This window comes from Pseudoalteromonas sp. BZK2 (assembly GCF_014349195.1).
GTDB lineage: Bacteria > Pseudomonadota > Gammaproteobacteria > Enterobacterales > Alteromonadaceae > Pseudoalteromonas > Pseudoalteromonas simplex.
The window spans coordinates 57,672-115,342 of record NZ_JACSOG010000002.1 but is presented as its reverse complement, the minus strand read 5'-3'; the positions used below and the strand labels follow the sequence as shown (position 1 = coordinate 115,342).

Genomic DNA, 57,671 nt, shown 5'->3' with positions numbered 1-57,671 from the left:
ACTTTTTTTTCTTTATCATTAAGTTCTGTTTGTAAAGTTAACCACCACAAATTGCGCCAGCTGGCTTCTAATTGTTGTAACTTGGGGTGATGTAATATTTGATCTAATTGCTTAGAAATAAGCGAATCAATTTTGACAATAGTCAGTTGCAAATATGAACTAATTGACTCTTTATCCCACTGTAAGGGGGAATCTGAAGAGCCTTCAAGCCATAATAACAACGCTTTAAATGTTTCTTTCTCATTAAGAAATCGTTCCAATAAAGCGCTATTTTCGAAGATATCAGACGCTGTATTATTTGAAATTACAGCGTCTTCTCCTATGAATGAAAACTCTTCACAGTTCATTTTGCATCATCCTTAATGCAGAAAGGGTTAGCCAATCTCAGGGATTTTGGCAACCAATCTAAGCGATGACGTAAGCTCTTCCATTTGTAACCATGGTCTTAACCATGCAACGGCATTGTAGGCTCCTGGTTGACCAGAAATTTCTTTCACAGAAACTTTTGCATCGGCTAGAGGGTAACGGGCTCTAATATCTTGACCACCGCCCTCTGTTGCATTGACATATGATAGTATCCAACGATTTAACCATGATTCAACATCTTCAGCTTCCATGTAGCTACCAATTTTATCGCGCGCCATAACTTTTAAATAATGAGCAAAACGTGATGTAGCCATTATATATGGCAAACGCGCAGAAATTGCAGCATTTGCAGTTGCATCAGGCGTTGAATAAACTTCTGGTTTCTGGCAAGTTTGACCACCAAAGAACACCGCGTAATCAGTATTTTTATAATGGCACAGTGGTAAGAAACCAAGCTTACTTAACTCTGCTTCACGTCGATCAGTAATACCAATCTCTGTTGGGCATTTAAGATCAGGATCACCATCATCACTAGTGAATATATGCGTCGGCAAACCTTCTACTTTACCGCCGCCTTCAGCGCCGCGAATAGCGGTACAAAAACCATATTGAGAGAATGCTTTTGTCATATTCGTTGCCATTGCGTAGGCAGCATTACTCCAACAATAATCAGCGTTATCGGTACTTACAGAGCGACCGGCAAGTTCATCAACTTCAAACTCTTCATAGTTGAATTCTTCAACCGGTTTAGATGCAGCACCGTAAGGTAAACGAGATAAAAATCTTGGCATTGTGAGTGAAACAAAGCGTGAATCATCGCTATCTCTAAATGAGCGCCATTTAGTGTATTCAAGAGATTCAAAAACTTTTTCAAGATCTCTTGGTTTAGTAAGCTCTTCCCAACTATCAAAGCCAAAGAGTGAAGGTGATGATGCTGAAATGAACGGACAGAAACCCGCTGCAGCAACGTTTGACATTAAGCCAAGAGTTTCCACGTCTTCAGGGTGATTAGTAAATTCAAAATCACCTACAATAGTGCCGTAAGGTTCACCACCCGGTGTACCAAATTCTGACTCGTAGATTTTTTTGAATGTTTGGCTTTGATCAAACTCAACCGCTTTACTTAAATCTTTATGAAGTTCTTTCTTCTTCATATTAAGTACGCGAATTTTTAGAGTTGAGCCAGTATCTGAATTCATCACTAAATGATTTAGGCCACGCCATGAACCTTCTAATTTTTGAAAGTCTTCATGGTGCATAATAACACTGAGTTGTTTCGATATTTTTTGATCGATCATCTGAATCGCTTCATTGAAAGTCACTGTCATGTTTTTATTCCATTGAACAGTGCCTTTTAAAGCTTCTTCAGTTAATGTGCGTAGCAGCTCTTCAGCTCGACTTGCATCTGTTTGCTTAGTTGCGCCTATAGCTTGAGTTAATAACGATGCTGATTCAGTCGCTGTTGCTGTGTCTAATTCTTGGGCTAGTGTTTCGGTACTCATTTTTCAGACTCCTCTAACTTTAGCTCTTTAGCAATTGAGTCAAGACTCGCTGTGTTGCTTAACACTTCTTCTAAAACATTCTCTAGCTCTTCTGAGCGGTCAATCTTAGTCATTAAGTCACGAAGTTTATTACGTGTCTCCATTAGGTTACGCAATGGTTCAACTTGATTTACGACAGCTGCTGGCTCAAAGTCATCAATACTTTTAAAGTTGAGATCAACGCTAAATTTAGTGCCATCATCAGTTAAAGTATTATCAACATCTAACTTCAAAGAAGGGCTCATTTTCTTTAAAACATCGTTAAAGTTTTCTCTATCAATTTGGATAAAACGTCGGTCTTTTAAAGGTTTTAATACTTCTTGGTTATGACCTGAAAAATCCCCCATTACCCCAACCACAAAAGGCAGCTCTTTTTTTACAATTGCACCTTCAGTTTCAACGTCATAGGTAATGTGTACTCTTGGTTTACGTACACGTTTTAATTTGTCATGGATACTCATTCAAAACTCCTTTTACTCGGTTTCTGTTTCGCTAACTTTGATGCCAGACAGCTTAAAGTATCCGGTCCTAGCATCACTATCGGTTATTAATTCATTTAATAATTCTGGTAGCGATAATTCGCTCCATCGAATAACTTGTTCAATGGTGTAAGACATAGGTGAATGTGGCTCTGTCTTTCTAAAAAACTGCGCAATTTCTTGCAATTTGTTTATCGCATTTTCTCGGCTATTGATTTGGGTATCATTTCGAGAGGGATTCTCATCGACAGGTGTTTCGCCTTCAACTTGCTCATTTTCTTGCGGTTCTTGTATCGACTTCGCTTCAAGGGATTTAAGTTTGTCTTCACCTAAATGCAAAACTGCATTCAAACACTCTTCAAGTGCTTGTTTAATATAAGAGGTAGGCTGTGATTGCTCTGTAGCAGTATCAAGCGCACTGCTTAATGCACTAAATTCAGTAAGCGCCTCTTCGATATCATTTTTTAATGCTAGGAAAAGTTCAGCGGGAGTCTCTTGTGCACTTTTTACTATTAATTCAAAGTCAATTGCGCCCTGGGCTATTTTTTTTTCTCTCTTTTCTTCACTGAGTCGTGAGACGTCATAGGCCTGCTGGTATTCCCAGTAAGTAAAAGCTTCGTAGTTTTGGCTATCTGTTAATGCGATACTTTTAATAGGGATGATCAGTGCCCCTTCACTTGCGACACCATTTAAGCCAACTAATGCAGAGACCTTATCAGATATCTCATCACCATCATCAAGCATTGGATAAAGTGCATCAAAGTGGTTACTAACTAGCTCTTTTGCAACTTTGAAACCAAAAGCCAGTCCTTTAAAGCCGTGGATTCGACACAATGCCTCAGTAAACCACGCCAAATACTCAATATCTTTACTTTCTGTTTTTAATGCAGTGCTACACAATTCTAATAATGGTTGCCAATCACGTGCCAAAGACGTGATCCCTTCATCATCAACAAGCGCAAGTCTTTCAGCAGCACGTAGCTGATTGCGCATATCTTTTAAGGAATAGTACGTTGAGGTAGGAGATACATCTGATCTAGGCTCAATGCCTGCGAATGCATCTTCACTAATCGGAGCTAAATATTCATCAAAAACAAACATTCCATCGCCTTAAAAATTCCTTTTACACCCAAAATAGAGACGTAAAATAATACATCTCTTATTTATAATTTCAAGCCACAAAAGCATTAATTAAAATTAAATTACAAAAAATAAAATAATTAAACAAAAATTATCCACCTTATTAAAATAATATATTAGCTATTTAATAATAAGGGCACAGTCAAGTCATCATTAATCAATGTTTTATCATTAGAATTATCCAGCTTTTCATTTTTCACTAAAATAAAAGTAACATTATCTCTTGCACCACGCACAAGAGTGGAGTGAATTAATGCCATTCCTGAATCAATGATATTTTTAGGCGCTAAAGCAATACTAATTTCTGAATCACTTAACTCACCTGTTAAACCATCCGAGCAAAGTAAGAAAATATCATCAGTTAATAAGTCACCTTCAACAAAGTCGACAGACAGCTCATTTTGCACTCCCACCGCACGCGTAATTACGTTAGCTAAAGGATGGTTTATTGCCTCTTGCTCTGTTAGTAATCCTTCATCGATTAAATCATTAATCTGACTATGGTCCCGTGATAACTGCAACAAAGAGTTAGACCTGTATCTATATATTCTGCTATCACCTACCCACAGAGCAGAATATTTATTGTCTTTAAAAAACAGTACAGTAACGGTTGTACCGGCCGTTTTATTACTTAAAAAGTCACTGCTATATTCAAGCAGTTTCGTATTTGCACTTTGTATTGCTTTAATCAACATCTCGGTTGAAATTGATGAAACAGGTAACTCTTCAACTTCAGCCTTAATAACATCAACTACTAGCTGACTTGCAAAATCGCCGGCTTCATGCCCACCCATGCCATCCGCTACAATCCAAAGGTTGTATTTATTAAGTTCAACATAAGCATCTTCGTTTAGCTCGCGAATAACTCCACGGTGAGACACGGCATAACTGATAAAATTTTTATTCACACTCACTTACCTGGGTATAATTCCATTCCCAATGCTGCCAACGTCCATCTAGCATTGCAGCCACTTGATTTACTGGTGGTAAACCTGCTGTAACAAAAACAACAGGCTTGATATCTATAGAACCGTGGGTCCACCAAACACTATAATCCCCATATTTATTGAGTAAGAGTGAATGCAATACATCATCGACAGTTCCACCACCTAACTCATCTCCTTGAAACTCAAAAACTACAGCAGATTTATTTTCATCTGGAGAAAGGCTTTTACTGAATATTTTAGCGGGTGAACGGCTCTCCTTAAGCGTACTCATCACCTTCTTCTGCCATAAACTTAAGTCTACACTGTCATCAAGTACAGATAACACAGCGTCTTCATAATCAAGAGACAGTTGATTCGAATTTAACGTCGCAATGGGAGTGCTATCGCTATCAACGAGGACCGTAAAAGGATAATGGCGCCCTACAGCATCAACACTTGGCAAAAGCGTTCCTTTTTTAGCACTACTCGTTATTAAATTTTCTGACAATGCAAAATGCCAAACTGGACTTGTTAAATAACGCTCTTGCCATTGAGCACCCAGTTGCTCTTTGCTGACTGCGATAGCAGCTTGTAACCAATGCTCCCAGTGCTCTGAAAACTGCTGACAAACTCCTTCTTGGACAAAGTCACCCAAAAATGGAACCTTGCCCAAATAGCCAATCCCTATAGCCTTGTCGGACATGAAAAACTCTCTATACTTGCGTTCCAAAATGGATGTCTAATTGAATTTGGCAACAATTCAACCATTGCATTATTACCTTGCAGCGAAAAGTGTAGCTCTAAGTCATTTTGTGTTTCGGCTCGCTGGGCCTTTAAATCATCTAACATTCGATAAAAAGACCATTCGCCACTGTAACTAGTATTGATTGTTCTGCCCCCATACGGTGGTGTAAACACAATTCTGGTTTTACTTTGGGCAACGTCTCCTGGCCAAACAATGCTCTTAACTTTCGGCGGACCATGCCTATAAATCATTGACTGACCATCTATTTCTATCATGAAACTGGAAATCGTTTGGTCTAATTTAATTGGCTTTAAACCAAACTCTATTCGCGGTGTATTGCTATTCCCATCAAAGAACACTTCGCGAATTCTGGCCGCTTGCTCAAACATTCTAAGTGCAGACTCGCTTACTCCTATATTTTTTTCAAAACGCCATGGGCTCTTACTCGTATCGACACTTGGTGCAATATAGGTCGTGAAGAAGTTATCAATAGTGCCTTCAGGCCCAAAGAAATCCGAAAAATCTTTAAGATTAATTTCTTTATCCGAGTGAGGTACTAGTGGGTAACGCCCTACAATTGCTGCGTTGTACTCTCGTAAAACACTACTTCTCCAAATTTCGTTAAGGTGTTGATTGGCACTTTTTCTAGTGATGTTTGACGTATCTTGGCTTATGTTCAACAACCAATGACTGGCAGGATAAGGTAGCCCTTTACTTTGAAACTCAAGCTGGCTTAGAAACTCTGGTTTATTTTTGCCACTTAATTGGTTCTTCACAGAAGACTTAAGTAAGCCACCACGATCAAGTTGATTTAAGTAAATATTTAGCTCTCTTAAACTTGCTTGTATTGTTTCAAGTTGCTGTGGTTCGATTTCTAAAATATCACTAAATGCTTCTTCTACTTGATGACCAGGAAGCTTGACCTCAAACTTTGGAGTTTCATTTGGTAAGTAGCGCTTAAGTCTATTAGCCTTAGTATGCATAGCGACTTCAGCTGCATTTGCAGCCACTTTACCGGCAGCCTTTTGATTTTCAGAAATAGGCAACTTAGTCAATTGAACATTTTTTTGAACCGTTGTAATAATATTTTTTATTGGCGCTTCAGGTCCCGCTAAAACATTAGTAACGCGAACACCTTCTGTTGGTGAATTGAACTCTTTTAAAGTCAGCTCATCGACAAACGAACGCCAGTAATAAATATAATCTTGAAAATACTTTTGCTCTAATTTCTTTTCGATCTCCGCTTTAGAAATATCGTATGTGTTTGCAGCTTCTTCACCGTAAACCCAACTACTTGCCATCAGATTACCCAGCATCTTGCTTTTCTCGACATTGAAGATGCCATGGTAACCATTATAAGTATAAAGGCCCGGAATACTTTTCATCGTAGCTTCAGGATTTTGAAAACTAAATTCTCTCGCGCTTTCGTAGCTTATAATGTCCGTTAGTTTTATTGGTGGAATGCTACTTTCCATAAAGTCAGCTTGTAATCTTTGGTAAGCTCTTTCTGCGATTGGCAATTTTGTTAATTCAGCTCGAGCAAGGCGAACAGCTTGATGATCTATTTCTTGCCCAGAAATACCATAATCGAGGAGTGCTCGTGTATGAGCCATTAAATCAGCACGATTGGTTACGTTAACATCACCCGGAAGAGCTCTTTCGTAGTAGGCGCTAAACCATGCAAGTAAATCATCTTGATTATAATGCTCAGGTTCAAATAACATCAGATAGCTACGCAGAGTCTCATATAAATAACTCAAATAGTCTGCTTGTTGTTCCATCTCAGATGTTAGCGCATTGAGTAGAAATGGTTCTAAGTATGTTTTTAAAGAACGTAAGTAGGCGCTTTTCGAAGCTTCTGTTAGCTCTTCAACTTTACTAAAACCATACGCTTCAAAGTCTTCTGCATTAATTTTATTAACAGGGAAGTTCTTTAGCGCATTAAAACGCTGATTCAAAATAATTAGATTACTTTTATCGACCGTATTTTGATCTAATACTTGATATTCAGCTAAAGCTTGATTCGTTTCATCTATTAGATCACTATTCCATGAAAAGCTAATAAACCAAGAAACACTTAATGTAATCAGTGTTATACATGTTACGGCTAGGCATGAAACGCGTAACCACTTACTTTGCTTTTCATGATGTTTGTTAGTACTTGCTAGATTCTGTTCAGGAAAAATAACACTTTCTAATAAACGCTTGATAAAAAAGCTTCTAGTTTGGTTAATATAATCTTTTTTTGCTGAGCTTTGATCACTCAACAAATTAGAAGGTGTTCCCTCTTGCGTTGCACTCGTAAGATAGACACCTCGAAATATTGGCAAGCTTTCATACGCATTTGGTGTAAATATTTCTTTCAAAAAAGAGTAACCAACACTCTGAAGAGCACGAAGTTGCTTCGGAAATTCAAACACTTTAGAGCGGTTCACTAAATCATGCTCGTTAATCAAACGTCGATTTAATAACGAAGTAAGGTTTGAAATTAATCCATGAAATTCTTTGTTAAACACTTCAATTTGATTGTCAGAATCAGTATCTAGTTCAAAAGTTACCCCCCAAACTTGCTCCGTTTCTTCATCACTGAGCTCACTAAAAAACTCTCTAAAGCCTTCAACCAAGTCGACTTTTGAAAAAATAACATACACAGGAAAGGTCATGCCAAGCTGCCCTTGAAGCTCCTGTAATCGTTGCTTTATCGCACGGGCATGTAAGTTACGCTCAGTTTTAGTTTGATTCATCAGTTCGGATATCCCCATACTGATGATCACACCATTTACAGGCCGCTTGGGTCTGTATTTTCTAAGTAGACCTAAAAAACCTTGCCATGCCTTTGAGTCATGTAAAGCATGGCTATTTTGTGTTGTGTAACGACCTGCGGTATCGATAATCACTGCTTTATTAGTAAACCACCAATCACAATTACGCGTACCACCAACACCGTGAATTAGGTCTGTGCCTAGCTTTTCCTTTAAAGGAAAATCAAGACCTGAGTTATTAATGAAGTTTGTTTTACCTGAACCAGGAGGGCCAATCATGATATACCATGGTAGCTGATAGATATTACGACCATTAAAAAGCTTAGCATCCTTCAATAACTCGATCGCCTCAACCATACGAGTTTTTAAGGTTTTAATTTCTTCTTGGACTTCATCTGCAGCATTAGCATCAACCTCAATCAGTTCTTCTGTCATGCTGGTATTTCGTTTGCTTTGATTTCTGAACTCAATCAATTTAACAACGGTATATACCAATAAAATTGCTAAAATTGTGATAGCACGAGCTGCAACACTTTCAAACGGTTTATAATCGGCGATCGCAATCAATGGGCCACCAAACCAAATAAGTAGGAAGAGAGCTAAAAAGCCAACAACAATCATTACCTTACGAGAAGTAGCAGCGTACATAGCGCGCTTGCACTTTTGAATAAAACTCATCACAACTCCATTAAAAAAGTAAGTCGATTTCAATTCGGCGGTTTAATGCCTTATCTGAATTCGTATTGCTCACTAAAGGCTCTGCTGAACCTTTTCCTTCTGGCCATAACCTTCCCATTAAGCCTGTATTCTTAGCCATTGAGTTTGCTACTTGTGTAGCCCTAGCTAATGATAAATGCCAATTCGAAGGATACTGACTGGTACTTATTGGGCTATCGTCGGTGTGACCTGTGATTAAGATTTTGCCTTTTGTTCCTTCAAGGCTTAGCGCTAACTTCTCTAAAATTGGTTGAAAAGACGGCAAAAGTATCGCTTCGCCTGAGTTAAACAAACTCTCATTATTTATTGTTATTCTGATTCTATCTGTTTGTTGCTCAACACTGACTATACCGCGTTGTATTTCAGTGTGTAATAACTGGGTTAACAAGTCCAATTGCTTACTTTTATTGCCTTCAACTTGTGAAGATGACAAAGGATGAACTAACTTCAAATTTTCAGCTGTTGCGTCAACTTGCTCATTAAGGCGCATGTTGAAAAACAAATAAACCACAAGCGCAATTAAAGCAAGCACCGAAATTACAACCCAAAGTGGAATTTGATTTCTTAGCTCCATACCTGCTGCAACACGGCTTTTCCAGCTAGGTGCTAAAAATTGGCTATGTGGTCCATCTATTTGATTAAGAATGTGGTAAATTCTATTACGGTAATCTTCTAGCTTACTTTCCCCGCTGGCTTCAACTCGAAACTTACCTTTAAAACCTAAATTTAAGCAGTGGTACTGTAGCTCTAAGAAGTTTCTGTTCATTTCTGGGTGTACTAAAGCATCATCAAGCAAAGTAAAAAAGTACTCACCACCAAATGTTTCTTTATGAAAAGTAGATAGCAAGCTCTCTTCAGCCCATTCCAGCGAACTCCATTTAGCATTTAATACAGCTTCATCAATAACAGCACATAGGCAATAACGTGCATTATTAATGACCGTAAGTTCAATAGACTTTGCACGTAGATTGGTTTCAAATCGCTTAATTGATTCAATAGCCCGATGCTTTAAAGCTGCTAGACTGTCAATTTGTGATGACTGATTAATAAAAATAATCAATGAAAAGCTGTCATTAGCTGCATCGAGTAATTCATTTTTAAAAATTGATACAGAACTAACATTCGCCTTTTCAGGTGAAGAGTGACTAAAAGAGACAACGGTTTTGTCACTCGAACCTTGTGATGCATCAGCATTTGATTTATCTCGGCTTAAACGGCCGGGACGTGGTTTGATTATTGTTTCATCCATTGAAACGCTTCCTTTTTAGCTTCTAATTGCCCAAAGAATTAAGTTTAAATCAGGGTAGTTGCCCGACAAATGAATAGCGATACCACCGCTTGATTTGAGTTTGCTCCAATGTTCACTGTTTTTATTGAGCTCAAAATAATGATACCCAGCATGGTAAGGCACTTGACGTGGAGCCGTAGGTAAGCCATTAATTGAGATCCCTGGCAATTGGTTATTTACTAAATCTCGGATCGACTCAACGCTACCAATCTTAATTTGCGAAGGTAATAGTTTTCTTAACTCTTCATGCGGAATACTCGCTTTAACTGCGAGTACAAATTGAGCAGAGTCAAGTATCGACTTATCTCTTAATGCACCAAATGAGATACCAAATTTGCTTTGTTCTAATTTAATTTCAGTGGCTGTTTGTTCAATCACCTGACTTAATGATTGATAAAGGAAGTTCACAACTTCTGCAAAAACAAACTGTAAATTTGTATGGTCATATTTAGGAAGTTGCGGTACCCGCTTGTTAACAGCACTAAAAGTTGCAAGTTCTCCTGCAAGCTCAATTAGTCGCGTGTAAAGCTCTCGCGGATGAACACGTGAATGCGTTAATAAGCTTTGAAAAACTGCATCATATTTATTAAGAGTTTGTAGCATCAGAAAATCGGCCACTGATGTACTACCTGCATACCCTTGGCACAGCCTCACTGCAATACTTTCAGCACGTTGCTTAATTAAGCCTGATACTTCTCTAACAAGCGCTGTTAAAGGCTTATTACTGCTAACATAGAGGCTTGGCGGAACATACTTAGAGTCAAGTTTAATTGCCCCTTCACTAGTCACTTCTGTAATTCTTGCAAGCGGCAGCAAGACATAACCTGATGTATCATCAGACATTAACATCAGTCTACTATGAAGCTTAGCAACTTGAATCATTTCTTGAGCTTGAGAGCCTAAACTGTCATCACTTACTGATAAATCTGCAACTCGGTAACGTGTCACCAATTCGTCGTCTTTAGAAGATAGATTAATGCCACTTCCTTTCAGAGCCGGTATTGCAAGGCATACTATTTCATCATAGGCACTTTTAGCTACAATCAAAGGTTCAGGAAGGTATTCATCGCCGGGCATCTGAATTGGGCATAAATCTGCTGAAATAGCAGACAACTTATCAATGGCAAATTGGCCTGTTACAAGTAGTTCACTATTAATCTCAAGCTCTATAACTCCCCATGAATCAGGAACAGTGCCCTCTATAACTCTTCTAATTACACTAGAAACATGCTTATCTGCCTGTTGAAAGTGCTGAGGTCTTAAGAACATTCCTTCTGTCCATGCGACCCGCGTGTAATCACTCATGTTTATTCCTTTAATCTTTCATATATACAGCTAACGACTCAACATTTACGTCAATGTCATCATAGCCTGTTGGATCAACCTCTATTACCGCGCGCCAACGGGCTTTTTCAATATCTCTATAAGCGACTACAACACCAACAAAGCGAGTGTTTCTATTTAAATTCATTTTATATTCAATTGTTGAACCAGGCTGTAGCTCTAGCTCATCTTTTTTTAGAAGATCAGGCCCAAGTACTGCTTCAGGATTTTCATACAAACTAAAAAAATCTTGCGTATCGAAAATGGTGCGAGAGCTCAGTTCAAACACTTTGTAAACAACAGGTGAAGGACGATCAGAGATATCTGGATTCACATCTGAGGCCACTGAAATATTTAAATCAGTAGATGGGGGCACAAACTTATTTACTGTTGTACAGGCTGTTAAAAATACCCATAAAGCACCTACAAAGGTAAGCTTGAACTTCAACATTGCATTATTCCTTCATTGTAATACAGCTAATTTCCACCATTGTACGCCTTCAGAAAATCATCAGAAAACGCTAAAACGCCTTTAGCTTTAACATCATCTGTAATATCAGCATACAATTCGTTATATATACGCCAGCTAGAAGCACCACCATAAGCAGGCAATGAACTAAGCAACCCACCATTATTGCTTTGTGCTTTTATGCCATCGGGTGATAATTGTTCTAAAAGACCATTAAGTGCCCCTGTTGCACCTGCTAATAACCCTTGCTCGTGAAGTTTTGTATCAACAAAGCTTTCTTTAACTGCTTCATTCGCTGGCAAAAAACTTGCACTATTGCGAACAAAAAGATTCTGCATTACATCATCAATGGTTGCTGAAAACTTAAGTGGATTATTCTGTTCAACTTTAAACGTTGTGTGATTCAATTTCAGTTGATTCTTAATATTTGTTCGCTGGCGAATCAAATCCATCGAGCCTTCAAGGAAAAGCTTAAAGCACTCCCCCATACGTTGCCATGTGTCTTCATTTTGCAGCTCAGCTGATAGCTTTTCATTGACACTTAAGCCATTTAAAAATGAAGAGATTAACTTCGATGAGTTAGGAATTTGATTATCTTTTACAGGTGCGCTAACAGAGGCGTTATTTGCAGCAATTGCACTATTGCCATTATTAAACGGCTTACTATCGTTAACTGCTGGAGTGCTAATTACAGGCTCTTCTGCCGGTAATACAGGCACGCTATTTTCTTTTTCTTCTGCCGTAGCTGAAAGTTGTGCGAGTTCATCCCAATCCTCTGGAATGGGTTGACTCAGGCTTTGTTGTGAAAATATGTCGATATTATCACTCGGTGCTTCCGTAAAAGTAGGCGCTACTATTGCCTCTTCCAGCACATTTGAACTGTCATGAGCTACTTGTCGCTCAGCAGAGCCACTAAAATCTTCAGTTGAGCTCTTTAATTCAGGCTGTAATGGGTTAAATGAGTTGATTTGCGACTCAAAACCTTGTGGTTGATTAGCTTGCTGGATTGTAGATTCAATTTGATAGTCACCAATAGTGAAAACATCACCATCACTAAGGCGGTGCTTATTTTCTTTACCTAAAGGAGATACAGAAAAGTTTACAAATAGTCCATTGGTTGAGTAGTCATATACATAAAAGCCATCAGTTTCTTTTACGATTTTGCCATGACGGCCAGATATTACTTTTTCAGGATCAGGTAAATACCAATCACACTGTTCTGAACGACCAAAAGTTAATTCATTTTTTACTACTTTTTTCGCATCTATCTCAGGAGACAGCCTGTGATAACTGGTAACATTTAGAATCACTTCCATTTGATTGTTAGTCCCATAAATACAAACATTCTAATAGGATAAAATACTTCACGGAATAAAGTCAACGCGCAAAAATACCCAAATTTGAAATTTAAAATAATTTTAAAAAACAAAATAAAAGAACATAAAGTAGTACCCACTTAAAAACCAAACCTTAAGTACTATTTCATTAATATAAACTGAATGATTGCTTATTGGTGTATTTTTTGTAAAATATGCACCAGTCAAAAGGAGATTGATTTTATAAAAAGGAATTATAATGACTTCTGAAAACGATAAAACACGTATTGCCTCAATAAAAAATAAAAATGCAATACAAAAAGAAAGCAAGCTTCATCTAATTGGTAAAACACTCGCAAAACGCTATTTAATTGAAGAATTAATTGGCGAAGGTGGGATGGGTTATATTTACCGAGCACGAGACACCTATCTAAATACTCATTCTAATCAAGATGATATTGTAGCGATAAAAGTATTACATCCAGAGCTAGCTGACTCTGAAGATGCGTTATTGTTGTTGAAAGATGAGACTATTAAAACTCGCGCTCTCTCTCATCCTAACATTGTGAGAGTTTTTTCTGCTGCATCAAGTGACATGTACCATTTTGTAGTAATGGAATGGATTGAAGGTGAAACTCTTGAGCAATTAATTAAAAGAAATAAACCCAGTGGTTTATCTCAAAAAAGAGCTAAGCCTATCATAAATCAGCTAATCGATGCCCTTACTTATGCCCACTCTAAGGGAATAGTTCATAGTGATTTAAAGCCTTCAAACATAATTCTTGACTCACAAGGAAACTTAAAAATCTTGGATTTTGGAATTGCAAAGACAAATCTACATGAAGATAAATATGCAGCTCCAGCTAACGATGAACAACCTAATAGCAATGGATATACTCCTACTTATGCGAGTCCTGAGCAATTAAATGGAGGCAAACCTTCCGCCAAAGACGATGTATTTGCATTTGGCTGCCTCGTATTTGAGTTATTAACAAGCAAGCATCCGTACAATAGAGTCGCTGCAAATCAAGTAGCAAAAGATACAAGTGTCAAGAAACCAAGCAATTGCTCTATCAGTGTTTGGCTCAAACTCAAAAAATGCATTTCACTTGATGCTGCAAATCGTCCTAAATCATTGTCCGAAATTAGGTCCGAACTAAACAATAATAGAACCACTCTATTTATCCATGCAGCTTGCTACGCTTTACTTCTTGGCGGTGCTGGTTACCTTTACTTCTCTCAAAGTGATACACAGCAATTGATTGAAGCAAACTATCAGAACTCGCTCGCAAAAGTTGAACAACTTGAAACATGGATGGGTTGGTCTAGTGATGGCTTACCACAACGCCTAAATGAAATACCTCCACAATATAAAGTTTTAAAAGAAGGGCTTTTAGCTGTCCATCAAAATAAAATCGTAGAAAAATTTTCTCAGCAGGTTGAAGATTTACCACGAACTTCCATAAATACAAGAGCGTATGATGAAGCTATTCATATCTATGACGAAGCGAAAAAGGTCTACCCTGATTCTGAAACACTAAGTAATAAACTCGAAAGTTTACTTACTGAAAGGCAGTCGATCCTTTCTAATCTTAGCTATCGTCTGGATGTACTTTTATCGCAATCGAGGTATACCGAGAGCGGTGACAATAATATAGATAGCCTTGTATCTCAAATAAACATTATTGATTCTAGTTTTGTATACACACCCAACCAAGAACACATAGATAATTTCAAACTAGCTGTTTTAAGCTCGATTGAAAACGAGGATTTCGTTACACAGAAAAGGCTACTTGATGTAGGTGAATTAGTTTTTTCAAATACTTCAGAACTTGAGCCACTTGTTACTGCGTTGAGGAAAAAAGAGTCAGCCATGATCGCTTTAGCTGAATATAAGAAAAAAATCAGTGAGGGGATCACAGTCAGTTACCCTGACGATGACGCAAAGATTTTTTATCAAGAAAAGTTAGCAAAGTTTAGCTCTCAACTAGCTAATGTTTCAGACTATAAGCAGCTTATCGAATTTGATGAGTCATTTAGCAAAGAAGCAGAAATTTTCCCTGAATCATTTGAGCCTATTTTAATGATCAAAGATCAGATAGCGACAACGTATATTTCTATGGCAAGCAGCTTAATGAAAGTAAAAATGTACCGAACGGCAGAGAAGCTAGTTGAACGCAGTGAAGAAATACGGAAGAGTCTAGAAAATACCCTCTAACTCAGTAACTTAAATAATCAAGCGTCAGAGAAGAGCAATTTTGCAAAGTTTTACTTTTGAAAACACCGCTCTTCTTCTTTCACGTTTACTAAATAGTGTAATTAAATGGAGTAATTATGAAAAAATTAAGTCTGGCTTGTGCGTTAGTAATACTAGCGGGCTGCTCATCAACTACAGAAGTTTCACCGGAGCCAGAGCCAATTGTAGAGCCTGTAGCTGAAGTGGTAGAAGAAGTACCTGTAATTTCATTAACGGTAGTCACAACACCTGATGATGCGCGCGTTCGTATTATGAATATTAAACCTGTTTATGAAGATGGTATTGAACTTGATGAAGGTAAGTACGACATTGAAGTAACCAAGCCAGGTTACTTAACTTACCGCAAATGGGTTGTTGTTGATAAGAAAACAATTCTAACAATTGAACTTGATAGCATTGAATCAATTCAAGCTGCTCAATAAGTGGTTTTAACAAAAAAGGAAAGCTGTTGCTTTCCTTTTTTGATCTACTTTTAAATTAACTGAAAATAATACAGCGACCATATCGCACTACAATTAACAATAACTGTTAACCAGAGTACGGCAATAAAACTCCGTTTTTTAGATTTGTGTCTTAACCATTGCTGCGCAATGAATGAACCTGGCCAACCGCCGATTAACCCTAATATATGCAGTGTACGCTCAGGTACTCTTATAACATGCTCGCCATGTTGCATTGCTAAACGTTTATCCCAGCCATACACCAAAAAGCTTATTAAGCTCGCTACACTGTAAGTGCCTGCAATAAAGTAGGTAATATTAAGTTGCCATGATGTCAGCCATAGCAGCGCTAAAAACAACAATGAAAATGTAATTAATGTTTTCTTAATCAACGAAGTATCACCTATACTGTGCAAAACAAATTAATTTTATCGGGGCGCTATTATGGCATACCTAAAATCACTTTTACTATCAATCTGCCTGTGTTCGCTTTCTGTTATGGCAGCAGAGCAACAACTTGATGACAAGCTAAAAGTGTTTGAACCTTACTTAGGCACGTGGCAGTCAGACTTTAATGTCGCAGCAGGTAAACCTGCGGTGCAAGATGTGAGTACCTGGCAACGCGCGCTCAATGGCACGGCTATTAAAACCATTCACTCTATCAATGAAGGTGAATATGGTGGTGAGTCGATGATTTTTTGGGACAATAAAAAGCAGTCTTTGGTGTTTTATTACTTCACTACAGCTGGGTTTTACACCCAAGGCACTATGAATGTACTTAGCCCTATTCAGTTTGTTGCTTATGAAAATGTAACGGGTAATAAAGATGGGATCACTAAAGTCAAATCGACAAGCGAGTTTAAAGATAACAGCTTTGTAGTGTCGACCTCTTACCTTAAAAAAGGTCAATGGACAAAACCCGATACCCGAACTTACACCCGCAGCGAAAAAACGGTTAAGTTTAAGTAAGCTATACCCAAACCACCTCAAGATGCAGAAACTCGCACCTTGAGGTGGTTTGGGTATATAGCCGTGCTTTATTTATTACTTAATAAATTTTTTAAACGGCTGATCAACAGGCGTATCAGCTAAATGGTTCGTATAATTACTCATTACTTTTTGTGCTAAACCTAGAACAATTTCTAATAATTGCTGATTTCCATAACCCGCACTGTAAAACTCTTCTAACTCACTTTCGTCAATTACACCTCGGTTGCGCGTCATTGCTAAGGTTGTATTTCTTAAAGTTTCTAACTTGGGATCAGCAAGTGGAGTTTTATTAACTAACGCATCAACAATCTCTTGATCAACCTTCATACTCGCAGCGATTGCACTATGTGCAGGTACACAATAATGACAATTATGTTCAACATTAATTGTTTGCCAAACAACTGTCAGCTCTTGAGCATTAAACGATGTTTTTTGAAATAACTCATGAAGCACTTGGTAACCTTCAAGTAGTGTAGGTGCCTCTGCCATCACGGCATGTAAATTTGGCAACATACCAAAGGCTGATACTGAGTTATCGATAAGTGCTTTTGAGCCCTCTGGCGCGGTTTCTTTTGTGTAGAGTTCAAAGTTTTTCATGTTATCTCCTATCGTGTCTGACTAAGATTTATGATTAGCCTAGTTGTTTTTGAGCAGTTGTTCAAGTTAAAATTGAACAACTGCTCAATTTTGGTATTCGTCATGGTCAATAAAGTTAAATTCAATCGCGATGAAGTAATCACGAAGGCACAAATGCTATTTTGGAAAAAGGGTTTTTCTACAACATCTACCCGTGATCTCCAAACGGTCGTTGATATGCGCCCAGGCAGTATTTATTCAGCGTTTGGTTCAAAAGAAGGTTTATATTCAGAGTCTTTAAAAGTCTATGCTACGCAACTTAAGCTGTTGCTAGCGAGCCATATTGAGAATAGCGAAACAGTGCTTGATGGCTTACATGCATTTGTTGTTACGGTACTTGAAAGTGCTGAAGATGGATGTGAAGTATGTATGTTAATCAAAGCAAGTATAGAATTCGATCACACTCAGCCTAAACTTAAAACGTTAACCGATGACCTTTTGCAGCAGTTTGAACACGACTTATCGACTCTATTTGATATTGCACAACAGCGTGGTGAACTACCCAACACTCATAGTCCGCTAGAATATGCTCGTTTATTTCAGATACAATTTACTGGCTTAAGAAGTTATTTACACAGGCCAATGTCGAAACCGATGACTGAGCAGCTTATTGGTATGATGTTCACACTTATAAAAAATTATTAAAGGGTAAGGCGTTTATCACCTTACCCTCACATATCAATGTCTAAAGTCTGACATTAAAGCCGGAATACCTGGCAGCATCCCCACTATTGCCATCACGCTTGTTAAGATAACAAACATCACTAATGGAATAATCCAGCGGCTCATTGGAGACAGCTCAGAGCTTCGCTCTTTACAACCAATTAAGCCCAAATTGTCGAGCAACATAGTTAATGACCAACCAAATGCAGGGTTCACTAAGGTCGAGGAAAACACCACAATAGCAGCTGATTGCGTAGTTTTACCTTCACGGGTCATTTCCATGCCAGCTTCAAGAAGTGGGATAAACACACCAACTATTAGCGCGACGCATAACACAGGTTGCCAAATAGCTAAATCCATTGGGTAGCCCCAAATACTGGCAATGATACAAAATAATGCTGTTAACACCGCTCCCGCAGGAATTGGGCGTTTAGCGATAGCTGCTGGCACGATGTAGGTTCCCCATGACGAGGTAAAGTTAGAGCCGCCTAACAATGAACCAAATGTCTGGCGGATTGAAGCACTAAACATGGTATCGTCAATGTTCATTTGTACTTTTTCAGTGCGTTCTGGGTAACTAATTTTTTGGAATACTTGATGTCCTAAAAAGTCAGGTGACCACATGGCAACCGCAAGCACCGCGAATGGCAAGACCACTACAAAGCTCTCTAGGGTTGGTAATCCCAGCATCCAACCGGTATTTTCACCCCACCAATACATTGGGTTCATATTTGGTAAACCCGGTGCTGTTTTAAACTCAAACGGCGCCCCTAGTAAAAATGCAATTAAACCGCCAAGAAAGCAACTTAATGGCACGGCTAACCAACGTTTTTTGTAGTGCTCAAGTAAGGCGTACAACACGATAGTCGATAAAATTACAATGAAAGCAATATGGGTCATATCAATGCCTTCAGCCCATGCAAACAGCTTTTTAACCTGTGAAATCGTACCAATAAAGCCAAGGTAAAGCAGTAAACCGCCACACACGCCTCGGCTGGTTAAACCCGCCAGTAAACTCCCGCCTTTACTAAGCGCCAGTAATAAGCCAAACGCCCCTATCAGTAAACCGAAGGCCATTGGGTGACCACCCGCTGCCACCACTATCGGGATCAAAGGAATAAGCGGCCCATGCGTACCCGCTAAGTTTGCTGTTGGTAAAAAGAAGCCCGAAAATAATAAAATGAAGAGCGATACAATTAACAGCTCATAACGCACGTTTTCTAAAATAAAGCCTTCACCTAAGCCCAATGGCGCTGCAAATGTTGCAGCAATTGCACCCACCATGACCACCTTGCCTATGGTCCCTGCCATGGCAGGGATAGAGTCTTCTAATTCAAACCGATAGTCACGAAATGGTAAATTTGGACGCCAACGCTTAGGCTGCATAATTTGTAATTCGTGTTCAAGGTATTCGTCACGACTCGAAAATTCACTGCTGGGTTTATGAAGATCTTGATAGCTTTGTTGCTTCTTATTCATAAGTTCTCCTACTACCTATCTTGAAAAATTGTGTGAGTTTTTATTATGCAGTTAGGGTAAAGCAGCCTGACGTAAAACACGATTAGGCAAAAGGTAGGGTATGAATTTATAAAATAGGTGTTTTTAATAAACTGAGAGCATCCGAAAATAAATTTAATACATTGATATAAATAGCTTTATTTATAAAAAATGCTTTGAAAGAGTAAGCTAAAGGTTATTTTTCAAACACATTAACTATTAGTCTAATAAATTGTATGAATAGCAGACAATCAAGTTGTTAAGTCACAGAAGACAAGCGTCACGCTTGCTTGGCGCACGAAACACGCTTCACGCCTACGGCCAAGGTTTACTTTTGTGTGGTGATTAATCATTCATGACTAAAGTCATTCCTACGATAAATGAGGTGCGAGGTGCGAGATGCGAGGTGCGAGGTGCGAGGTGCGAGGTGCGAGGTGCGAGGTGCGAGGTGCGAGGTGCGAGCATGAGCTTAAGTTTCTTTGCACTATACGACTAGTAATTAATTAACGGCTCTGATAAAAATACACTGAATATGGAAGAAAACGAGCTATAAGCCCGTTAAGTTTAATGGAATTACTATCCTAGTGAGGTTCAAATGGAAATTGAAGTAACCAGACCAAAACAACATCATGATAAAATTAGAGATTACACTTTATGGGCCGATTATAAAAAGATCGGAAAAATCAAACCCAACTCTTTGACCAACTACACAATACCTGACGACGCTAGATTTATCTGGTTCTCCATTGATTGGTGCTCTAGCCCTAAACTTTCTGTCAAAGATATTCAATCAAATAAAGTAACTGTTTCGAACACTATGAGCAGTAACTTACTATCGGGTCTATTTTTACCCATTTATTACGTTACTTTTGGTAAAAATAAATATCTAACAATTACGAGCGATGTATAACCACCCTTAATCGATTTCAGATTCGATTACTTCATCGCATAACGATATTTTTACCCTTCGTCGCGGCATAAAGCCGCTGCGACCTGTAGGCGTCACGCTTGCTTGGCGCACGAAACACGTTTCACGCCTACGGCCAAGGTTTACTTTTGTGTGGTGATTAATCATTCATGACTAAAGTCATTCTTACGATAAATAGATACAAGATGCGAGCTTGTAGCAGCGATTTCACATCGCGTTTTTCTCGCATCTCTTATCTCGCAACTAGAACTTATAGCTCCCTCTCTATTTCGTTTTTAACTTATTCAACTCATCATCTTGTTGTGCAACAAGTGCATTAAGAGTTTGGCTACCATCACCGGCTTGGGTAGATAGCTCAGCGAGTTGTGATGCGGCATCTGAAATTAACGTCAGGTTGCGGTTTATTTCTTCTGTGACCGAGCTTTGCTCTTCTGCAGCCGTTGCGATGTGGGTAATTTGTTGCGTGATTTCGTCTACTTTAACTACAACTTCGTGTAATGCATCAAATGCAACTGAGGTTTCATCTACCGCGGTCTGTGCACGCACAACACCTTGTTCAATAACCTTAGACGCATTACCTACTTCTAGCTGTAAGCTGTCAATTAAACCACTGATGTCATCGGTTGATGAACGCGTTTTTGAAGCAAGAGCCCTTACTTCATCAGCCACCACCGCAAAGCCACGACCTTGTTCACCAGCCCTTGCTGCTTCAATTGCCGCATTCAGTGCAAGTAAGTTTGTTTGCTCTGCAATCGTTCGGATCACGTCTAAAATTTGTGTAATGTCGTTACTGCGTGCCGCAACTTTTTCGACCGCTTGATTAGCCTCTTTAATTTCGTCCGACATGGTTTTAACTTGGGTAACCGCAGACGACAAGCTCGATTCACTGCTAACAACTAAACCATTTATTTCATCGGCTTGTTGCGCTGACTGCTCTGAGGCTCTTGCAACTTCAAGGGCTGTTGCGCTCATTTCGTTCATAGCGGTCACTACGCTCTCAATTTCTTGGAATTGAGCTTGAACGTTGTGCTTAGTATCAACGGCAACACTAGTCGCTAGGTGAGCCTGCTCTTTGGTTTGCGTTGATACATTCTTAAGCTCACCAATTAAATCGCGCAATTTAGCAAGAAAAGCATTAAAGCCAGTTGCTAATGCGATTAGCTCAGCGTGAGTATCAACATGTAAGGTCTGAGTTAAGTCACCTTCAGCACTAGCAAGGTTATCAACGCGCTTTTGAATCTGCTGTAATGGTGCCACAATTGTACGGATCACTAAGGTCATGATCACAAAGGCTGCACCAGCAATAATAATACCCGTCACCAAAATCAAACCACCTAGTGTATTGGCATTTTCACTCATGCTATTTGCTAGCGCTTGAGGCCCTTCAAGGGCAAGCTCGGCGGGTACTTCAATCAGTAAGTTCCACTGTGTTTTTGCAAGCTTTATGGTAATTGGGTAGTTAACTAAATACTCATCACCGACTTTAAATACACCACTTTGCTTTTTCGCTTTTACGTAATTGTCTAAAGTGCTTTTAGCCACCGCCTCTTTCAACGGTCTGCCAAGCTTATCTTTGTAATGGCTGCTACCAACCACTAAATCGAGTGAGCTTAATAAAGTGACTCGGGCTTTGCCGTTATACAATTCTTTTGAGAGTTGCTCGGTCATGCTTTGAAATACAGGCAATGTTAAATCAACCCCGGCAACACCAATAAATTCGTTATCACGAAGAATGGGCACAGTTAAAGAGGTCATCATTTCAGAATAACCAGGGGTGATTTCGTATAAGTAGGGTTCCATAATACATGGCACTTTGGTGTCTTTTACACACAAGTACCACTCAGCTTCACGCTGACCAAATTCATTGAGCGTATCCACATATTTTTCAGCCGCATCGTCAACTGCCTGCTGTTCTATGCTGCCATCTCTATTACGAGTAAAGTAGATTTCTAAAGTACCTACACCAGCAACTGAGTGATCATATCCACTAATAAAATTAGCATCTCGGCCATCAAACGCATTTGCTTCAAATTGCGAATAAATAGATGAAAGAATAGTATTTTTTTGTAGCAAAGAGCGATTTAACTCAACCACCGCATCTCGAGTTAAGGTGCCTGCTGCATCGTGATCCCCTAAGATTGCTGCAAATGAGTAAGGTACTCGATAGGCTTCGTTTATGAAACCTGCAACTTGTTCACCATACGCTACGGCATTTGAGGCTAGCTTTTCTTCAACTTCGGCGACAATCAGCTTTTCTGATTGCGCAGCTAAATCTTGGTTACTGCTCGATAATTGCCACCATAAAACACTTGATAAAACAAAAACGGTTATGAAAATGCTTCCAACTGTAAGCCATAACAACTTTTTCGCTAACGCTAACTGCCGCATTGATTCTTCCTGCTACTATTATAAATCACCTTTAGTTTAGACCATTTGACTGGTTTCATTAGGATAAATATAAAAAAAGTATGATTTCTAATAATTAAAAAGTAAGTTAATAATCAGCTAAATTAATAATAAACACCAATAGGCGAAAACAATGCAGCAACACACATTTGATTTTGACCAAATTATTATAGGCTCGGGATTTGGTGGCTCTGTGAGTGCGCTTCGCCTAAGCGAAAAAGGTAACCGGGTTTTAGTACTTGAAAAAGGTCTTCGCCGCGAAGATAAAGAGTTTCCAAAGACCAACCTAGATATCAAAAACTATATGTGGCAGCCAGAAATTGGCCTTAAAGGCTGCATTCAATTTTCGTTTACCAGCAAAGTCGCAGTGTTACATGGCGTTGGTGTTGGCGGTGGCTCACAAATTTATGCCAATGTGCACCTTATTCCTGATGATGAAGTCTTTCAATCTCCTGCTTGGACACGGATAAAATCAGACTGGAAAGACAGCCTCCTGCCCTACTATGGCCTTGCACAGCGCATGTTAGGTAGCGCCAAAAATACCTATACCAATGTTGCCGATCACACACTAAAAGACATTGCTGATCAGATGGGGCAAGGCGACTCATTCAAAACCGTGAACACCGGGGTGCTTTTTGCAAAACCCGGCGAAGCCTATAAAAAAGAGCTACCCGACCCATACTTTAATGGCGATGGTCCGAGGCGAAATACCTGCCATTACTGTGGTAGCTGCATGATTGGTTGTCGCCATAATGCCAAAAATACTTTAATGAAAAATTACCTGTACTTTGCCGAACGCAACGGTGTAGAAATAAGACCTAGCTCTGAAGTAATCAAAATCATCCCGCTTAATGCAGATGGCAGCGCCGGATACAAAATTAAAATTAAAGATACCAGCCATCGCAATAGCCATATTTATACGCTGACAACACGGGGCGTCGTGCTAAGCGCAGGGGTCATGGGCACCGTGCCTTTGCTTTTAAAAATGCGCGATAAAGACAAAACACTGCCCAATATTTCAGCTTGGCTAGGCCAGCAAATTCGCACTAACTCAGAAACCCTCACCACCGCGAACAATACCACTAAAAAAGTTGATGATGGCGTTGCGATCAGCTCATTTATTTCGGTCGACAAAGACACCAACATTGAAATTTGCCGGTTTAGAGAAGGCGCTGATGGCACATGGCTATATTTACCTTACGTTCCTATGGTGACAGGCAAAGGCCTCAAGCGTATTGCTAAGTTTTTAGTGAATACACTGCGCCATCCAATAAAAACAGCTAAAGTATTGCGGCCAAAAGGCAAAGCCCGCAGCTCAATTGTATTTTTGGTGATGCAAAAATCCGAGGCGTTTATTCACCTTGAATGGCGACGCAAGTGGTATCGGTTATTTAAGAACAGCATTACTGCGGTGCAAAAAGACAATGACACGCCGCTTAGCGTTAGTTTTCCAAAAGCAGAAGAAGCAACCAAACTCTACGCCGAAAAACTCGGTGGCGTGCCCGGTTCAGCCTTAACTGAAGTGCTCTTTGGTGCCCCAATGACGGCGCATATAATGAGTGGAGTCGCCATGGGCACTGATGCCTCTAACGGCGTTGTTGATAGCTCAGGTGAAGTGTTCGGCTATCAAAACCTACGTGTTATTGACGGCTCAATCATACCCGGAAATTTAGGGGTAAACCCATCATTAACCATTACCGCATTGTCGGAATACGCAATGAGCCAAATACCGGTATTCGATGCAGCCCGAGCAAGCAAGATAAAGCCAATACAATTTAGTGAACCACGCGAAGGTCTAGTATCAGCACTTACTGGTTCAGGCGATTTAGCAAAATCGATTGCTGAAAAACAAAAAAGCCGTGTATAAAGCACGGCCTATTTTGGTAAATAGCGATTAGATCACTGATAACTCTACAGCAATGTTACCGCGTGTTGCGTTTGAGTATGGGCATACTTCGTGCGCTTTATTAACCAGTGCAAGAGCGGTGTCTTTATCAAGATCACCTACCGATACCGCAAGCTTAACTGCAATACCAAAGCCACCTTCGATAGGACCAATTGATACTTCAGAGTTAATGTGGGTATCTGCTGGTAATTTAATTTTTGCTTGGCCTGCCACTAACTTTAATGCGCCGATAAAACAAGCCGCGTAACCAGCTGCAAATAACTGCTCAGGGTTTGTACCTTGACCATCATCACCACCTAACCCTTTAGGAGTTGATAGTGCCACATCTAAACGACCATCGTCTGATTTTGCTGTGCCTTCACGGCCACCTGTTGCTGTTGCTTTTGCTGTGTATGCGACGCTTTGTAGTTCTTTCATGATTACTCTCCTAATTGAGTGAAAATATATTTTGCATGCAAAGTATATTAGATCAGCTTTTTCGGGATTGCAAATACTTTGCATGCAAATTAAAATACTCGTGTTGAATTTTGAGGATCGTGCATGAAATACCCACAACTAAAATTAGATAACCAGCTATGCCACCGCTTGTATATGGCATCGAATGGGATTGCCCGTGCGTATCGAGATTCTCTCAATCAATTAGATTTAACCTACCCACAGTACGTAGTTATGATGGCGCTGTGGGAAAAAGATCAGATCAGTATTGCTGAGTTACTTGAAAAAACCGCCATAGATGGCGGTGCGATGACGCAAATTTTGAAAAAAATGAGCGATAAAGCATTGTTGTCAATCACTAAGGATAGCCATGATAAACGCAAACGACTCGTGCAGCTCGAAGCCAAAGGCAAGGCGATGCAAGATCAAGCCGCTGAGATACCGTCGCAAATTCGTTGTCGCTTCCCGAGCATTAACGAACAACAAGCACTGCAACTAATTGAATTACTCGATTTAGTAAATAGTGACCTTAATTAACAAAAATTATTTGAAAGTGAATTTGGATTACACCTCTTTTTAATATAATTCTATACGCTATAGTGTTTAAAACTCATCAATACGGACACCATTATGAAAGCATTTGGATACACTACAGCAACCCCAACGTTATCTGACTCATCACTACAAGCGATTGAATTAGCTGATCCCGTTGCGACAGGTCACGACATTCTTGTCGCCGTAGAAGCAATCTCAGTAAACCCTGTAGATACTAAAATTCGCGCTAATGTTTCACCAGACAATGGCTACAAAGTTATTGGCTGGGACGCCGTGGGGACGGTTAAAGCCGTTGGTGACAAAGTATCGTTATTTAATGTCGGTGACCGTGTGTTTTATGCTGGCGACTTAACGCGCCAAGGCAGTAATGCTGAGTTGCAACTTGTTGATGAACGCATTGTCGGTCTTGCACCAACAAGCCTGAGTAATAGTGAAGCAGCCGCCCTGCCCTTAACAAGTATTACGGCATGGGAGCTATTGTTTGACCGCTTACAGATCGAAAAGACAAAGAACAATAAGCCAGCCTCTGTATTAGTAATAGGTGCCGCAGGTGGTGTAGGCTCAATTTTAGTGCAGCTTGCCAAACAGCTTACCAATTTAACCGTTGTTGGTACCGCCGCACGAGAAGAAAGCGCCAACTGGCTTAAAGGTTTAGGTGTTGATCATGTGCTTGATCATAGCAAAAACCTTAACGAGCAACGTCTTGCGGCCGACCTGAATGAATTTGATTACGTAGTGAGCTTAACGCACACCGACCAACACCTTGATAGCATTATGGAAGTGATCAAGCCACAAGGTAAATTGGCACTGATCGACGACCCTGCAAGCTTTGATATTTTGAAGTTAAAGCGTAAAAGTATTTCGTTGCATTGGGAGTTTATGTATACCCGCTCAATGTTCCAAACAGAGGATATGATTGCCCAGCATCAGCTTCTATCAGAACTTGCCACCTTGGTTGATAACGGCACAATTAAAACAACATTGGGTGAGCATTTAGGTAAGATAAACGTAGCAAACCTTATTAAAGCCCATGGGATTTTAGAATCTCACAAAGCTCGCGGAAAGCTTGTGTTGGAAGGGTTTGAGTAACGAAGGGAAAGTTACGAGGTACGAGTTTCGAGATACGAGATGCGAGCATGTAGCAGCGATTTCATATTGCGTTTTATTCTCGTATCGCACCGACCTCACCCATGTCGCGGAATAAAGCCGCTACTACCTGTAGGCGTCACGCTTGCTTGGCGCGCGAAACAAAAAATTAAGATTCAAGTTACGAGATGTGAGGGGCGAGCACGTAGCAGCGATTTCACATCGCGTTTTATTCTCGTATCGCCCCTACCTAACCAATATCGCGGCATAAAGCCGCTGCTACCTGTAGGCGTCACGCTTGCTTGGCGCGCGAAACAAGTTTCACGCCTACGGCCAAGGTTTTACTTTTGTGTGGTGGTTAATTATTCATGACTAAAGTCATTCCTACGAGAAATAGATACGAGTAGGTAGCAGCGATTTCACATCGCGTATTTCCTCGTTCAACAATAAAAGCACGCATCATTAAAGTGCATTACTGCATTTGCCTTTCACTATTTTAGTGCCTGATTTTAGGGACACCCAAACCACCATGAGTTAAATTATTGATTTTTAACGCATATAAATTTAATAAAGGTTTGGCACAGATCTTCCAATAGTGAGTATGAACTGGCACTAACAAGGAGACTAACGTGACTAACTTCTTTCACACTCTTTATCTACTTTGGCGATTAGACATCAGCACATGGCATATACATGAAGCAAACGATCCGCATAATGTTGCTGATTTGGAGCGTCGCTATGTTAAATAATGATCCTGCATTTATTGAAGCGCTAAAAAAAATTTCGGTGCACCAACTGACAATCACCGAAGCGTCTGAGCAGTACCACATTCCTAAGCGTGTGTTATATAAAGCTGCACGACAGCAACAAGTTAAACAGAACAAACAAAAAGCGTATTTAATTGCTACTCAGAAACGCCTTCAACAAAGTTTGCGTCATGTCGAATTAGAGTTAGCTGGCTTCAGCTAAATAACTTCTGTATGGTTAAAATACATGCACAATAATGATGGATTAAGTATGCACGCAGTAGAAGTTAATTTTGATGGCTTAGTGGGGCCTACCCATAATTACGCGGGATTATCGTATGGCAATGTCGCTTCACTAAGTCACGCCTCTTCACATTCAAACCCTAAAGAGGCTGTACTACAAGGCCTTGAAAAAATGAGGGCGATGCACGAGTTAGGACTAGAGCAAGGTATCTTTGCACCTCATGCTCGCCCCGACATTAGCGTACTAAAACGACTGGGCTTTACAGGCAGCGATAGCCAGATTATTGAAAAAGCATTTAAAGCCGACCCAGTTTTACTGCGAGCTTGTTACAGTGCATCGGCCATGTGGACAGCCAATGCTGGCACTATCTCGCCTTCAGCCGATACCCTTGATGGCAAAGTACACTTTACGGCTGCTAACTTAAATAATAAGTTTCACCGCTCGCTAGAACCCGTTACAACTACAGCATTATTAAAAGCCATGTTTAACGATGAGCGTTACTTTAGCCATCATACGCATTTACCTGCTCAAGGCTTTTTTGGTGATGAAGGCGCCGCAAATCATAATCGATTATGCGACAGCCATGCAGATACAGGGCTTGAGATCTTTGTTTATGGGGCAAGTAGTTTTAATAGCGCCTTACCAAAACCTGTTAAATTTCCTGCAAGACAATCTCTTGAGGCTTCGCAAGCAGTTGCCCGTTTGCATCAGCTAAAGCCAGAAAATCAGTTATTTATTCAACAAAATCCTGATGTGATAGATCAAGGTGTCTTTCATAACGATGTGATCGCTGTGGCCAATGGCAATGTACTTTTATGCCACGAACAAGCCTTTTTGCACCAAGCAGATACGCTGAAACAAATTAAACAAGCCTACCTTGGCAACAAGCCGCTACATATTATTGAAGTGCCAACCAATAAAGTGAGCATTACAGATGCTGTAAGCAGCTATTTATTTAATAGCCAATTAATTACCTTAAGTGATGACAGCATGATACTGGTTGCCCCTAAAGAGTGTCAGCACAATCAAGCTGTTCACGATTACATTCAAGAAATGATTTTGGCTGATAACCCTGTTCAGCAAGTGCGCTTTTTTGACTTGCGCCAAAGCATGCAAAATGGCGGTGGCCCTGCTTGTTTACGCTTGCGTGTTGCACTCAATACTGACGAACTAGCCGCGGTTAATCCGGCAGTACGATTCAGCGAAGAAAAATATACCCAACTAGTAAATTGGGCGAATAAGCATTATCGTGACTCGTTAAGTAGTGATGACTTTGCCGATCCGATGCTTTTAACCGAAAGCTATCAGGCACTTGATGAGCTAACCAGCTTACTTAATTTAGGTTCTGTGTATCCATTTCAACAAGAATAAATAATGAAAATTAAAGCAGTGCATTCTATAAAAGGGGTGTCGAAATCCCTCAATAATTTGCTGATTGATAGCGTGGCCAGTGGCGCGTCAATTGGCTTTATTGCTCCTTTATCATTACAGTCAGCACACGACTACTGGCAAGGGGTTGATAGAGATTTAGCAACGCCTTACCGTAGGCTTTACCTTGCCCTAAATGGTGATACGGTGATTGGTTCAGTACAGCTTTCTTTATGCGCCAAAGCTAATGGCGCTCACCGCGGTGAAGTAGAAAAGCTCATGGTGCACAGCGAATATCAAGGCCAAGGAATTGCAAAACAATTGATGAATAGCTTAGAGACCGACGCGCGTATTTTAGGTATTCAATTACTATTACTTGATACCCGCCAAGGTGACACTGCCTCATATTTGTATCGTAAACTCGATTATATTGAAGCTGGCACTATTCCTGGATTTGCGAAAAGTTCCTCCGGTGAATTTGATGCAACAGTGTATTTTTATAAACAAGTCGCATAAACCAGCTTCAATAGCCTATCGATCTAACCATAAAGTCGACTAATAAAACTTTTTAAAAGTACTAAACTAGTACTGCGGATTTTTATTAGGAGCGATAAATGGCGCTATCAATACAGCAACGGGTACTCTTTCTAGCCCTACTTCCCCCCCTACTCATTGCAATTATGCTGACACTCTACAACTATGTGCAATCAAAACACAGTGGTGCACAAACCGTTGAAAGTTTTGCAACACAAATGGAAAACGACCGTAAGTCTGAAGTTAGCAATTACCAAAAAATTGCCATGAGCTCGATTGCTAACCTCATCGCACAAGATGATGGCTCTAATACTGAGCAACTACAAAACCAAGCAAAAAGCATTTTACGTAATTTGCGTTTTGATGATGCTGGCGATACTGGCTATGTGTTTGTTTATGATGTAAAAGGTGTCAACATTGCCCATGGGGTTAACACCTCTCTTGAGGGTAAAAACCTTTATGATTTCAAAGATCCTAATGGGGTTTATCTCATTCGAGAACTGATTGATGCTGCAAAGAACGGCGGTGGTTATGTGCAGTATTCTTGGAAAAATACCAATGGCAGTGTGAATCCTAAGCTCGGCTATGCCGCTTTGGTACCAAAATGGAATTGGGTGCTAGGAACAGGTTTTTGGATCAGTGGTCTTGAGCAACAAGTCGCAGCGACAGAACAACGCGTTAATGAAGGTATCGATAATGCCTTTATAAACACCATCATCGCTTCTGTATTTGCTGTCGCAATTACCGCAGCTATTGCAGTGGTGGTATCGCGCAGTATTACTAGCCCTTTGCACACAACCGTACTAGCAATGAACGATATATCACAAGGTGATGGTGATTTAACCCAACGTTTAATGGTGAAACGAGACGATGAACTGGGCAAGCTTGGCAGTTCATTTAACCGCTTTGCCGATGACGTTGGTAAAATGGTTATTGATATTCGCCAATCATCGCAATCGATGAATCAAGCGTCACATAAGCTCAACGAGCTACTTGCCAATATGCACGCAGGTATTAATCGCCAACATGAAGAAAGTGAACAAGTTGCAACCGCAATAAACGAAATGTCGGCGGCGTCAATGGAAGTTGCACGCAGTGCGCAAGAGGCCTCAACGGCTGCTGAGCATGCCGATCATTTAGTCAAACAGGCTAACAACCAGTTGCTCATTGCCATAAAGGTGATTAACGGCCTCGCTAAACAAGTTGATGAAGGGGCGAATGCGGTCGATCAGCTTAATCAACAATCGAGTCAAATTGGTAGTGTGCTTGATGTGATCAGAAACATTGCCGAGCAAACAAACCTACTAGCACTAAATGCGGCAATTGAATCTGCCCGAGCTGGTGAAGCGGGTCGTGGCTTTGCGGTGGTGGCTGATGAAGTGCGAACGCTTGCAAAACGCACGCAAGATAGCACTCATGAAATAGAGGCGATGATTGAGCAAGTACAACAAGGAACAACAACTGTAAATAACATTATGCAGTCAATCAAATCAGGCAGTGCAACCAGTGTTAATGAAGCGGGCGAAGTCGAAAAAGCACTCAATGAAGTATTGCTTTCGGTTAACACTATCACGTCACAAAATGCACAAATAGCCACAGCTGCTGAAGAGCAAACATCAGTGTCTGAAGCGATTAACCAAAACATGACGACCATTGTCGATATTGCGAATAAAACCGCCAATGATACCGATGTAGCCACATCGTACATGCACGAGCTGACAGGCACAGCAACTCAGTTAGAACAAAATGTAAGTCGTTATAAAACCTAATATCTAGCGCCATGGTTAAGCAGGTAAATGTGCCTGCTTAACAAAAGTCATTGGTCTTTTGTAAGTTCTTTAACCAATCAAACAAATCGTTATCGTAGCGCTTTAAGCGTTGTTGGTGTTTGTCATTAAGGCTGTAAAACGGCGCAAAGCAAATATATTTTTCGCCCATAACAAGCACTAATCGCAAACCAAAAAACGAGTAATGGTGAATAAATTGCACTTGTCTTGCATGCATATGGCGGCATTGCCCGAATAAGTTGCGGTAATGCACACCGTGGCGGCATACCGTTAAATTGCGTTTTGAATTAAATACAAGTACAGCTAATAGTAATGAAACAGAGCACAACAAAAAACTAAAAAGTAAATTACTTACCTCCGATTTACTATTCATAAACCCCACTAGTAAAAGCATATTTACTGCACTTAATAATGCCCAGCTCATAAGCTCAAAGCGCTTTTCCAAGTCAATAACCTTCATTTTCGTTCCTAGGTTCTTATTTTTTGTCATGGTGTCAGCAAAATGTGGAAGAAAAATGGATTTACCTTAAAAGCATTCTAAATTTGCAGTTATTTTTTATTCTGACTTTCAGCTTGTTACATAAAAGGTACAAAGGTGTTAATCGAAACTTACTATTAGCAATTCAAGTTACATTAAGTTTTAGTTATTACACTGCTAATAAACTTTTAGAACACAAAGGGAAGAAATGATGAACTTTAAAACTACATTACTTAGCAGCGCCGTTTTATTTGCACTTGTTGGTTGTGGCTCAGATAACGACAAGAACGACTCGGTTGATCCTCAGCCGCAAACTGCACAGTTCACATTAGGTGTGTCTGATGCACCAGTGACAGGTTTAAAAGCTGTAAATGTTGTGTTTGATTCAATCACATTGAAAACCCAAGGTGGTGAAGAATTCACGTTTGAGACCCGTGAAGATGATGATGAAACCATGCCCGAAATGGTTAACTTATTAGACTATACAGGTGATGATGTATTTTCTTTATTAGAAGATGAAGAAGTGCCTGCTGGCGAATATCAATGGATCCGTGCAGATGTGATCAATGGTGACACAAACGATTTAACCATGACTTCGCATGTTGTTTACGAAGATGACAGCATTGCACCACTGGTTGTTAAACGTAAAGGCAACGATGGTATCGGTGAAATTCAACTTGATGGCTTTACCCTAAACCAAGCTGGTAACGACTTTGTTATTGAATTTGACCTTAAAAAGTCATTAGTTGATCCACAAAATAATGATGAGATCTTCTTAAAACCACGCGGTGTTCGCTTAGAAAACCTTGCTGAATCTGAAGATATCGAAGGCACAGTTAGCGACGTACTCATCGCAAACTGTGAAACAGATAATATCGATATCGCACTCGAAGATGGCTCATTCGGTCATGCTGTTTACCTATATAGCAGCGATGTTGAAATGCCAATGGACAATTATGAAGTTAACGAAGATGAAACACCATTAGATGCACCTCTTGCAACGGCAGATGTTGTGTTCGATAGCGAAGATAACCAATTCGAATTTGAACTTGCGTTCATTCAACCAGGTGACTATCAACTTGCTTATACCTGTGCAGCGCATATTGATGACGCTGAAACGCAAGACGAAGCATTTACGCTTTATCAAGTAAAACCAATTACAGTAACATCGGGTGAAGACTTAGACGTGTCTTTCACTGTTTCTGAATAATATTGGCATACCCCATTAAAAAGCCCGCACTGCGGGCTTTTTAATTATTGGCCACCCATTTAGCGACTCCTAGTGCTTCCATCACAAACTCAACAGATAATGCAGCTAAAATTAACCCCATAATTCGCGTTAGTATCGATGCACCGCCAACCCCAATAACTTTCAAAATTCGCTCACTTAATAACAGCAATAATAAAGTGATCAATAACACTACCAGCATTGTTATTGCCGAAATTACTTGTTCCTGAACGCTATAAATATGGTTATCGGTAATTAGAATAACCGCTAAAATTGCACCCGGCGATGCTGTTGCGGGAATTGCTAAAGGGAATACAGAAATATCGTGCTGTGACTCAACATCACCTTGCTGGGCCTCCTCAGCAAAAATCATTTGTAGACCGAACAGAAATAAAATAATGCCACCAGCAACTTGGAACGACAACAAACTAATACCCATTGCAGTTAACAGCAACTGCCCTATGACAATCGCTCCAATTAATACAATGGCAGCATAACCCACCGTTTTAAAAGCAGTCTTTCGCCGCCTATCGGCAGGCAATTTAGCTGTTAAAGCAGCAAACAACGCCATTGTGCCGATAGGGTCTATTGTTGCCCAAATGACTAAAAAATCATGCAAAACTTTATCTAACATATATACCTTAAAATGAGAATGCACTCCTTTTACATTAGCAATTTTTTGCACTAATAAGTATTACACAGATCCTTGAGTTATTGAGCTGCAGATTTTTAGAGCCTTTTTGTAACGATTTAATGACAGGAAAACTCTTTATTAGCCAAATACTAAAACCAGCATAGCCTCCCCTTGTAGCTATGCTGGTTTTCTCGTTGTTACTATCTGAATATGTTAATATTATAAGCCTTACCCAAACAGCCTAGGCTTTGTTATGACATCGCGTATTCTCAAATCGATTTTTTACTCATCTTTTCTATTAGGCTCTGCTGTATTTTTGCAAGGTTGCCAAGAACAACCTCAATCAGATCAAATTGCCGTCACCGGCGGGCTTATCCAAGGGCAAAAAGAAGGACGTTTTATTGCCTATAAAGGCATTCCGTATGCTGCAGCTCCGGTGGGAGAGTTACGCTGGCGAGCGCCGCAACCTGTGCCCAAGTGGCAAGATGTAAAAGTACTTAACGATTACGCGCCTGACTGTATGCAAAAGCCGTTTGCAGCCGATGCAGCACCGCTGACAACAACCCCTTCGGAAGATTGCCTTTATTTAAATGTATTTAAACCCACTAAACCCAGCGATACTCCTTACCCTGTTGTGGTGTGGATACACGGGGGTGGTTTTGTAAATGGTGGCGCATCACCTGCTGTTTATTCAGGTGAGAGCTTTGCTAAACAAGGGGTTATTTTTGTTAGCTTTAATTATCGCTTAGGCCGATTTGGCTTTTTTGCGCACCCTGCTCTGAGTCGTTTTGAGAACGATGCGCTTGGCAACTACGCTTTAATGGATCAAATTGCGGCACTTGAATGGGTGAAACAAAATATCGCTCAATTTGGTGGTGATGCTGCAAAAGTGACACTCATGGGTGAATCTGCAGGAGGCGCATCGGTACATGCGATGATGCAAACCCCTGCAGCTAATGGCTTATTCCAGCGAGCGATTATTATGTCAGCGGGCGGACGAGAGCTATTTAAGCAGTTGCCACTTAATAGTGATGACGACACCGTATTAAGCGCCGAAAAAATTGGCGAAAACTTTGCTAAACAACACACCATTTTAGGCAGTGATGAAAATGCCCTTGCTGCACTACGTGAGTTATCTGCCGAAGACGTGGTTGATAACCTAAATTTGAGCACATTAAATCGACAAAATAATGATGAGTCTACGTACGTTGGCGGGCCAATTATTGATGGCACTATTATCAATTCGGCGACTGAAGCGCGCTTGAGTAAAGGCACATTTAGCCATGTCGCGACTATGGTTGGCACAACAGATATGGATTTAGGCTTTGCTAATTTTGCCTCTAAAGAGGCGCTATTCGCAAGTTTTGCCCCGCACAGTACACAAGCAAAAATGACTTACGATGCAAATGACCAAATGCCTTTACCCTTACTTAATTACCAAGTTGGTCAAGACGCTTTAATGCAAGAGCCAGCAAGGTTCGTTGCAAAGCGTGTGACAGATATGGGTAATGATGCCTTTTTGTATCGATTTGGTTATGTGGCGCAAACTTTAGATAAACCTGGTGCAGAGCACGCCAGCGAAATTCCGTACTTCTTTAATACTGTGGCTGCTAAATATGGGCACGTTACCACTGAGCAAGATAAGCAAGCCGCTAAAATAATGCACCGTTATGTGACGAACTTTATTAAATTAGGCACGCCAAATGGCCCAGGTTTACCGACTTGGCAAGCATATCAAAATGATGAATCTTTTATACTGCAAATGAGTAAGTCAGGGACTGCAGAGTTTTTACCGGACCCCTTACAAGCGCGGTTAAACATCACAGCAACAAAAGCTGAAAAGTAATAATTAAATAAGGCGCTTAATAAGCGCCTTATTTTTATCATTGCTGCTGAACATACTCAAGCGCTGTCATCTTGTGGTATGTCACATTAGGATGAAATACATGAGTAGGATCTGGGTCTACTACTTCAATTGGCGTGCCTTGACTGCGTGCAATATCGAGTGCCATTTGCGTAATGTTGACGCTAAACGAGGTGCCGATAAAGACGATTTTATCGGCATCGAGCATACGCTGTTGCGCCTCAGAGATTCGATAAAGCTCAGTGTAGTATTCGTCAAATAACAACACGTACGGCTTAAACGATTCGTTTAGCTTGGGGCTTTCATTATTAATATTGAACACCTCAAGCAAGGAGTGGTGGAGGTTGTCTTCGTTGACTTTATCCCACGGTGCGTTAAAAGCCATCACATCGTCACCTTGATGGTGAAACAGTGTCATTTGATCTAAGCGACCATGAATAGCAATAAAATCAGTGTTTCCCGCTTTGCCATCAAGGCCATCGATATTTTGCGTAATGAGATTTTTATCACTCAACCAATGATGCACCTCATTAGGGCCGTGATGGCGATAGGTTGCAAAACGATGATAATACCAAGCTAAAAATTCGCGAGGGTTGTTTTGGTACATAGCACGGGTTGCCATTTCCATCGGCGTATAATTTTTGCTACCAATGGTCCAATAACCATCTTCACCACGAAAGGTTGGTATACCGCTAGCGGCACTCACTCCCGCTCCAGTAATATAGAGTGTATTCATAGAGATAACTTTACCTTGTAACCAAGGGCATCGGCTGTCACTTGTTGATTATTGTCCATACCACCCAGACGATACAAACTTCCTTGGTGCTCTAATAAACCTCGATGATCCATACTCGCGGTATCGGCTTTTGGCATCACCTGCCAGGTGTTTTTGTCAACATCAAAGCGCCAAACATGATCACTCGCTGGTGCTGGTTTGCCATCGTATCCCATGCCATTGTAGTTATATGGGTTACCAGAGCCGCCCATCATATAAATATCGCCATTAAAACTGGTTGCTGCCATACGGTAATGGGCAACACCTGTAGGGTGCGGCACGGTACGCCAATCTATTTTTAATGGGTTATCAGCATCAATCGTGCCTTTTAAACACTGTGCAACCGCAGCAAAAGAGCGGCGCTTATCAGCATTCGCCTGTGTTTTAACGCCATCACACACCAATAGAGTGTTTCCACTAATTGCCGCTGCTTGGCCAAACACCGGTTGACCTAAAAACGGCGAAGCCTGTTGCCAAGTATCTGTTTGCGTATCATACACTTGTACTAAGTTAACATTACCATCGTTATGCCAACCACTGACCAAATAGATATAACGCTGCTGGTACTTAAGTGCCACACTGTCATCCACCGGAACAGGCATACTGGCAAGTTGCGTATATGAATTAGAGAGCACATCATAGCGATATACATCGGGTGTAGAGATTTCTTGATGATCGGCGCTAACGGTATACCCACCAAATACATAGGCATGCTTACCCACACCCACTGCGGTACTCGCCAAACGACCAGTAAGGGGCAATGTACTTGGCACAGCTTTAGCCGCTTGCCACGCGTTGTCGCCCACTTTAAGGACCCACACTTTATTATGAACATCGGTATGTGCCTTGCCTGAGCTCAAGCCCATAAAGCTTAGGAAGTAGGCTTGTTCATCAATAACAACTTTGGCGACAGCATTGTTTGCGACGGGTTCAGGTAAAGCAGGAATGGTTGCAAGTGCAATAGAAAATAACAGGCTCATAAATTAAACAGGTAACTTAACACGTCTCTTAAGAATACCATTTTATGAGCCTGAATAAAGGCTCGCTATTAGTAAGCAATACTAATACGTTGATTTAAATGCGCTGCCGACTGTGCTTCATCAAGCATCGCTTTAGCATAATCAGTAACTGATATTTTGCTTTCGCCATTTGCATCAGTAAAGAAGCTGTCGCCACCAACACGGTACGGGCCTTCTGACTCCCCAGGGTAAATGACCGCTGCCGGTGATACAAAAGTCCAAGCTGTATCTGCTGCTGATGCTCTAAATACATCAAGTGCCTCACCTTGAGCAATGGCTTCTGCTTTGTATTCAGCAGGAAAATCTGGGCTTGATACCAGAGTTACACCGGGTGCCACTTCTAAGCTACCTGCACCGCCCACCCATAAAATGCGTGTGCCAGTACCTGCAAGCGAGTTTAGTAATTGCTTTGCCGTGTTTGCAACAATTTCATGGTTACCTAAAGCACGACCACCAATTGCCGCAATAACAACATCACTACCTGCAGCTGCAGTTGCGATATCGTCTTTAGTTAAATCAAATTCAGTCACAGTGACGTTATCTTGGGTTACTTTACTTGCGTCTCTAACTAATGCATTAACTTGATGACCACGTGCGATTGCTTCTGAAGTAATGTGGCTGCCAATCCAACCTGTTGCGCCAATAACTGCTAATTTCATGAGGAATTCTCCGTTGTTTGTTTCAATGATTGCAGTTTACTTGTTCACCAATTACTGATAAATACACTATATAGATACACATTGTTTCATTTTAAGATACCAATGGATAAACTCACTTCAATTACTAGCTTTGTCGAAGTTGCCCGTACAGGCAGTTTTACTCAGGCTGCAGAGAATTTAGGTTTAAGCCGATTACAAGTTTCTAGGCATATTCAAGACATTGAAAAGTGGCTAAATTTAAGGTTGTTTCATCGCACAACACGCAAAGTAAGTTTGACCCTTCAAGGCGAAGAAGCCCTTAGCTATTGCCAGCAAATATTAAATCAAGTGTCTGATTTACAAAGCCGAGCACACAGTCATAACAACGAATTGGTAGGTACCATTCGCGTTGCCTCCCCGATTGGGCTTGGCCAACATAAGCTATTTGATGCCATCGAAGAGTTTACCAAACGCCACCCGCAGACGCGCTTTGAACTGTTACTTTCAGATAGTTTATCGCAGCTGGTTGATGACCGCGTTGATATCGCTTTGCGTTACATCCACCAGCCCGATGAAGGTCTTATTGCCCGTAAGCTAATGTATATCGCAACCGCCGTATGTGCCTCTAACGATTATTTAGCTGTGCACCCACAGATTTTTGAGCCGAGTGACTTATCTGTTCACAATTGCCTTGTTCATAACAAACACACTATTTGGCAATTTCAACACGGCGACAACACACAAAAAGTGACCGTGAAGGGCAACATTGTTGCCAACGATATGGGGGTGCTTCTAAAAGCAGCAAAACAAGGAATCGGGGTGGCTCACCTACCATGCGATCTCGCCAATGACTATTTGGCATCGGGTGAGCTTGTAAAAGTACTGCCAGAGCATACTACTATGGGCTCTCACTTATGGGCGGTGTATTTATCGCGTAACTTCCAACAAAATGTGGTGAGAGCGTTCATCGACTTTTTAGCAGAGCACTGGCAACACGATATTTTATAATCTAAACCTGCTGCAAATACGTATTAGCTACAAAAAGGAGCCGTAATGCAGCACTTAGATCATGAAGTATCACGCATCATAGAGATGGCGTGGGAAGACAGAACCCCGTTTGAAGCAATAAACCAACAGTTTGGTTTAAATGAAAAAAACGTTATTGCACTGATGCGTGAGCAATTAACGAGCTCGAGTTTTAAACTCTGGCGAAAGCGCGTATCAGGGAGACAAAGTAAACATATTAAACTTCGCCATCCCGATATTTTAAGAGGTTATTGCAAAACTCAATATAAGCACAGGTAACACTATTTAAGTTGGTCAGCGAACTGACCAACCGCATCGACCACTTTTTGTGCGCCATTTTGAATATCTGACATAACTTTGCCAGATTCAGTTGCTAGGCTGTAGCCTTGTTCAGCTTTGCTCTTACCTTGTTCTATAACTTCAACTGTATTTTGAGTCAGTGCCCTGTTTTGCTGTACAACATCAACAATTTCAACAGTCGCTTTTGAAGTACGTGAAGCGAGCTGTCTTACCTCATCAGCAACAACAGCAAAACCCCTTCCTTGTTCGCCAGCACGGGCGGCTTCAATCGCTGCATTAAGCGCTAATAGGTTTGTCTGATCAGCAATACTACTGATACTTTGAACTATATTTGCGATTTGCTGAGACTGTTTATCAAGTGCTGTGATCTCATTTGCTGCTTGTTCCATTTTATTTGCAAGTTCATCCATAACACTAACCATATTACTGAGTACTTCAGCCCCTTGATGAGCGATTTGATCAGTTTCAGTCGAGGTACTATAAGCAATGTCAGCTGCTTGAGACACAGCTATTTCACGATTTACTTGATCAGTAATCACCGTTGCAAACTTAACAACCTTATAAAGCTCCCCTTGTTCACTAAACACAGGATTATATGTGGCTTCTAACCACACGGGATCACCATACTTATTAACACGTTTGAATCGAGAGGAAACAAACTCACCTTTTTGTAGTTTCTGCCAAAATGCCGCGTACTCTGATGAGCTTGCTTCTTCAGGTGAACAAAACATACTATGGTGTTTACCAATAATTTCGTGCTCTTTATAGCCCACACCCAGTAAAAATTGCTGATTTGCTTTTAATACATGACCCGTTAAATCAAACTCGATTACGGCCATAGAGCGATGAATTGCTTTTACTAAGTCCTGGTTTTCGCGTGACGATTCAATCGTGCGTGTTAATGCATTTGCATGCAATGTAAAATGAAGAAATTGGTTTTGCTTATTTACCACAGGATGAACGAACACTCTTAGCCAAGCCTCTTCACCTTTAGCATTGACCAACTGAACGGCTCCTGCCCATGGCTTTTTGTTTTGTAGTGCGTGTTTAAAGTTCAGATAGTGTTCTGTTTTTCGCGCCAATTGCGGCACTAAATCAAGTAATGCAATCCCATCAAGTTGGTTTGCGCTAAAACCCAGTTCAATTTGAACTTGGGGATTAGTATCAATAACACAGCCTTTGCCATCAAGCGTTAATGTAAGCATTAGCTCATCAAGATTTTGCTTTATTTGAGAAACCCTAAATAATTCGTCTTCAAGATTGGTTATTTTATTTTTTAGTGGCTTGGTAGAAAACATGGGGTACATCACTTCATTGCTAAATTAAAATTCAAACAGTGAACTCATTTACTTAAAAAGTTACTGAATATTAAACTATTACAATATATCCCTATGTTTCTATGATATGGAGTTTCAAGAAGTGAGACAAGGTATTCCTTCCAATTCGCAAAAAAATAGGAGGAGCTTTAAGGAAATTAAACCGCATTGATAACACAGCAAAATTTCGTTATTAGGTTGCTTATAATACTCTACAGCTGCATCAATGCAGATGCCTAAGGCTTAATGCAAATTAGAATCACTTATTTAACTGGTTAGCAAACTGGCCAACCGCATCAACAACTTGCTGTGCTCCATGTTGAATATCTTCCATTACTTGTCCTGATTCATTCGACAAAGCAAGACCTTGCTCTGCTTTGACTTTCCCTTGTTCTATAACCTTTACTGTATTTTGAGTTAATGATTGATTTCGCTGAACAACTTCCACAATCTCTTCAGTTGCTTTAGATGTCCGAGATGCTAATTGCCTAACCTCATCTGCAACCACCGCAAAACCACGGCCTTGCTCACCTGCACGAGCTGCTTCAATTGCAGCGTTAAGCGCTAATAAGTTAGTTTGATCAGCAATACTACTAATGCTTTGTACAATACTTGCTATATGTTGCGACTGCTTATCTAAGGCTGCGATTTCTTGCGCCGCTTGCTCCATCTGTAAAGCAAGTTCATCCATAACAGCCACTGTGTTTTTAAGTACTTCAGCTCCTTTTACAGCGAGTTTGTCGGTTCCTGTTGAGGTACCGTAAGCAATCTCTGCCGCTTGAGAAATTGCATGCTCACGATTCACTTGTTCAGTGATCACAGTTGCAAATTTCATTACTTTATAGAGATCCCCAAAATCATTAAAAATCGGATTGTAAGAGGCCTCAAGCCAAACGGTATTACCAAACTTATCAACACGTTTAAAGCGAGACGCTATGTACTCACCATTTTTTAAACGCTGCCAAAATTGCTCATACTCAGTAGAGTTTGCTTCTTCTGGTTCGCAAAACATTCTGTGATGTTTACCTTTTATCTCTTTTTCGGAGTAACCCATCGCATTATAAAAATGACTATTTGCACTTAAAACATGACCCTCTAAATCAAATTCAATAACCGCCATAGCACGGTGTAACGCTTTAATAATGTCTTTATGCTCTCTTGCGGTAGCAATTGTATCGGTTAGTAAAGTGGCATAAATTGCGAAAAATAGAATTTGATCTTGAGGACCTTTTACTGGGTGCGAAATAATTCTAAGCCACTCTGTTTTACCACTTTTGTGATAAAACTGCAGCGCCCCAACCCAGTGCTTAGAATGCTCTAAAGCAGAAGAGAATTGGCTAAATTGTTCAGTAGATTTGGACTCATTTGTAATGATGTCAAATAAGTGCGTGCCAGGGAACGCATCTTTATCGTAGCCAAGTGCTTTGGTAAAGTTTTGATTTATATAGGATACCTCGCCGCTTTCAAGTACATTAAGCGAAATCATTTCTTCATTCAAGCCATCACGCACTTGCTGTAGATGAAATAACTCAGTCTTTAACGATACAAGCTCAGAGTTTACTGACTTACTGAAAAACATAGGATCCTCAAGAGATTAACGTGCATTAAAGTAAGTGTAGAACATTTGAATCAAGGTGTACTAATAAGCTGTAAATTTTATTATTAATTCACTCAGTCAGCTTAATATATTTTTCAGCAAGCTCATCTAACGTTTCACGATGATTAGGATCGGGCTTAATACAGTCGATAGGACATACACTAACGCAGGTAGGATTATCATAATGCCCAACACATTCAGTGCATTTATTAGGATCGATTTGATAGATTTTTGCACCCATATAAATAGCTTCATTCGGGCACTCAGGATCACACATGTCGCAGTTAATACATTTGTTATTGATGAGTAATGCCATGACACACCTTTAAGCCCGATGGTGGAGTATTGCCTTTAAAAGCCAACCTAGATTTCAAAAAGCAGCGAAAATTGCAGCCGCGTAATATAGATTGCTGCGAATGAAGTTTCTTTGATCTAGATCAAATTTAAAAGTAGTTAAGATTCTCCGAGAGCATTATTACAGCTGTAATGTAGTGGGATTATCTACCGAACTAAGTTATGTGATGAGATAAGTGAGAGGTTTGGTGACTATGTATGTTTTAAGTATGAATAGCATTAATAAAATAATAACTCGTTACTGGACAAAAACACGTTAGAGTATTTATTCGGTAACTCCTGAGTATGGTGCGCGACGAAATCGCGTAACAGTTGAGCTTGCTCAACGGCATAATTCTTTTGTTAGTTTTTATCATACCGCTCTTTCCAGCTAGAGTTATAATTCTGGTTTTTCATTTCGATCCACATTTCCGCATCACTGCCCATAAACATATATGCAATGTGATCTGGACTAAAAGTCAGCGTAGTTTGGTATGTAATCCCAGATTTCTCAATTTGTGAATAAGGTGTGTTGTTTAAGCCTATCTTTTTTACGCTGCGCAAATTTTCAATTAGTAACTCTTTATCGTGCCATGATAATAAGAAACCCTCCCAAGCATTTAACGATGACTTTGCTAAAACGATAGAGTCAGAATTATTTTTACCATCATTAAACATAACAACCAGTTCAGCGCTTTTATCATCTTCATTTGCTTTAATGCCAACCGAAAATGATTTTGTCCCACCTTCGCTTCGCACCAATAAAAAAGCACCTGACTCTACATCTTCACTAAAATGCAGTTTGTTGACATTGATATACCCAGTAAAGCTACATTTGTTTCCGCAGGTTTTCTTGAATGTATTTAATTCAGCCATCCCCACAGGTACAGAATGTTCGCTTTTCACAAGTACATTGGAAAGGCTTTCGACGGAGAATAAAAGCAACAAAATAAGTAAATATAATCGCATAAATTCCCTTGCTAACTAACATTTTAGTATTTATGCGACACGCAGTTTGTGTTGCATAATCGGTTGTTGGACTGAGCTGTTACCTGCTCGGAGTGTCAGAGTTGGTATTGTCTATGCTATGGCTTTACTTATAAAAACTAGGCTTTTTTGAGGCTCTCACTTTCCTAGCTAGTTTAATCAGGTTAGTTAGTGTTATGTAAGCTCGGCCTGCATTGCTCAGCGTTTATTATACTTTCATTACACCTAAGTTTGGCTAAATAAGCAACTATATATTTGCACGCGCAAAGCAGCCATGAGAGCATTTATCCTAACTCGTCTTGGGGCAAAAATGAGTTAAACGCAGATTCTTCTTGGGATAATAGAAGAGAGGCACTTAATGATACTTTAATTGCCTTTTAAAACCCACTTTCCTAATAAAAACTGATTAAATCGTGCCCCTTAACATTTGATACTAAACTCGACGAAATTTGTAAGAAGTAGCCATGATACCAATGCTCTTAAGCTGAGGCCCTGAGGATAATTTATATAGTGCTTTAGTTTTTCTGATATTTATTATAGTTCAGCTCGCTATAAATATCGTGTCCAGATTGGCGTATTGTATTTCAGTTGCCACCCACTTTCAGAGCTACCGCCGGTTTGAGTACTACAATCTTTTTGAAGCTGACCTTGCGACAAACCCTGTGTATTGACCTCTAAACCACCTGCTCCTACTGACACACTCGCCGGTGCATTCGAGCCAACAACTAAACCACCATTGATAAAAACCTTGGAACCCGAGGTCGTTACAGCTCCACCAAGTGTCACATGACCATCTATAACCCACCCTTGTACATTTAAACCTCCTTGCGAAATGATTGATGAATTAGCAAGAGCTAAACCAGCCTCTTCATCTCCAACCAATTTACCGTCAGGGGTGCATAAATTTGTTGGCACAATTCCACCACTGCATAGTTCACTAGGATTAAAGTTTGGCGCTATGAGTTTTCCATGCCCTGAAGAGGTTAGCTCTAGATCTCCTGTTGTAACAAATGTATTTAGTAAACTTTTACCTACATTATTTACGGCATCATTACTGCCAACACCATTAATTTTTAACGATCTATCAAACCATGCAATTCCTGGTGGAAAAGAAGAAATTCCATTTAACTCCCAAATTTCGTTGTTTCGAAAACAATGCCCACTTCCCCATCCACATGAAAGAAAAGGTTGAGCTCCAAAAAAACGAAGCTCATCTGTTTGGAGATCATAAACACCATCAAGGCTTGTTCCATCAGCTAAACTTACATTTTGAATCGTTAAATGACGTTTACCATCAACCTCCTCAAAAATATAGTTAGCTGAAGCCTTATAGTCATCAGCAACCACTTTAGCTACTCTTGTGTCGCAATACGGCACTCCAGGCAAGCTAGAGTTAATTCCAGTCATTTTTTGGACTAGATTATTTAGCGTTGCATTACCTTGATAATCACCAATACTTAACTCTCCAGCAATTTGGCTAGGGTTAAGAATTTTAGGTAAGTTCCAACAATTGGAATCACTGTTACATCCACCTTTATTCGCTCGTAGATTACCACCACCAATCAGCGAACCGATATTACCAGTGCCTACGCTAAAATCACCATTTGAGAAAACACTTGTATAATTAGCGCCATATCCATCACTTACTATCTTTTGCCCCCATAGTTCTCCAACTGTAAGGGTGAAAATATCGATGTTTCCCCCGAGGACTCCAGTAGTGACGAACTGTATTACAGAAGGTAAAGAATCATCACCATCTAAAACCTCACTTGCAAACCCGCTCACAAATCCAGTTGAGTTCTCAATATTGGCATCGCTTAAGTCAACAAGTAATCGCCCACCAGAGGTCGTTTCAACCACAAATTTTAGATTCTTTGACGGTAATAAAACTCCTAGATCCTTCGATGAGCCTGCGGACTCAGCATCGTTAAGTAGCTTACCACCTATACCAGTCGTTCCAATCAAATTACCACTATCATCCAGCACTTCTGCACTAAAAGCACCAGCTCGAAGGTATTCATAGACCCCTTTACCGCTATTACCAATATCAATATCACGCGCCCAAACGCCCACATGTTCAGGCGTTGACATGCTCTCAAGCGTAAAGCGACCACCGACATACAGGTTTGCATTACGTTTTATTCCCCCGCCATTCATATAAACATCACCGCTCACACAACCAGAAATACCACTTTTTGAAGAGTTTGTGAGAGTCAAGTTGCCTTCAACAGCGATATCTGAGAGAGCATCACCTGACAAGAAGTCTGTTCCACCTCCTGTTAAGTCAGTTGCTCCCCTGAGAACAGCTGTACGAACCATTGAACATGATTTTATTGGTGACTTGGTGCCTGTATGTTGAAGCTCAAAAACAGCTTCAATTGATGAGTTAGAGTAAGCTTTTGTCCCCTTTGCCGCTTCAGCATTCACTTCAGCATAAAGATATGTTTTATCATCCACTTCCTCTTTAAATAGGGAGAGATGAATATTTGGGTCACTGACGCTTGGCTTGAGTGTCAGTTGTGTTTGTCCAACTTCTGCTTTAAGTGGTAATGAATCAATTAATTCTTCCAATTGAGAGCTGTTAAGAGCATTTAAATACTTTTTTGTTAAATCTACTCCAACCCAAGCTTTTCGTTGGGCTAGTGTTTGCGCATGCATGGTTAAACTCTGATTTTGAGAACCTTGGATATAATGAAGTGAACCTAAAACAGCAATGGAAATTGACACTCCCACTAAGAGTAAAATAGTGATTGTCGCTGCACCACACTGACGCGACCTAACAGTAATTCTGTTCATACTATCCCTTGTATTATGAAACAAAGTTCAGCAAACATGTTGAGCTTTCAATTTGTCGTGCAACAGAGTTATGAAATACTAAAACCAGTTTTAAACGACCGGAAATATCTGTACTAAATGGATAGCAAGTTACTCTCTTAGCGATAATTGTAATAGGGGTGGCCTGCTCTGCTCCATACTGGGAAGGTAGAATAAGTCTTGAAGTAAGCTTTATATTTTGCATATCTAAGTCACATGATACTTGCCACAAACCACCTTCACCATCTGCCGATAACCCACGACATTGAGTACCATTAAAATCTTTACTTAGCCATAAAACAGTATCACCACTAGCAACAGAACCTTCAGATGTAGCCAAAGGAACAAAAGCACTGCTCTTGAAAATGCGTAAATGAGAACCATATGATGAATTCTCGATTCCAAAGCCTGCAGCTTGTAACATCATATTGGTGGATAATAAAGCTGAAACGCGCTCACCATCACTTCGAGAAGATTCAGAAGCTGGAACAACAACTTGGATAGTGTTTCTATATACCATCATCATTCCTATTAGTAGGAATGAGGAGATTAGCAAGCCAACTAGTAAACTAATTAAAGTGAAACCGCCTTGTTTCTTCATTTTATACTCGAACTTTCCGATATTCGAATAACGCCATCAGCTCCAAAAAATGCTTGTGATTCTTCGTCTCCATTCGTTGATAGCGTTAAAACATTTGTTTTTACAGATACATTGGCGCCATTAACACCAATAGTTACATCATTCTCATCACACCTTGCAACTAACTGAATATTCCCAACCCAACTGAGATTTCCAGGATTACTACAAAGAGTTACATCATTATGTTGTTGAAGGCGTTCGCGCATTTCCAATAGCGCTAAACTATATGTATTCATATAGCGTTGGCTCACTAAACCTCGACCTAAAACTTGTGCAATACCGAGAAATAAAATTGCCAAGATTAACATAGCGACCATCGCTTCGATCAAAGAGGACCCTCTTTGAAGCACTAATCCTTTAGTAAAAAGCCCCATTGTAAGAAACAGCTCCTTTATTGAGAGTAAACGTTAGATTATCACCAACCTGCAGATCATTTTTCAGTATTAAGCCTCGATTATTAATAAAAAATACCGTAAGGCGATTGTTACTTCGAAGTAAAGAAACACCTTCAGGCCAGTCCCCCTGCCAAACGATATTTCCAGAACATAAGGAACCTTCAGGTTCTCTTACCTGAAGCACCCCATCTGCTAATTTAACGCATGCAGATGATGCTAAATCCCCCTGTGAATTTTGTGGGTTACGTAATGCCAATGCCTTGGCTTGACTATACCCATTCGCAAGTAAACTTCTTGCGTTATTAACTTGAGCTTCATATATCCAAGATTGAGTAAAAGGAACGACTACTAATACCAAAAAACCAATAATTGTTATTACTATCATCAGCTCAATGAGAGATAAACCCGATTGTTTTTTTACCAAGACTTCAACCCACCACAATTACCAGACAGTGTTCGTGAACCGGTGTTGGATAAAGTTAATACGCAATCAGAATTAGTTGCTTTGAGGAGGTATGAGTTTGCCGTCACACTCATATTAATAGTGTAATTTTTAGATGACTGATACCAATTTACATTATCAACTGTAGCACCTGAGTAACTCAATCGGCGTTGAAATCGGTTTTCTAAACTTACAGATAGTGCAACTAAGTCAGCTCCTGCTACATGTGCATGACTACGAAGAATATAATTTTGATATGCAGGAAATGCGATTGATGCAAGAATCGCTGTAATTGAAATTACAATCATAAGCTCAATAAGAGTGAAACCATCGCTCTTAAATGAGCATTTTTTATAAACGCAAGACATAAAAAGCCAAATCATATTAGAAATTGAGGTATAGTAATATTATTTAGAAATGGAGTAGCGCTACGAATGTAAAGAGGTAGCAGCGATTCTTGAACACTGTGTCTTAAAGCAACTTCTATAAAAAAAATTGTGTAGTCATTGAATACCCATCCTTGGTTTAAAAAACATATTGCTTCCATTCCTTTATTAACTAAGAAAGTTAAAAGAAATAACAGCAAGGGATATAATTAGAGTTAAAACTCAAAACCAGCACTAAAGTACACCATTACTTACCTAAATTCAATACATAGAAAATATTATACTATTATATAAAATTTGGCACTCAAGACCTCTAACACAAACTTTTAGAGCATTTACGTTTACGCATTTTGGGGATACTAGTCATGCTTCTTTTTGCATTAAAGATAAGTAAATAAAAAGGAGTAACACGCTACTCCCTTGTTCGGCAGCCCTTAACTAAAGGTTCGTTTTAAATTGACTAACGGCCTCAACCACTTCTTTTGCACCTTTTTGAATATCATCGATTACACTACCTGCACTATTAGAAAACTCTAATGCATCTTTTGCTTCTATTAGGCTAGATTCAATTTGAGTTACAGCATCTTGTGTTAATACTTTATTTTCCGTCACAACACCTATTATCTGCTCAGTAGCGGCACTCGTTCTTGAAGCAAGTTGTCTTACTTCATCAGCCACAACAGAGAACCCGCGTCCTTGCTCTCCTGCTCTTGCTGCTTCTATTGCAGCATTGAGAGCAAGTAGATTAGTTTGGTCAGCAATACCTTTTATACTATCAACTAGTTGAGCTACTTTAGCTGACTGTACATCTAATTTATTGATACCTTCACTGGCTGTTTCGAGTTTCTTAGACAAGGCATTCATCGTTGATATTGTTTGCTTTACAACTTCTAAACCGTTTTCTGCATCTGCGTCTGTTTGCTTTGAAATATCGTAAGCAATCTCTGCTGTTTGTGAGATTGCTTGTTCTCTTCTCATTTGATCTGTAATGACAGTCGCAAACTTAGCAACTTTATATAAATCACCATTGTCATCATGAATTGGGTTATATGAGGCTTCAAGCCATACCTCATTACCGTGACTATCAATCCTTTTAAAGCGGTCTGAAATGAAGCGCCCTTGCTTAAGTTCAGACCAAAACTGCTGATAGGCATTCGATTCAACTTCATGTCGATCACAAAACATACTGTGGTGCTTTCCTAGAATTTGATTTTGAGAGTACCCCATGGCATTCAAAAAGTTATCATTAGCGTTGAGTATTACGCCATCTAGGCTAAATTCAATCACCGCAGAAGAACGACTGAGAGCAATAAGCATATCTTCCTTCTCTCTAGATTGAGATATAGTTCTTGTAAGTTCAGCTGAATACACGGCAAGTTCGCCATTTATTGGCTGTAAAATGCTTCTAAGCCACAGTTCACGACCTGTATTAGTTTGTAATTGTAAGGCGCCGTGCCAATGGTTTAACTTAATTATTGCCGAGAGTAATTTTTGTGTGTGGGGTTTTTTAATTGATTTTTTTAGGAGCAAATCATTTAGGGTTTTACCTATTAGATCATTTGCTTTGAAATCTAGCGCTGCTGCAAATCGTTCATTTACTTCAATAATGGTGCTATTTTTGTTCAGTAAAAAATACAACATCTCTTCTTTGAGCTCATGCTTTATATTTTCGTATTCTGCAACCTGCTCTTTTAAATAAATATTTTCAGATAAAAGTTTGCGATTAGTAAACCACATTAGGTATGTTCCTTTGGATTATGAACTCAAGATTTGAGTGACTTTATTATCATACAAATATAATAGCTTATTAAATAGTATATTAAGATGAATGGGTACAAAGAGAGGTTAGAAACTATGTAAGTTAGCTCCAAGCATAGTTTGCAAAGAGCTTATTTTCTGCTCAAGGATTATAAAAGATCACTTTTTCTATTTCAGAGCCTTTAATTATCGTTAGCAATACGCTTTTGCATTATCACAATGGAAAAGTATATTTGCGTACAATTCCCTCACTAGTATTATCAGAGTGGATTCTGAATGCGTTTGTTTGATTTACGATATCGTCTAAAGGAACGTGGAAGAGGTAATATTAAGAAAGCGAACCCGAAGGTTCGCTTGTTTAAGTTTTTAATTTGGCTGTTTAATTTAGCTGGCCTTCTTCACACTCTTCCCACTCATTGAAAAGACTGTCTTCATCGGCTGTGCGCCATATTTCGTATACATAAGTAATTTCTGGGATTTCTCTAATATTGAAAGAGAAATGGAAGCCTTCAGACTTATCGTCATTACGAATACAAGGCACTGCAGGTACTACGGTTTGAAATGCTAAACTTTCGCCTTGTTGAATAACACGTCCTTCATACAGGTTTTCAAAACGAGGGGTAAGACTCGCAAGACCACCATTAATATGGCTCACCTTAACATTTTCAACTGTATAGGCACTGTCCATAGCACTTAGCTCCCACTGCACATAGCCTTCTTCTAAGAATGGACGCGAGCTTGCACTAAAGCCATTTGCAAATGGTGGAATTGTTTCATACGGTAGTGGGTGCCATAAGCTTTCGCCATCTTCATTAATGCTTCGTAAGCGAACACCTTTCGCTTCTGATAATGGGTCAACTTTAACAACAAAATCATATTGTGGTGCATCGTCTATTAAATCAGTCGCTGAATAACGGAATGTATAAGTACCTGGTTTGGTAAACACTTGACCGCGTGTGGCAGGACAATCAGCTTCATCAGGGTAACTTGTGAATTCTCCACCTTCAGGCGTGCTAATTAACTCTTCATGGGTGAATACTTCGTCACCATCAGCATCAACCGTAACAGGGCGATGTAATAATGACATACACGGTAAGATTTGATAGTAATCTTCACCTGGCTGCAATCTCCCCCAGCTACGTGCCCACACAACTGAACGAATTTCAGGCGCAGTATTGGTAAGTTTCGCAAGGCCATCATCTTCTGCATAAGTTTTTGCAAAAAGTCCGCGGTCATCTTCAACAATCAAGCGCGCAGTATATGAGCCTGGTACGTCAGTAACCACGCGAGCACGGCGATACTCTTGGGTTTCAGGTTCAATAACTGGCTCAATAACCGCGTTACTGCCATCTGGACGATCAACAAGTTCCCAATGGAATGTCATTGGATCATCATTTGGGTCTTCACTTGATGCATCGAATACGAGTGCATCACCTACAATCACTGATTTAGATTGAGCATCTACACCGCGTGTTGAAGGCTGCCCATTAACATTACCAATTTTAGCTTCCATTGTTGCATTGGTTGTTAGTTGATTAACACCATCAGATACAACCATTCGTACTTTATACATGCCTACAACATCAAGCTTTTGGATCTTTTTGCCCATTGGCTTCCAAGAACCAATATCAACTAACTCAACAGTACTTGTTTCTGGCTTTTCTATAAGTTCCGCACTGATTATTTGCAAAGCTTCACCTTCTGGATCATAGCCTGAAAAATTAAACTCAGCGCGTAAACCAACTTCTTGTTCACCAATACTATAAGAAGGGAAATAGCCTGTTGCGAGTAACTCGCCAACGGGCGCTTTGTTTTCATTAGACTCAGGATCTTTCTCTACAGTTACAAGAACTTCACGCTCTTCGCTTTTTCTTGCACCATCAAACACAAACAGTACCAATGAATACTCTCCCGCTGCAGCTGGCGTAAAAGTAAGTGTATCTGTTGTTCTTCCTGTTAATTCAGGTAATGGAATAGCATCTGGTTCAACAGGACTGTAAGCCCATTTCCAACGGTATTGTAAAGACGCTCCTTCAGGGTCATTACTTTGTGATGCATCAAGCGTGACTGTTTGCCCAAGCTTAACCGTCACATCGTCAGCAATCGCAACAGGTGGAGCATTACCTGATGAAACAGTTACGGTAACCGTTTTTGGTTCACTGGCAATATTTCCGTAATAAACAACCAACTCTAGTTTGTAATCTCCAGCTACATCAACAAATAGAGTAGCTAAACTAAGTGTTTCATTGCTTAAATAACCCGCACTCTCAGCCGGTTTTTCAACAATCTTCCATTGATAATCTAAACTGCCTGTCTCGCCTGTAGGAGGTAAACTGGCACTTGCATCTAGGCCGACACTCGTTGTGCCCAAACTTACACTGTATACAGGCTCAGTGATTGCTGTCGGATATGGTGATGTTGCATTAAACGTAATGCGTGTTGCTTCACTGTTATTAACACCATCATTAACAATAAGACTAATGACATATTCACCAGGAAGATCAGCCACAAAATCGGTGCTAAGACTATCGTTACTGATTAAAGCTGCTTCACTTTGTTCTGGGCGAGAAATAAGTTGCCATTGATAACTAAGTTCTTTGTTATCAGCGCTACTACTTTGATCAGCACTTAGTTGAATTTGTACTGCACCATCTTTAAGTGAAAACGTTGTTTGTTCTGTACTGCTAGTGATAACAGCCGTCGGTTTTTGTTCAACAACAACAGGGGTGCTATCGTCGTTACCACCACCTCCACCACAAGCGGTTAGCGCTAAAGCTAGCCCTATAGCAGTGAATGTATGTAGCATCAATTTCATCGGGGTCTCCTTGCAGGTTTTTCTGGCAATTAAAATTGTAAAGTTAAGCTAAGCTTGGCTGTGCGCCCTGGGGCTGGCACAAGTCCTAAGCTCAATGCGTCTAAGTAGTAACGATCGGTAATATTATCGATAGTAAAATCAAGGGTCGCCGTATCGTTAAATTGGTATGAACTGTAGAAATCTAAAAGGTTATAGCTGTGCCATAGCACAGGCTCATTAAAACCTGTTGGTGCGTTGTATCGAGGAATTGAGTTTCTCTCGCCCATAAAGGTAGCGCGTAAACCAGTCTCGAATTTTTGATCAAAAAGACGTAAGCCTAAATGCATGCTGGCATGCCAGTTAGGGGGGATCATATTATTGATGTAGCTCTCAGGGATCCCCCAGTCATTACAGTAATAGCGTACATAGCTACCAACATTACACACTTCAATATGGGAATATTTAGTGCCACTTAATTCAACTAACCAAAAAGGTGTTGTGTAACTAAAGTTCAACTCAACACCATTAAGATCTAAACTGTCGATATTGCGCATGCGGAAAAAATCGAGCATACCGCCTTGTGATTGCTCCCATGCATTTGGTTGTGTTCGAGTCAAATAGTCATCTACATGATTCTCGAAATAGGCAAGCTTGATAGCCAGTTGCTCTGTGTTATTCGCTATTTTTTCGTTTAAATAATTAATACCCAATTCTTGGTTTTTGGCATGCTCGGGTTTCAGAGGGATATCAAGCACAGGGCTCACAGACCAGCCCGAAGTACTTTCAAACAAGCTTGGCATGCGTAAAGCTTCTGCGTGTCTAATGTATAATTGAAGACCGTCTAACGCTTGCCATGTTAAAGCAATAAGCGGCGCACTACCTGAGTGACTATTCTGATAATTGACAGGGACACAGCCTCCTTGCCCATCAGGTGTGCATGCGGGATCATTGGGCTTAAGCTCTAAAGGATTATTATCTTTTGAAGAGAAATGACTAAAGCGTAATCCTGCTTCTAATTGCCACTGCTTTGTAATCTGCCAATCGACGGCGCTAAAAGCACTAAACTCTTTACGCCAACCGCTTCTTGAACCAGCATAAAAACCTTCTGTTTGGGGCGTGTCGGTATCCATATCTTCCCACTGCCCAGCAATGCCATAGCTCAATGCAAGTTCGCCATGATCGTAAAACATCATTTTATTACTAAATTCAGCACCCCAACGCTGATAGTCATCTTTTCGAGCTATGTTATCGGCAATATCCACCGAGCCGACATCTGGCGTATTTAAATCTGTAATCGCATCTGTGTGCCACAAATTAGCCGAAAAGTCGGCCCAATCATAAGTAAGCGGTTGCCATTTGTATTTTAATGTATAGGTATGGTTTGTTACTTCGCTGTCAAGCCATTGTCTTGCTTGACCAAAAGAGCGAATTTGCGAAGGCATCATTTCGCCATATTCGCTGTTATAAAGGATATAACTCATCTCTAAGCTATGATCTTTTGGCATCACCAAGTTCGTTTTAAGTAATACCGACTCACTATTGAAATTTGTATTTGGTATACGCTCATTAGCACGAAATCTTGACGCACCTTCCACTGACACTGGGGTCTCGGTATACCAAGCCATTTTAACCGGCTCACCATAAATCAATTCGGGTTTAGGGCCATGGCTACCTGCATAATAATTGCCTTGTTCACGCTTAGCGTAAGCACCAACTAAGTCACCCCAACTAAAGCGTTTTGCTGCAGCGACACTCCCCGCGTAACTCGCAAACTCTAACAAACTAGGCCTGTCCATTCCTTCTTCTGGGGCAAAATGCTCAGGCATCAAGTACTGTTCAGTACAATAAGTTGGAAAGCGACAGTCTGAGCGATAAGCATTACGAGGGAGATAATAGCCTGCATAGGTTCCAGGCTGAGGTGCGTTTGAGCTATTACCAATAGCACTCGCTCTTAAACGTACACCTGACAGCTCACCTTCTTTGACAATATCGTCTGCATTAAGAGTGCTAACACTTACTAATCCGCCCGTCGCACCGGTCCCTTGCGCGTCCATAACAGGGCCTTTACTAATCGTCATTGAGCCAATTAAATCAGGGTCAATATAACTGCGGCTAGAGACACCTGAATACCCTCGATAAACAGTTGTTTCTTGGCGACTTCCATCAATAATAACTGGCACACGGCCTTGACCTTGCATACCGCGGATATTGATGTCTAAACCACCTGAGTTACGGTTCTCACTGACTAATACCCCAGGTGTACCTTGGAATATATCGCCAACACTGGTACCGCGAAATCGTTCAATATCTTGCTGAGTGATGACGTTTACCGATTTTGCCTCGGTATAGGTTTTATTTTTTAGTTTATTGTGTTGTCCCTGAACTTGAATAGTATCAAGAGCAATCACATCTGATTGTGGCTTTGCTTTAATGATCCAAGCGTTTTGAGCAATCAAAAACGCTTCTAATGAGGTTGATTGTAAAAGTTTATTTAAAGCAGTTTCTGTGCTGTAGCGTCCTTTAAGCTCTAATACAGAGATATTTTTTACGATTTGCTCATCAAAGCTCAGTGTGATCCCTGCTTGTCGTGAAAGCAGCGTTAATGAATCACCTAGATTACCTGCAGGTAAGTCAAATTGAACTAATGTGAAATTAGCTGAACTAGCTGATGATTGCGCCGCATAAATTGGGGCCACAGACAACAGGCTCGAAACAAATATGGCACAGCTAGTAAGCAATACACGAGACGGCATGTGAGTTTCCTTTTTTCGTTACATACCTATAAAGCCGAACGAAAAATGAAAAGCCGTAAAAATAAATGAGAATTATTTTACTTTGGCAAAATTTCAGCCCAGAAACGGGTCAGATAGTTAAGCTTTGCACCCACTGATTGTGCAACAGTTGATAAAATTAAATCTGTATCTGAAAGCTGAAATACACCAGAAATTAGCGTGTCGTTTAAACTTGGATGGCAACGAATATGGCCGCTTCGATAACGAGCCAATTCGTGTAAAAAATCGGCAAGCGGCATGGCTCTGGCAGTGAGTAGATTTTGACGCCAACTACTGTAATCAAAAACCCCAGAATTTAACGTAAATTGTTTATTGGAAAAGAGTTGATACGTTGAGCCTGCTTGTAGGGATAAACTGTTTTCACCTGCCGCTGCACTATAATGCAGTAGGCCTTTGTTTACTTGTACAATCGCATGGCTTGCCTCATGACGAACAAATACTTCTGCGTTTTGAGTAGCAAATACACCATGCGGAGTGTGCAGTTGTACTGGTGCATCAATAGCTGCGGTTTTTAAAAATAACTCACCTTGCGTGAGCGTAATAGAATTACTCTTGTGCTCATCAATTTCTACCGTGCTATGGCGGTTTAACCACAGTTGGCTATTTTTGAAAATAGTAAATTCTTCGCGACTATCCCTGGTTGATAAATCGGCACTTAAATAATGACGAACGCCTTGCTGCTCAACTAAAAAAGCCACACCGGCTACACTTAGTGTCGTACCAAGCGCGCTTTTGAGCAAACGTCTACGCTGCAGATTATCAATTTCATGGTCTGTTTTTTGTAATGTTTCTCGTGCATACCCGGCGGACTTAACAGCAACATCACTAAATGCTTTATCAAGGTGTAGTAACCGAGCACATGCCAGCTCATGTAATGGATCTGCACTGCGCCACTTCACAAAATGTGCCTGCTCTGCCTCACTGATGCTGCCAGATTCAATTTTAATTTGCCATCGAATTGCTTGTTGAACTATGTGTTCTGGAATATGAGCTTGATTGTGATTGAGTCTAAAATTCATCAGATTTAGCTGTCAAAATAAACAAGTTGGTAGCACTGTAGTGTTGCTTTAGCGATATATTTTTCGACTGAAGATAAACTTACTTTTAGTTCGCTTGCGACATCTTTATAACTCATGCCATCCAATCTAACCATTAAAAAAGCTTTTTTTTCTTTTGCTTTCAAACCCGTGAGTAACTTGTCAATTTGCTCAAGTAAGTTAAGCAACTCTAATTGCTCTTCGGGCGAAAAGTAGTCAGACTCAGGCATTGATTCGAGCATGCTTTGATAATTACGTTCAAGCACTTGCCTGCGTAATTGATCTGTCATCAAGTTACCAGCAACTTTCGTAAGCCAGGCACGAGGGCTACACATATCATCATAAAGCATTGGCTTATTTAACAATTTTATAAACGTATCTTGCGCCAGATCCTGAGCATTATCAGCACTACTTGTTCGCTTAGCAATCCAACGAACTAACCATTCGTGGTGTTCTTGATACAGCGAGTTGAACCCAGTTCTGTTAGTGGTCTTGCTAGTCAAAATTTACAAAGTCCCGTTGCGTGGCAGGCGGACATTATAAACAATAATCATTCTCATTCAAGCTAATTTATTAGGTAAACCTTCTTAATTATTAATTAAAGTGAAATTCTTTTTAATTATCAGCCATTGCATGAGGAATACGATCAATTAAAGGTTTAAACAAATAACTCAGCATCGAACGCTCTCCATTTTTAACAAATGCTTGAACTGGCATCCCTGGCTGTAACACCAAATCTTTTAGCAGCGCTTGTTCATTGACGCGAATAGTTACTTGATAATAAGGTTGCCCAGTTCGTTGGTCGTTGACAATATCTTGTGTCAGGCTATCTATATTGCCTTTTACCTTTGGCGTGGTGCTGGTATTA

At 40.2% G+C, this 57,671-nt stretch carries 52 protein-coding genes (2 of these 52 cut by a window edge); 16 read left to right on the top strand and 36 right to left on the bottom strand.

What is annotated here, in order from left to right; translation table 11 throughout:
• From tssC (BIZ38_RS01705) to tagH, 11 genes are all read right to left on the bottom strand, one after another.
• Window positions 1-347, bottom strand: the 5' end (the start) of a protein-coding gene (tssC, locus tag BIZ38_RS01705; protein WP_187489394.1) for a type VI secretion system contractile sheath large subunit. Its footprint begins 1,180 nt before the window's first position; 347 of the gene's 1,527 nt are visible here — the first part of the coding sequence; its start codon is at window positions 345-347; the stop codon falls past the left edge of the window.
• 27 nt (window positions 348-374) lie between these two features.
• Complete coding sequence (tssC, locus tag BIZ38_RS01700; RefSeq protein ID WP_138618882.1) at window positions 375-1,868, bottom strand: type VI secretion system contractile sheath large subunit; 1,494 nt, start codon at window positions 1,866-1,868, stop codon at window positions 375-377.
• Entirely contained in the window at window positions 1,865-2,368 is a 504-nt protein-coding gene (gene tssB / locus BIZ38_RS01695) for a type VI secretion system contractile sheath small subunit (RefSeq protein ID WP_119853120.1), read from the bottom strand. The genes tssC (BIZ38_RS01700) and tssB overlap by 4 nt, the downstream gene beginning before the upstream one ends.
• Window positions 2,369-2,380: 12 nt before the next feature.
• Window positions 2,381-3,487: a type VI secretion system protein TssA gene (gene tssA / locus BIZ38_RS01690; protein ID WP_187489393.1), complete on the bottom strand. Its 1,107-nt coding sequence runs from the start codon at window positions 3,485-3,487 to the stop codon at window positions 2,381-2,383.
• A gap of 155 nt (window positions 3,488-3,642) precedes the next feature.
• The gene (locus BIZ38_RS01685; protein WP_138618878.1) at window positions 3,643-4,434 is read right to left on the bottom strand and encodes a PP2C family protein-serine/threonine phosphatase; all 792 of its coding nucleotides are present in this window, start codon (window positions 4,432-4,434) and stop codon (window positions 3,643-3,645) included.
• Window positions 4,427-5,155 carry a type VI secretion system-associated protein TagF gene (gene tagF / locus BIZ38_RS01680; RefSeq protein ID WP_138618876.1) on the bottom strand — a complete coding sequence of 243 codons (729 nt, stop codon included), beginning with the start codon at window positions 5,153-5,155 and terminating at the stop codon, window positions 4,427-4,429. The genes BIZ38_RS01685 and tagF overlap by 8 nt, the downstream gene beginning before the upstream one ends.
• Window positions 5,137-8,637, bottom strand: a complete 3,501-nt coding sequence (tssM, locus tag BIZ38_RS01675; RefSeq protein ID WP_187489392.1) for a type VI secretion system membrane subunit TssM — start codon at window positions 8,635-8,637, stop codon at window positions 5,137-5,139. The genes tagF and tssM overlap by 19 nt, the downstream gene beginning before the upstream one ends.
• Window positions 8,638-8,647: 10 nt before the next feature.
• Window positions 8,648-9,925 (bottom strand): type VI secretion system protein TssL, long form, encoded by a 1,278-nt coding sequence (gene tssL / locus BIZ38_RS01670; RefSeq protein WP_138618872.1) that lies wholly within the window; start codon window positions 9,923-9,925, stop codon window positions 8,648-8,650.
• 15 nt (window positions 9,926-9,940) lie between these two features.
• Window positions 9,941-11,269, bottom strand: a complete 1,329-nt coding sequence (tssK, locus tag BIZ38_RS01665; RefSeq protein WP_187489391.1) for a type VI secretion system baseplate subunit TssK — start codon at window positions 11,267-11,269, stop codon at window positions 9,941-9,943.
• Between the two features lie 10 nt (window positions 11,270-11,279).
• The gene (tssJ, locus tag BIZ38_RS01660) at window positions 11,280-11,738 is read right to left on the bottom strand and encodes a type VI secretion system lipoprotein TssJ (protein WP_138618868.1); all 459 of its coding nucleotides are present in this window, start codon (window positions 11,736-11,738) and stop codon (window positions 11,280-11,282) included.
• A 26-nt stretch (window positions 11,739-11,764) separates the two neighbouring features.
• Window positions 11,765-13,072 (bottom strand): type VI secretion system-associated FHA domain protein TagH, encoded by a 1,308-nt coding sequence (gene tagH, locus BIZ38_RS01655; RefSeq protein WP_187489390.1) that lies wholly within the window; start codon window positions 13,070-13,072, stop codon window positions 11,765-11,767.
• A 259-nt stretch (window positions 13,073-13,331) separates the two neighbouring features.
• Between tagH and BIZ38_RS01650 the strand changes: the two genes are divergently transcribed.
• Both BIZ38_RS01650 and BIZ38_RS01645 read left to right on the top strand, forming a co-directional pair.
• Window positions 13,332-15,290 (top strand): serine/threonine-protein kinase, encoded by a 1,959-nt coding sequence (locus BIZ38_RS01650; protein WP_187489389.1) that lies wholly within the window; start codon window positions 13,332-13,334, stop codon window positions 15,288-15,290.
• A 116-nt stretch (window positions 15,291-15,406) separates the two neighbouring features.
• On the top strand, window positions 15,407-15,751 hold the full coding sequence (locus BIZ38_RS01645) for a PEGA domain-containing protein (RefSeq protein WP_138618862.1): 345 nt from the start codon (window positions 15,407-15,409) through the stop codon (window positions 15,749-15,751).
• Between the two features lie 50 nt (window positions 15,752-15,801).
• Here BIZ38_RS01645 and BIZ38_RS01640 read toward each other — a convergent pair whose 3' ends face one another.
• Window positions 15,802-16,161 (bottom strand): DUF1294 domain-containing protein, encoded by a 360-nt coding sequence (locus BIZ38_RS01640; RefSeq protein WP_138599195.1) that lies wholly within the window; start codon window positions 16,159-16,161, stop codon window positions 15,802-15,804.
• Window positions 16,162-16,213: 52 nt separating this feature from the next.
• Between BIZ38_RS01640 and BIZ38_RS01635 the strand changes: the two genes are divergently transcribed.
• Entirely contained in the window at window positions 16,214-16,738 is a 525-nt protein-coding gene (locus BIZ38_RS01635) for a hypothetical protein (protein WP_187489388.1), read from the top strand.
• A gap of 75 nt (window positions 16,739-16,813) precedes the next feature.
• Here the strand turns inward: BIZ38_RS01635 and BIZ38_RS01630 are convergent, their stop codons facing one another.
• Entirely contained in the window at window positions 16,814-17,356 is a 543-nt protein-coding gene (locus BIZ38_RS01630; RefSeq protein WP_054553610.1) for a carboxymuconolactone decarboxylase family protein, read from the bottom strand.
• A 102-nt stretch (window positions 17,357-17,458) separates the two neighbouring features.
• Between BIZ38_RS01630 and BIZ38_RS01625 the strand changes: the two genes are divergently transcribed.
• Complete coding sequence (locus BIZ38_RS01625) at window positions 17,459-18,040, top strand: TetR/AcrR family transcriptional regulator (protein WP_187489387.1); 582 nt, start codon at window positions 17,459-17,461, stop codon at window positions 18,038-18,040.
• 33 nt (window positions 18,041-18,073) lie between these two features.
• On the opposite strand, the gene BIZ38_RS01620 is transcribed toward BIZ38_RS01625, so the two are convergent.
• Window positions 18,074-19,537 (bottom strand): DUF3360 family protein, encoded by a 1,464-nt coding sequence (locus tag BIZ38_RS01620; protein ID WP_187489386.1) that lies wholly within the window; start codon window positions 19,535-19,537, stop codon window positions 18,074-18,076.
• 613 nt (window positions 19,538-20,150) lie between these two features.
• Here BIZ38_RS01620 and BIZ38_RS01615 point away from each other — a divergent pair.
• Window positions 20,151-20,465 carry a hypothetical protein gene (locus BIZ38_RS01615; protein WP_187489385.1) on the top strand — a complete coding sequence of 105 codons (315 nt, stop codon included), beginning with the start codon at window positions 20,151-20,153 and terminating at the stop codon, window positions 20,463-20,465.
• A gap of 282 nt (window positions 20,466-20,747) precedes the next feature.
• Here the strand turns inward: BIZ38_RS01615 and BIZ38_RS01610 are convergent, their stop codons facing one another.
• Window positions 20,748-22,871 carry a methyl-accepting chemotaxis protein gene (locus tag BIZ38_RS01610; RefSeq protein ID WP_054553606.1) on the bottom strand — a complete coding sequence of 708 codons (2,124 nt, stop codon included), beginning with the start codon at window positions 22,869-22,871 and terminating at the stop codon, window positions 20,748-20,750.
• A 151-nt stretch (window positions 22,872-23,022) separates the two neighbouring features.
• Between BIZ38_RS01610 and BIZ38_RS01605 the strand changes: the two genes are divergently transcribed.
• Window positions 23,023-24,756: a GMC family oxidoreductase gene (locus BIZ38_RS01605; protein ID WP_187489384.1), complete on the top strand. Its 1,734-nt coding sequence runs from the start codon at window positions 23,023-23,025 to the stop codon at window positions 24,754-24,756.
• A gap of 27 nt (window positions 24,757-24,783) precedes the next feature.
• Here BIZ38_RS01605 and BIZ38_RS01600 read toward each other — a convergent pair whose 3' ends face one another.
• The gene (locus tag BIZ38_RS01600; RefSeq protein ID WP_054553604.1) at window positions 24,784-25,212 is read right to left on the bottom strand and encodes an organic hydroperoxide resistance protein; all 429 of its coding nucleotides are present in this window, start codon (window positions 25,210-25,212) and stop codon (window positions 24,784-24,786) included.
• Between the two features lie 123 nt (window positions 25,213-25,335).
• Between BIZ38_RS01600 and BIZ38_RS01595 the strand changes: the two genes are divergently transcribed.
• The 6 genes from BIZ38_RS01595 to BIZ38_RS01570 all read left to right on the top strand — a co-directional run bounded on the left by BIZ38_RS01595 (window position 25,336) and on the right by BIZ38_RS01570 (window position 31,532).
• The gene (locus tag BIZ38_RS01595) at window positions 25,336-25,767 is read left to right on the top strand and encodes a MarR family winged helix-turn-helix transcriptional regulator (RefSeq protein ID WP_054553603.1); all 432 of its coding nucleotides are present in this window, start codon (window positions 25,336-25,338) and stop codon (window positions 25,765-25,767) included.
• Window positions 25,768-25,860: 93 nt separating this feature from the next.
• The gene (locus BIZ38_RS01590; RefSeq protein WP_187489383.1) at window positions 25,861-26,874 is read left to right on the top strand and encodes a zinc-binding alcohol dehydrogenase family protein; all 1,014 of its coding nucleotides are present in this window, start codon (window positions 25,861-25,863) and stop codon (window positions 26,872-26,874) included.
• A gap of 735 nt (window positions 26,875-27,609) precedes the next feature.
• Window positions 27,610-27,840, top strand: a complete 231-nt coding sequence (locus BIZ38_RS01585) for a helix-turn-helix domain-containing protein (protein ID WP_054553601.1) — start codon at window positions 27,610-27,612, stop codon at window positions 27,838-27,840.
• Window positions 27,841-27,888: 48 nt separating this feature from the next.
• Window positions 27,889-29,232, top strand: a complete 1,344-nt coding sequence (gene astB, locus BIZ38_RS01580; RefSeq protein WP_187489382.1) for an N-succinylarginine dihydrolase — start codon at window positions 27,889-27,891, stop codon at window positions 29,230-29,232.
• A 3-nt stretch (window positions 29,233-29,235) separates the two neighbouring features.
• Window positions 29,236-29,745 carry a GNAT family N-acetyltransferase gene (locus tag BIZ38_RS01575; RefSeq protein ID WP_054553600.1) on the top strand — a complete coding sequence of 170 codons (510 nt, stop codon included), beginning with the start codon at window positions 29,236-29,238 and terminating at the stop codon, window positions 29,743-29,745.
• 98 nt (window positions 29,746-29,843) lie between these two features.
• Window positions 29,844-31,532: a methyl-accepting chemotaxis protein gene (locus BIZ38_RS01570; RefSeq protein ID WP_187489381.1), complete on the top strand. Its 1,689-nt coding sequence runs from the start codon at window positions 29,844-29,846 to the stop codon at window positions 31,530-31,532.
• Window positions 31,533-31,569: 37 nt separating this feature from the next.
• Here the strand turns inward: BIZ38_RS01570 and BIZ38_RS01565 are convergent, their stop codons facing one another.
• Window positions 31,570-32,010, bottom strand: a complete 441-nt coding sequence (locus BIZ38_RS01565; RefSeq protein WP_054553598.1) for a hypothetical protein — start codon at window positions 32,008-32,010, stop codon at window positions 31,570-31,572.
• 229 nt (window positions 32,011-32,239) lie between these two features.
• On the opposite strand from BIZ38_RS01565, the gene BIZ38_RS01560 reads away from it, so the two are divergent.
• Entirely contained in the window at window positions 32,240-33,238 is a 999-nt protein-coding gene (locus BIZ38_RS01560; RefSeq protein ID WP_187489474.1) for a DUF4382 domain-containing protein, read from the top strand.
• A gap of 40 nt (window positions 33,239-33,278) precedes the next feature.
• Here the strand turns inward: BIZ38_RS01560 and BIZ38_RS01555 are convergent, their stop codons facing one another.
• On the bottom strand, window positions 33,279-33,890 hold the full coding sequence (locus BIZ38_RS01555; protein ID WP_054553595.1) for a MarC family protein: 612 nt from the start codon (window positions 33,888-33,890) through the stop codon (window positions 33,279-33,281).
• 253 nt (window positions 33,891-34,143) lie between these two features.
• Between BIZ38_RS01555 and BIZ38_RS01550 the strand changes: the two genes are divergently transcribed.
• On the top strand, window positions 34,144-35,736 hold the full coding sequence (locus BIZ38_RS01550) for a carboxylesterase/lipase family protein (protein ID WP_187489380.1): 1,593 nt from the start codon (window positions 34,144-34,146) through the stop codon (window positions 35,734-35,736).
• Between the two features lie 37 nt (window positions 35,737-35,773).
• Here BIZ38_RS01550 and BIZ38_RS01545 read toward each other — a convergent pair whose 3' ends face one another.
• The 3 genes from BIZ38_RS01545 to BIZ38_RS01535 all read right to left on the bottom strand — a co-directional run bounded on the left by BIZ38_RS01545 (window position 35,774) and on the right by BIZ38_RS01535 (window position 38,207).
• Window positions 35,774-36,490, bottom strand: a complete 717-nt coding sequence (locus tag BIZ38_RS01545) for an SIR2 family NAD-dependent protein deacylase (protein ID WP_187489379.1) — start codon at window positions 36,488-36,490, stop codon at window positions 35,774-35,776.
• Complete coding sequence (locus BIZ38_RS01540) at window positions 36,487-37,509, bottom strand: Kelch repeat-containing protein (RefSeq protein WP_187489378.1); 1,023 nt, start codon at window positions 37,507-37,509, stop codon at window positions 36,487-36,489. The genes BIZ38_RS01545 and BIZ38_RS01540 overlap by 4 nt, the downstream gene beginning before the upstream one ends.
• 68 nt (window positions 37,510-37,577) lie before the next feature.
• Window positions 37,578-38,207 (bottom strand): NAD(P)-dependent oxidoreductase, encoded by a 630-nt coding sequence (locus BIZ38_RS01535; RefSeq protein WP_138599183.1) that lies wholly within the window; start codon window positions 38,205-38,207, stop codon window positions 37,578-37,580.
• Between the two features lie 102 nt (window positions 38,208-38,309).
• Between BIZ38_RS01535 and BIZ38_RS01530 the strand changes: the two genes are divergently transcribed.
• Window positions 38,310-39,194: a LysR family transcriptional regulator gene (locus tag BIZ38_RS01530; RefSeq protein ID WP_138599182.1), complete on the top strand. Its 885-nt coding sequence runs from the start codon at window positions 38,310-38,312 to the stop codon at window positions 39,192-39,194.
• Between the two features lie 45 nt (window positions 39,195-39,239).
• Window positions 39,240-39,491 carry a TIGR03643 family protein gene (locus BIZ38_RS01525; RefSeq protein WP_054553589.1) on the top strand — a complete coding sequence of 84 codons (252 nt, stop codon included), beginning with the start codon at window positions 39,240-39,242 and terminating at the stop codon, window positions 39,489-39,491.
• Window positions 39,492-39,493: 2 nt separating this feature from the next.
• Here BIZ38_RS01525 and BIZ38_RS01520 read toward each other — a convergent pair whose 3' ends face one another.
• The 15 genes from BIZ38_RS01520 to BIZ38_RS01450 form a co-directional block, all read right to left on the bottom strand.
• Window positions 39,494-40,810 (bottom strand): methyl-accepting chemotaxis protein, encoded by a 1,317-nt coding sequence (locus tag BIZ38_RS01520; RefSeq protein ID WP_054553640.1) that lies wholly within the window; start codon window positions 40,808-40,810, stop codon window positions 39,494-39,496.
• A 277-nt stretch (window positions 40,811-41,087) separates the two neighbouring features.
• Window positions 41,088-42,407 carry a methyl-accepting chemotaxis protein gene (locus BIZ38_RS01515; RefSeq protein ID WP_187489377.1) on the bottom strand — a complete coding sequence of 440 codons (1,320 nt, stop codon included), beginning with the start codon at window positions 42,405-42,407 and terminating at the stop codon, window positions 41,088-41,090.
• Between the two features lie 88 nt (window positions 42,408-42,495).
• Window positions 42,496-42,741 carry a YfhL family 4Fe-4S dicluster ferredoxin gene (locus tag BIZ38_RS01510; protein ID WP_054553587.1) on the bottom strand — a complete coding sequence of 82 codons (246 nt, stop codon included), beginning with the start codon at window positions 42,739-42,741 and terminating at the stop codon, window positions 42,496-42,498.
• Between the two features lie 380 nt (window positions 42,742-43,121).
• Window positions 43,122-43,727 (bottom strand): hypothetical protein, encoded by a 606-nt coding sequence (locus BIZ38_RS01505; RefSeq protein WP_152967131.1) that lies wholly within the window; start codon window positions 43,725-43,727, stop codon window positions 43,122-43,124.
• Window positions 43,728-44,294: 567 nt separating this feature from the next.
• Complete coding sequence (locus BIZ38_RS01500; RefSeq protein WP_187489376.1) at window positions 44,295-46,541, bottom strand: hypothetical protein; 2,247 nt, start codon at window positions 46,539-46,541, stop codon at window positions 44,295-44,297.
• A gap of 13 nt (window positions 46,542-46,554) precedes the next feature.
• Complete coding sequence (locus tag BIZ38_RS01495) at window positions 46,555-47,160, bottom strand: PilW family protein (protein WP_138599177.1); 606 nt, start codon at window positions 47,158-47,160, stop codon at window positions 46,555-46,557.
• Window positions 47,157-47,573 (bottom strand): prepilin-type N-terminal cleavage/methylation domain-containing protein, encoded by a 417-nt coding sequence (locus BIZ38_RS01490; protein WP_138599176.1) that lies wholly within the window; start codon window positions 47,571-47,573, stop codon window positions 47,157-47,159. The genes BIZ38_RS01495 and BIZ38_RS01490 overlap by 4 nt, the downstream gene beginning before the upstream one ends.
• Window positions 47,557-48,018, bottom strand: a complete 462-nt coding sequence (locus BIZ38_RS01485) for a Tfp pilus assembly protein FimT/FimU (protein WP_187489375.1) — start codon at window positions 48,016-48,018, stop codon at window positions 47,557-47,559. The genes BIZ38_RS01490 and BIZ38_RS01485 overlap by 17 nt, the downstream gene beginning before the upstream one ends.
• Window positions 48,012-48,344, bottom strand: coding sequence for a type IV pilin protein (locus BIZ38_RS01480; protein WP_171041538.1), 333 nt, complete (start codon window positions 48,342-48,344; stop codon window positions 48,012-48,014). Before BIZ38_RS01480 ends, BIZ38_RS01485 begins: the two co-directional genes overlap by 7 nt.
• 516 nt (window positions 48,345-48,860) lie before the next feature.
• Window positions 48,861-50,159 (bottom strand): methyl-accepting chemotaxis protein, encoded by a 1,299-nt coding sequence (locus tag BIZ38_RS01475; RefSeq protein WP_138599174.1) that lies wholly within the window; start codon window positions 50,157-50,159, stop codon window positions 48,861-48,863.
• A gap of 400 nt (window positions 50,160-50,559) precedes the next feature.
• A complete protein-coding gene (locus tag BIZ38_RS01470; protein ID WP_187489373.1) occupies window positions 50,560-52,995 on the bottom strand; it encodes a PKD domain-containing protein in 2,436 nt (811 codons plus the stop codon).
• Window positions 52,996-53,024: 29 nt separating this feature from the next.
• Complete coding sequence (locus tag BIZ38_RS01465; RefSeq protein WP_187489372.1) at window positions 53,025-55,727, bottom strand: TonB-dependent receptor; 2,703 nt, start codon at window positions 55,725-55,727, stop codon at window positions 53,025-53,027.
• 77 nt (window positions 55,728-55,804) lie between these two features.
• The gene (locus BIZ38_RS01460; protein WP_054553566.1) at window positions 55,805-56,785 is read right to left on the bottom strand and encodes a DUF4880 domain-containing protein; all 981 of its coding nucleotides are present in this window, start codon (window positions 56,783-56,785) and stop codon (window positions 55,805-55,807) included.
• A 5-nt stretch (window positions 56,786-56,790) separates the two neighbouring features.
• Complete coding sequence (locus BIZ38_RS01455; RefSeq protein WP_187489371.1) at window positions 56,791-57,306, bottom strand: sigma-70 family RNA polymerase sigma factor; 516 nt, start codon at window positions 57,304-57,306, stop codon at window positions 56,791-56,793.
• Window positions 57,307-57,418: 112 nt separating this feature from the next.
• Window positions 57,419-57,671, bottom strand: the final stretch of a protein-coding gene (locus BIZ38_RS01450) for an HlyD family type I secretion periplasmic adaptor subunit (RefSeq protein WP_187489370.1). The gene runs 1,031 nt beyond the window's last position; 253 of the gene's 1,284 nt are visible here — the last part of the coding sequence; its start codon lies beyond the right edge, outside the window; it ends in the stop codon at window positions 57,419-57,421.

What these genes read in the sequence shown, in the direction of transcription:
- BIZ38_RS01585 (WP_054553601.1), top strand. Translation starts at nt 27,610, where the DNA reads ATGTTAAATAATGATCCTGCATTTATTGAAGCGCTAAAAAAAATTTCG.
- BIZ38_RS01550 (WP_187489380.1), top strand. Translation starts at nt 34,144, where the DNA reads ATGACATCGCGTATTCTCAAATCGATTTTTTACTCATCTTTTCTATTA.
- tssL (WP_138618872.1), bottom strand. Translation starts at nt 9,925, where the DNA reads ATGGATGAAACAATAATCAAACCACGTCCCGGCCGTTTAAGCCGAGAT.
- BIZ38_RS01490 (WP_138599176.1), bottom strand. Translation starts at nt 47,573, where the DNA reads ATGGGGCTTTTTACTAAAGGATTAGTGCTTCAAAGAGGGTCCTCTTTG.
- BIZ38_RS01465 (WP_187489372.1), bottom strand. Translation starts at nt 55,727, where the DNA reads ATGCCGTCTCGTGTATTGCTTACTAGCTGTGCCATATTTGTTTCGAGC.
- BIZ38_RS01495 (WP_138599177.1), bottom strand. Translation starts at nt 47,160, where the DNA reads ATGAAGAAACAAGGCGGTTTCACTTTAATTAGTTTACTAGTTGGCTTG.
- BIZ38_RS01500 (WP_187489376.1), bottom strand. Translation starts at nt 46,541, where the DNA reads ATGAACAGAATTACTGTTAGGTCGCGTCAGTGTGGTGCAGCGACAATC.
- BIZ38_RS01615 (WP_187489385.1), top strand. Translation starts at nt 20,151, where the DNA reads ATGGAAATTGAAGTAACCAGACCAAAACAACATCATGATAAAATTAGA.
- BIZ38_RS01605 (WP_187489384.1), top strand. Translation starts at nt 23,023, where the DNA reads ATGCAGCAACACACATTTGATTTTGACCAAATTATTATAGGCTCGGGA.
- BIZ38_RS01555 (WP_054553595.1), bottom strand. Translation starts at nt 33,890, where the DNA reads ATGTTAGATAAAGTTTTGCATGATTTTTTAGTCATTTGGGCAACAATA.
- BIZ38_RS01460 (WP_054553566.1), bottom strand. Translation starts at nt 56,785, where the DNA reads ATGAATTTTAGACTCAATCACAATCAAGCTCATATTCCAGAACACATA.
- BIZ38_RS01620 (WP_187489386.1), bottom strand. Translation starts at nt 19,537, where the DNA reads ATGAATAAGAAGCAACAAAGCTATCAAGATCTTCATAAACCCAGCAGT.
- BIZ38_RS01565 (WP_054553598.1), bottom strand. Translation starts at nt 32,010, where the DNA reads ATGAAGGTTATTGACTTGGAAAAGCGCTTTGAGCTTATGAGCTGGGCA.
- BIZ38_RS01625 (WP_187489387.1), top strand. Translation starts at nt 17,459, where the DNA reads ATGGTCAATAAAGTTAAATTCAATCGCGATGAAGTAATCACGAAGGCA.
- BIZ38_RS01515 (WP_187489377.1), bottom strand. Translation starts at nt 42,407, where the DNA reads ATGTTTTTCAGTAAGTCAGTAAACTCTGAGCTTGTATCGTTAAAGACT.
- BIZ38_RS01575 (WP_054553600.1), top strand. Translation starts at nt 29,236, where the DNA reads ATGAAAATTAAAGCAGTGCATTCTATAAAAGGGGTGTCGAAATCCCTC.
- tssC (WP_138618882.1), bottom strand. Translation starts at nt 1,868, where the DNA reads ATGAGTACCGAAACACTAGCCCAAGAATTAGACACAGCAACAGCGACT.
- BIZ38_RS01570 (WP_187489381.1), top strand. Translation starts at nt 29,844, where the DNA reads ATGGCGCTATCAATACAGCAACGGGTACTCTTTCTAGCCCTACTTCCC.
- tssM (WP_187489392.1), bottom strand. Translation starts at nt 8,637, where the DNA reads ATGAGTTTTATTCAAAAGTGCAAGCGCGCTATGTACGCTGCTACTTCT.
- tssA (WP_187489393.1), bottom strand. Translation starts at nt 3,487, where the DNA reads ATGTTTGTTTTTGATGAATATTTAGCTCCGATTAGTGAAGATGCATTC.
- BIZ38_RS01635 (WP_187489388.1), top strand. Translation starts at nt 16,214, where the DNA reads ATGGCATACCTAAAATCACTTTTACTATCAATCTGCCTGTGTTCGCTT.
- BIZ38_RS01630 (WP_054553610.1), bottom strand. Translation starts at nt 17,356, where the DNA reads ATGAAAAACTTTGAACTCTACACAAAAGAAACCGCGCCAGAGGGCTCA.
- BIZ38_RS01545 (WP_187489379.1), bottom strand. Translation starts at nt 36,490, where the DNA reads ATGAATACACTCTATATTACTGGAGCGGGAGTGAGTGCCGCTAGCGGT.
- BIZ38_RS01540 (WP_187489378.1), bottom strand. Translation starts at nt 37,509, where the DNA reads ATGAGCCTGTTATTTTCTATTGCACTTGCAACCATTCCTGCTTTACCT.
- BIZ38_RS01520 (WP_054553640.1), bottom strand. Translation starts at nt 40,810, where the DNA reads ATGTTTTCTACCAAGCCACTAAAAAATAAAATAACCAATCTTGAAGAC.
- tssB (WP_119853120.1), bottom strand. Translation starts at nt 2,368, where the DNA reads ATGAGTATCCATGACAAATTAAAACGTGTACGTAAACCAAGAGTACAC.
- BIZ38_RS01595 (WP_054553603.1), top strand. Translation starts at nt 25,336, where the DNA reads ATGAAATACCCACAACTAAAATTAGATAACCAGCTATGCCACCGCTTG.
- BIZ38_RS01525 (WP_054553589.1), top strand. Translation starts at nt 39,240, where the DNA reads ATGCAGCACTTAGATCATGAAGTATCACGCATCATAGAGATGGCGTGG.
- BIZ38_RS01610 (WP_054553606.1), bottom strand. Translation starts at nt 22,871, where the DNA reads ATGCGGCAGTTAGCGTTAGCGAAAAAGTTGTTATGGCTTACAGTTGGA.
- BIZ38_RS01590 (WP_187489383.1), top strand. Translation starts at nt 25,861, where the DNA reads ATGAAAGCATTTGGATACACTACAGCAACCCCAACGTTATCTGACTCA.
- BIZ38_RS01530 (WP_138599182.1), top strand. Translation starts at nt 38,310, where the DNA reads ATGGATAAACTCACTTCAATTACTAGCTTTGTCGAAGTTGCCCGTACA.
- BIZ38_RS01480 (WP_171041538.1), bottom strand. Translation starts at nt 48,344, where the DNA reads ATGATTGTAATTTCAATTACAGCGATTCTTGCATCAATCGCATTTCCT.
- BIZ38_RS01600 (WP_054553604.1), bottom strand. Translation starts at nt 25,212, where the DNA reads ATGAAAGAACTACAAAGCGTCGCATACACAGCAAAAGCAACAGCAACA.
- tssJ (WP_138618868.1), bottom strand. Translation starts at nt 11,738, where the DNA reads ATGTTGAAGTTCAAGCTTACCTTTGTAGGTGCTTTATGGGTATTTTTA.
- BIZ38_RS01650 (WP_187489389.1), top strand. Translation starts at nt 13,332, where the DNA reads ATGACTTCTGAAAACGATAAAACACGTATTGCCTCAATAAAAAATAAA.
- BIZ38_RS01470 (WP_187489373.1), bottom strand. Translation starts at nt 52,995, where the DNA reads ATGAAATTGATGCTACATACATTCACTGCTATAGGGCTAGCTTTAGCG.
- BIZ38_RS01535 (WP_138599183.1), bottom strand. Translation starts at nt 38,207, where the DNA reads ATGAAATTAGCAGTTATTGGCGCAACAGGTTGGATTGGCAGCCACATT.
- tagH (WP_187489390.1), bottom strand. Translation starts at nt 13,072, where the DNA reads ATGGAAGTGATTCTAAATGTTACCAGTTATCACAGGCTGTCTCCTGAG.
- astB (WP_187489382.1), top strand. Translation starts at nt 27,889, where the DNA reads ATGCACGCAGTAGAAGTTAATTTTGATGGCTTAGTGGGGCCTACCCAT.
- tssK (WP_187489391.1), bottom strand. Translation starts at nt 11,269, where the DNA reads ATGAGTGATTACACGCGGGTCGCATGGACAGAAGGAATGTTCTTAAGA.
- BIZ38_RS01505 (WP_152967131.1), bottom strand. Translation starts at nt 43,727, where the DNA reads ATGCGATTATATTTACTTATTTTGTTGCTTTTATTCTCCGTCGAAAGC.
- BIZ38_RS01510 (WP_054553587.1), bottom strand. Translation starts at nt 42,741, where the DNA reads ATGGCATTACTCATCAATAACAAATGTATTAACTGCGACATGTGTGAT.
- BIZ38_RS01560 (WP_187489474.1), top strand. Translation starts at nt 32,240, where the DNA reads ATGAACTTTAAAACTACATTACTTAGCAGCGCCGTTTTATTTGCACTT.
- BIZ38_RS01645 (WP_138618862.1), top strand. Translation starts at nt 15,407, where the DNA reads ATGAAAAAATTAAGTCTGGCTTGTGCGTTAGTAATACTAGCGGGCTGC.
- tagF (WP_138618876.1), bottom strand. Translation starts at nt 5,155, where the DNA reads ATGTCCGACAAGGCTATAGGGATTGGCTATTTGGGCAAGGTTCCATTT.
- BIZ38_RS01475 (WP_138599174.1), bottom strand. Translation starts at nt 50,159, where the DNA reads ATGTGGTTTACTAATCGCAAACTTTTATCTGAAAATATTTATTTAAAA.